The sequence below is a fragment of the Flavobacterium rhamnosi genome, assembly GCF_048286515.1.
Lineage (GTDB): Bacteria > Bacteroidota > Bacteroidia > Flavobacteriales > Flavobacteriaceae > Flavobacterium.
In genome coordinates this window covers 1-57671 of sequence record NZ_JBLVPS010000017.1, presented here as the reverse complement: position 1 = coordinate 57671, position 57671 = coordinate 1, and the positions used below count along the sequence as shown (strand labels likewise).

The 57671-nt window shown below is 35.5% G+C and carries 58 protein-coding genes and 3 tRNA genes (1 of these 61 running past the window's edge); 36 read left to right on the top strand and 25 right to left on the bottom strand.

Features of this window, described 5'->3' with window-relative positions:
- From ACNQGN_RS13595 to ACNQGN_RS13560, 8 genes are all read left to right on the top strand, one after another.
- Nucleotides 1-614 carry the end of an MFS transporter gene (locus ACNQGN_RS13595; protein WP_417988369.1) on the top strand. The gene continues 748 nt to the left of window position 1, outside the view, so only the last 614 of its 1362 coding nucleotides appear in the window; the start codon falls outside the window, past its left edge; it ends in the stop codon at nucleotides 612-614.
- A gap of 6 nt (nucleotides 615-620) precedes the next feature.
- On the top strand, nucleotides 621-1277 hold the full coding sequence (gene pgmB, locus ACNQGN_RS13590) for a beta-phosphoglucomutase (protein WP_417988368.1): 657 nt from the start codon (nucleotides 621-623) through the stop codon (nucleotides 1275-1277).
- Between the two features lie 97 nt (nucleotides 1278-1374).
- Nucleotides 1375-3678, top strand: a complete 2304-nt coding sequence (locus ACNQGN_RS13585) for a glycoside hydrolase family 65 protein (protein ID WP_417988367.1) — start codon at nucleotides 1375-1377, stop codon at nucleotides 3676-3678.
- Between the two features lie 293 nt (nucleotides 3679-3971).
- Nucleotides 3972-5777, top strand: a complete 1806-nt coding sequence (locus ACNQGN_RS13580) for a glycoside hydrolase family 13 protein (RefSeq protein WP_417988366.1) — start codon at nucleotides 3972-3974, stop codon at nucleotides 5775-5777.
- Between the two features lie 117 nt (nucleotides 5778-5894).
- On the top strand, nucleotides 5895-7565 hold the full coding sequence (locus ACNQGN_RS13575) for an alpha-amylase family glycosyl hydrolase (RefSeq protein WP_417988365.1): 1671 nt from the start codon (nucleotides 5895-5897) through the stop codon (nucleotides 7563-7565).
- A 77-nt stretch (nucleotides 7566-7642) separates the two neighbouring features.
- Nucleotides 7643-8347 (top strand): glycerophosphodiester phosphodiesterase, encoded by a 705-nt coding sequence (locus ACNQGN_RS13570; RefSeq protein WP_417988364.1) that lies wholly within the window; start codon nucleotides 7643-7645, stop codon nucleotides 8345-8347.
- The gene (locus tag ACNQGN_RS13565) at nucleotides 8344-9552 is read left to right on the top strand and encodes a BaiN/RdsA family NAD(P)/FAD-dependent oxidoreductase (RefSeq protein WP_417988363.1); all 1209 of its coding nucleotides are present in this window, start codon (nucleotides 8344-8346) and stop codon (nucleotides 9550-9552) included. The genes ACNQGN_RS13570 and ACNQGN_RS13565 overlap by 4 nt, the downstream gene beginning before the upstream one ends.
- Before the next feature lie 98 nt (nucleotides 9553-9650).
- Nucleotides 9651-10385 (top strand): peptidase associated/transthyretin-like domain-containing protein, encoded by a 735-nt coding sequence (locus ACNQGN_RS13560; RefSeq protein ID WP_417988362.1) that lies wholly within the window; start codon nucleotides 9651-9653, stop codon nucleotides 10383-10385.
- Nucleotides 10386-10393: 8 nt separating this feature from the next.
- Here the strand turns inward: ACNQGN_RS13560 and ACNQGN_RS13555 are convergent, their stop codons facing one another.
- On the bottom strand, nucleotides 10394-10870 hold the full coding sequence (locus ACNQGN_RS13555; protein ID WP_417988361.1) for a TspO/MBR family protein: 477 nt from the start codon (nucleotides 10868-10870) through the stop codon (nucleotides 10394-10396).
- Between the two features lie 111 nt (nucleotides 10871-10981).
- On the opposite strand from ACNQGN_RS13555, the gene ACNQGN_RS13550 reads away from it, so the two are divergent.
- The 6 genes from ACNQGN_RS13550 (at nucleotide 10982) to ACNQGN_RS13525 (ending at nucleotide 15925) form a co-directional block, all read left to right on the top strand.
- Entirely contained in the window at nucleotides 10982-12064 is a 1083-nt protein-coding gene (locus ACNQGN_RS13550; protein WP_417988360.1) for a diphosphomevalonate decarboxylase, read from the top strand.
- Between the two features lie 41 nt (nucleotides 12065-12105).
- Nucleotides 12106-12300 (top strand): hypothetical protein, encoded by a 195-nt coding sequence (locus ACNQGN_RS13545; RefSeq protein WP_416854301.1) that lies wholly within the window; start codon nucleotides 12106-12108, stop codon nucleotides 12298-12300.
- A gap of 59 nt (nucleotides 12301-12359) precedes the next feature.
- Nucleotides 12360-13298: a mevalonate kinase family protein gene (locus ACNQGN_RS13540; protein ID WP_417988359.1), complete on the top strand. Its 939-nt coding sequence runs from the start codon at nucleotides 12360-12362 to the stop codon at nucleotides 13296-13298.
- Between the two features lie 39 nt (nucleotides 13299-13337).
- Nucleotides 13338-14294: a geranylgeranylglycerol-phosphate geranylgeranyltransferase gene (locus ACNQGN_RS13535; protein ID WP_417988358.1), complete on the top strand. Its 957-nt coding sequence runs from the start codon at nucleotides 13338-13340 to the stop codon at nucleotides 14292-14294.
- A 273-nt stretch (nucleotides 14295-14567) separates the two neighbouring features.
- On the top strand, nucleotides 14568-15476 hold the full coding sequence (locus ACNQGN_RS13530; protein WP_417988357.1) for a pseudouridine synthase: 909 nt from the start codon (nucleotides 14568-14570) through the stop codon (nucleotides 15474-15476).
- A gap of 86 nt (nucleotides 15477-15562) precedes the next feature.
- Nucleotides 15563-15925: a nuclear transport factor 2 family protein gene (locus ACNQGN_RS13525; protein WP_417988356.1), complete on the top strand. Its 363-nt coding sequence runs from the start codon at nucleotides 15563-15565 to the stop codon at nucleotides 15923-15925.
- Nucleotides 15926-16027: 102 nt separating this feature from the next.
- Here the strand turns inward: ACNQGN_RS13525 and ACNQGN_RS13520 are convergent.
- Nucleotides 16028-16112, bottom strand: a tRNA-Leu gene (locus ACNQGN_RS13520).
- A 106-nt stretch (nucleotides 16113-16218) separates the two neighbouring features.
- On the opposite strand from ACNQGN_RS13520, the gene ACNQGN_RS13515 reads away from it, so the two are divergent.
- From ACNQGN_RS13515 to ACNQGN_RS13500, 4 genes are all read left to right on the top strand, one after another.
- Nucleotides 16219-17607 (top strand): dipeptidase, encoded by a 1389-nt coding sequence (locus tag ACNQGN_RS13515; protein WP_417988355.1) that lies wholly within the window; start codon nucleotides 16219-16221, stop codon nucleotides 17605-17607.
- Between the two features lie 378 nt (nucleotides 17608-17985).
- Nucleotides 17986-18336 carry a hypothetical protein gene (locus ACNQGN_RS13510; RefSeq protein ID WP_417988354.1) on the top strand — a complete coding sequence of 117 codons (351 nt, stop codon included), beginning with the start codon at nucleotides 17986-17988 and terminating at the stop codon, nucleotides 18334-18336.
- An 8-nt stretch (nucleotides 18337-18344) separates the two neighbouring features.
- Nucleotides 18345-18716: a BlaI/MecI/CopY family transcriptional regulator gene (locus ACNQGN_RS13505; protein ID WP_417988353.1), complete on the top strand. Its 372-nt coding sequence runs from the start codon at nucleotides 18345-18347 to the stop codon at nucleotides 18714-18716.
- Complete coding sequence (locus ACNQGN_RS13500; protein ID WP_417988352.1) at nucleotides 18713-19921, top strand: M56 family metallopeptidase; 1209 nt, start codon at nucleotides 18713-18715, stop codon at nucleotides 19919-19921. The genes ACNQGN_RS13505 and ACNQGN_RS13500 overlap by 4 nt, the downstream gene beginning before the upstream one ends.
- 74 nt (nucleotides 19922-19995) lie before the next feature.
- Here the strand turns inward: ACNQGN_RS13500 and ACNQGN_RS13495 are convergent, their stop codons facing one another.
- Nucleotides 19996-21366, bottom strand: coding sequence for a saccharopine dehydrogenase family protein (locus ACNQGN_RS13495; RefSeq protein WP_417988351.1), 1371 nt, complete (start codon nucleotides 21364-21366; stop codon nucleotides 19996-19998).
- A gap of 207 nt (nucleotides 21367-21573) precedes the next feature.
- On the opposite strand from ACNQGN_RS13495, the gene ACNQGN_RS13490 reads away from it, so the two are divergent.
- The 3 genes from ACNQGN_RS13490 to ACNQGN_RS13480 all read left to right on the top strand — a co-directional run bounded on the left by ACNQGN_RS13490 (nucleotide 21574) and on the right by ACNQGN_RS13480 (nucleotide 25078).
- Entirely contained in the window at nucleotides 21574-21960 is a 387-nt protein-coding gene (locus ACNQGN_RS13490) for a DUF423 domain-containing protein (RefSeq protein ID WP_417988350.1), read from the top strand.
- Between the two features lie 80 nt (nucleotides 21961-22040).
- Nucleotides 22041-23642: a phosphoenolpyruvate carboxykinase (ATP) gene (pckA, locus tag ACNQGN_RS13485; RefSeq protein WP_417988349.1), complete on the top strand. Its 1602-nt coding sequence runs from the start codon at nucleotides 22041-22043 to the stop codon at nucleotides 23640-23642.
- 335 nt (nucleotides 23643-23977) lie between these two features.
- Nucleotides 23978-25078 (top strand): DUF4407 domain-containing protein, encoded by a 1101-nt coding sequence (locus ACNQGN_RS13480; protein ID WP_417988348.1) that lies wholly within the window; start codon nucleotides 23978-23980, stop codon nucleotides 25076-25078.
- Nucleotides 25079-25155: 77 nt separating this feature from the next.
- Here the strand turns inward: ACNQGN_RS13480 and ACNQGN_RS13475 are convergent, their stop codons facing one another.
- The 7 genes from ACNQGN_RS13475 to ruvC form a co-directional block, all read right to left on the bottom strand.
- Nucleotides 25156-25866: a PH domain-containing protein gene (locus ACNQGN_RS13475; protein WP_417988347.1), complete on the bottom strand. Its 711-nt coding sequence runs from the start codon at nucleotides 25864-25866 to the stop codon at nucleotides 25156-25158.
- A 65-nt stretch (nucleotides 25867-25931) separates the two neighbouring features.
- The gene (locus ACNQGN_RS13470) at nucleotides 25932-26303 is read right to left on the bottom strand and encodes an MmcQ/YjbR family DNA-binding protein (RefSeq protein ID WP_417988346.1); all 372 of its coding nucleotides are present in this window, start codon (nucleotides 26301-26303) and stop codon (nucleotides 25932-25934) included.
- Nucleotides 26300-26662 carry a DUF4260 domain-containing protein gene (locus tag ACNQGN_RS13465; protein ID WP_417988345.1) on the bottom strand — a complete coding sequence of 121 codons (363 nt, stop codon included), beginning with the start codon at nucleotides 26660-26662 and terminating at the stop codon, nucleotides 26300-26302. Before ACNQGN_RS13465 ends, ACNQGN_RS13470 begins: the two co-directional genes overlap by 4 nt.
- Nucleotides 26662-27060, bottom strand: coding sequence for a GNAT family N-acetyltransferase (locus tag ACNQGN_RS13460; protein ID WP_417988344.1), 399 nt, complete (start codon nucleotides 27058-27060; stop codon nucleotides 26662-26664). The genes ACNQGN_RS13465 and ACNQGN_RS13460 overlap by 1 nt, the downstream gene beginning before the upstream one ends.
- Nucleotides 27057-27836 carry a cyclase family protein gene (locus tag ACNQGN_RS13455; RefSeq protein ID WP_417988343.1) on the bottom strand — a complete coding sequence of 260 codons (780 nt, stop codon included), beginning with the start codon at nucleotides 27834-27836 and terminating at the stop codon, nucleotides 27057-27059. Before ACNQGN_RS13455 ends, ACNQGN_RS13460 begins: the two co-directional genes overlap by 4 nt.
- Nucleotides 27837-27929: 93 nt before the next feature.
- Nucleotides 27930-29063 carry a radical SAM family heme chaperone HemW gene (gene hemW, locus ACNQGN_RS13450; protein WP_417988342.1) on the bottom strand — a complete coding sequence of 378 codons (1134 nt, stop codon included), beginning with the start codon at nucleotides 29061-29063 and terminating at the stop codon, nucleotides 27930-27932.
- A 63-nt stretch (nucleotides 29064-29126) separates the two neighbouring features.
- Nucleotides 29127-29681 (bottom strand): crossover junction endodeoxyribonuclease RuvC, encoded by a 555-nt coding sequence (ruvC, locus tag ACNQGN_RS13445; protein ID WP_417988341.1) that lies wholly within the window; start codon nucleotides 29679-29681, stop codon nucleotides 29127-29129.
- Between the two features lie 23 nt (nucleotides 29682-29704).
- Between ruvC and ACNQGN_RS13440 the strand changes: the two genes are divergently transcribed.
- Together ACNQGN_RS13440 and ACNQGN_RS13435 are read left to right on the top strand one after the other, a co-directional pair.
- Nucleotides 29705-30649, top strand: coding sequence for a hypothetical protein (locus ACNQGN_RS13440; RefSeq protein ID WP_417988340.1), 945 nt, complete (start codon nucleotides 29705-29707; stop codon nucleotides 30647-30649).
- On the top strand, nucleotides 30646-31743 hold the full coding sequence (locus ACNQGN_RS13435) for a glycosyltransferase family 2 protein (protein ID WP_417988339.1): 1098 nt from the start codon (nucleotides 30646-30648) through the stop codon (nucleotides 31741-31743). The genes ACNQGN_RS13440 and ACNQGN_RS13435 overlap by 4 nt, the downstream gene beginning before the upstream one ends.
- A 73-nt stretch (nucleotides 31744-31816) precedes the next feature.
- Here ACNQGN_RS13435 and ACNQGN_RS13430 read toward each other — a convergent pair whose 3' ends face one another.
- Entirely contained in the window at nucleotides 31817-32293 is a 477-nt protein-coding gene (locus tag ACNQGN_RS13430) for a hypothetical protein (RefSeq protein ID WP_417988400.1), read from the bottom strand.
- Between the two features lie 42 nt (nucleotides 32294-32335).
- Nucleotides 32336-32719 (bottom strand): hypothetical protein, encoded by a 384-nt coding sequence (locus ACNQGN_RS13425; protein WP_417988338.1) that lies wholly within the window; start codon nucleotides 32717-32719, stop codon nucleotides 32336-32338.
- Between the two features lie 55 nt (nucleotides 32720-32774).
- On the opposite strand from ACNQGN_RS13425, the gene ACNQGN_RS13420 reads away from it, so the two are divergent.
- The gene (locus tag ACNQGN_RS13420; protein WP_417988337.1) at nucleotides 32775-33275 is read left to right on the top strand and encodes a DUF456 domain-containing protein; all 501 of its coding nucleotides are present in this window, start codon (nucleotides 32775-32777) and stop codon (nucleotides 33273-33275) included.
- Between the two features lie 60 nt (nucleotides 33276-33335).
- On the opposite strand, the gene ACNQGN_RS13415 is transcribed toward ACNQGN_RS13420, so the two are convergent.
- The 5 genes from ACNQGN_RS13415 to dnaE all read right to left on the bottom strand — a co-directional run bounded on the left by ACNQGN_RS13415 (nucleotide 33336) and on the right by dnaE (nucleotide 39932).
- A tRNA-Asp gene (locus ACNQGN_RS13415) sits at nucleotides 33336-33409 on the bottom strand.
- A 169-nt stretch (nucleotides 33410-33578) separates the two neighbouring features.
- Nucleotides 33579-33652: transfer RNA gene (locus ACNQGN_RS13410), tRNA-Asp, on the bottom strand.
- 87 nt (nucleotides 33653-33739) lie between these two features.
- Nucleotides 33740-34678 (bottom strand): DUF58 domain-containing protein, encoded by a 939-nt coding sequence (locus tag ACNQGN_RS13405; protein WP_417988336.1) that lies wholly within the window; start codon nucleotides 34676-34678, stop codon nucleotides 33740-33742.
- Nucleotides 34679-34901: 223 nt separating this feature from the next.
- Nucleotides 34902-35219: a thioredoxin gene (gene trxA / locus ACNQGN_RS13400; protein ID WP_035668578.1), complete on the bottom strand. Its 318-nt coding sequence runs from the start codon at nucleotides 35217-35219 to the stop codon at nucleotides 34902-34904.
- Nucleotides 35220-35396: 177 nt separating this feature from the next.
- Entirely contained in the window at nucleotides 35397-39932 is a 4536-nt protein-coding gene (dnaE, locus tag ACNQGN_RS13395) for a DNA polymerase III subunit alpha (protein ID WP_417988335.1), read from the bottom strand.
- 665 nt (nucleotides 39933-40597) lie between these two features.
- Between dnaE and leuC the strand changes: the two genes are divergently transcribed.
- From leuC to leuB, 4 genes are all read left to right on the top strand, one after another.
- Nucleotides 40598-41992 carry a 3-isopropylmalate dehydratase large subunit gene (leuC, locus tag ACNQGN_RS13390; protein WP_417988334.1) on the top strand — a complete coding sequence of 465 codons (1395 nt, stop codon included), beginning with the start codon at nucleotides 40598-40600 and terminating at the stop codon, nucleotides 41990-41992.
- 80 nt (nucleotides 41993-42072) lie between these two features.
- On the top strand, nucleotides 42073-42669 hold the full coding sequence (gene leuD, locus ACNQGN_RS13385) for a 3-isopropylmalate dehydratase small subunit (RefSeq protein ID WP_417988333.1): 597 nt from the start codon (nucleotides 42073-42075) through the stop codon (nucleotides 42667-42669).
- A gap of 138 nt (nucleotides 42670-42807) precedes the next feature.
- The gene (locus ACNQGN_RS13380) at nucleotides 42808-44343 is read left to right on the top strand and encodes an alpha-isopropylmalate synthase regulatory domain-containing protein (RefSeq protein WP_417988332.1); all 1536 of its coding nucleotides are present in this window, start codon (nucleotides 42808-42810) and stop codon (nucleotides 44341-44343) included.
- Between the two features lie 28 nt (nucleotides 44344-44371).
- Entirely contained in the window at nucleotides 44372-45433 is a 1062-nt protein-coding gene (gene leuB / locus ACNQGN_RS13375) for a 3-isopropylmalate dehydrogenase (RefSeq protein ID WP_417988331.1), read from the top strand.
- 109 nt (nucleotides 45434-45542) lie between these two features.
- On the opposite strand, the gene ACNQGN_RS13370 is transcribed toward leuB, so the two are convergent.
- Both ACNQGN_RS13370 and ACNQGN_RS13365 read right to left on the bottom strand, forming a co-directional pair.
- Nucleotides 45543-45905: an RNA recognition motif domain-containing protein gene (locus ACNQGN_RS13370; RefSeq protein ID WP_099713722.1), complete on the bottom strand. Its 363-nt coding sequence runs from the start codon at nucleotides 45903-45905 to the stop codon at nucleotides 45543-45545.
- A gap of 166 nt (nucleotides 45906-46071) precedes the next feature.
- On the bottom strand, nucleotides 46072-46542 hold the full coding sequence (locus ACNQGN_RS13365; RefSeq protein WP_417988330.1) for a DUF6252 domain-containing protein: 471 nt from the start codon (nucleotides 46540-46542) through the stop codon (nucleotides 46072-46074).
- A 197-nt stretch (nucleotides 46543-46739) separates the two neighbouring features.
- Here ACNQGN_RS13365 and ACNQGN_RS13360 point away from each other — a divergent pair, with 197 nt between their 5' ends.
- The 7 genes from ACNQGN_RS13360 (at nucleotide 46740) to ACNQGN_RS13330 (ending at nucleotide 52794) form a co-directional block, all read left to right on the top strand.
- Nucleotides 46740-47300, top strand: a complete 561-nt coding sequence (locus tag ACNQGN_RS13360; RefSeq protein WP_416853174.1) for a 30S ribosomal protein S16 — start codon at nucleotides 46740-46742, stop codon at nucleotides 47298-47300.
- Between the two features lie 15 nt (nucleotides 47301-47315).
- Complete coding sequence (rimM, locus tag ACNQGN_RS13355; protein WP_417988329.1) at nucleotides 47316-47840, top strand: ribosome maturation factor RimM; 525 nt, start codon at nucleotides 47316-47318, stop codon at nucleotides 47838-47840.
- 138 nt (nucleotides 47841-47978) lie between these two features.
- A complete protein-coding gene (locus ACNQGN_RS13350) occupies nucleotides 47979-48686 on the top strand; it encodes a tRNA1(Val) (adenine(37)-N6)-methyltransferase (protein WP_417988328.1) in 708 nt (235 codons plus the stop codon).
- Nucleotides 48687-48921: 235 nt separating this feature from the next.
- Nucleotides 48922-50100: an acyl-CoA dehydrogenase family protein gene (locus tag ACNQGN_RS13345; protein ID WP_417988327.1), complete on the top strand. Its 1179-nt coding sequence runs from the start codon at nucleotides 48922-48924 to the stop codon at nucleotides 50098-50100.
- 92 nt (nucleotides 50101-50192) lie between these two features.
- Nucleotides 50193-50975, top strand: a complete 783-nt coding sequence (locus ACNQGN_RS13340) for a DUF3050 domain-containing protein (protein WP_417988326.1) — start codon at nucleotides 50193-50195, stop codon at nucleotides 50973-50975.
- A 69-nt stretch (nucleotides 50976-51044) separates the two neighbouring features.
- Nucleotides 51045-51815, top strand: a complete 771-nt coding sequence (locus ACNQGN_RS13335) for an SGNH/GDSL hydrolase family protein (protein ID WP_417988325.1) — start codon at nucleotides 51045-51047, stop codon at nucleotides 51813-51815.
- Between the two features lie 82 nt (nucleotides 51816-51897).
- Entirely contained in the window at nucleotides 51898-52794 is an 897-nt protein-coding gene (locus tag ACNQGN_RS13330) for a serine/threonine protein phosphatase (RefSeq protein ID WP_417988324.1), read from the top strand.
- 37 nt (nucleotides 52795-52831) lie between these two features.
- Here the strand turns inward: ACNQGN_RS13330 and ACNQGN_RS13325 are convergent, their stop codons facing one another.
- The 3 genes from ACNQGN_RS13325 to ACNQGN_RS13315 form a co-directional block, all read right to left on the bottom strand.
- Nucleotides 52832-53149, bottom strand: coding sequence for a 2Fe-2S iron-sulfur cluster-binding family protein (locus ACNQGN_RS13325; RefSeq protein ID WP_417988323.1), 318 nt, complete (start codon nucleotides 53147-53149; stop codon nucleotides 52832-52834).
- 183 nt (nucleotides 53150-53332) lie between these two features.
- On the bottom strand, nucleotides 53333-53572 hold the full coding sequence (locus ACNQGN_RS13320) for a NifU family protein (RefSeq protein WP_103998375.1): 240 nt from the start codon (nucleotides 53570-53572) through the stop codon (nucleotides 53333-53335).
- Nucleotides 53573-53635: 63 nt separating this feature from the next.
- Nucleotides 53636-54763: an Mrp/NBP35 family ATP-binding protein gene (locus tag ACNQGN_RS13315; RefSeq protein ID WP_417988322.1), complete on the bottom strand. Its 1128-nt coding sequence runs from the start codon at nucleotides 54761-54763 to the stop codon at nucleotides 53636-53638.
- Between the two features lie 282 nt (nucleotides 54764-55045).
- Between ACNQGN_RS13315 and ACNQGN_RS13310 the strand changes: the two genes are divergently transcribed.
- Entirely contained in the window at nucleotides 55046-55636 is a 591-nt protein-coding gene (locus ACNQGN_RS13310) for a hypothetical protein (protein WP_417988321.1), read from the top strand.
- 43 nt (nucleotides 55637-55679) lie between these two features.
- On the opposite strand, the gene ACNQGN_RS13305 is transcribed toward ACNQGN_RS13310, so the two are convergent.
- The 3 genes from ACNQGN_RS13305 to trmB are packed head-to-tail and all read right to left on the bottom strand — an operon-like array spanning nucleotide 55680 to nucleotide 57421.
- Nucleotides 55680-56009: an MGMT family protein gene (locus ACNQGN_RS13305; protein ID WP_417988320.1), complete on the bottom strand. Its 330-nt coding sequence runs from the start codon at nucleotides 56007-56009 to the stop codon at nucleotides 55680-55682.
- Between the two features lie 46 nt (nucleotides 56010-56055).
- Nucleotides 56056-56691 carry a LysE family transporter gene (locus tag ACNQGN_RS13300; RefSeq protein WP_417988319.1) on the bottom strand — a complete coding sequence of 212 codons (636 nt, stop codon included), beginning with the start codon at nucleotides 56689-56691 and terminating at the stop codon, nucleotides 56056-56058.
- Between the two features lie 52 nt (nucleotides 56692-56743).
- Complete coding sequence (gene trmB, locus ACNQGN_RS13295) at nucleotides 56744-57421, bottom strand: tRNA (guanosine(46)-N7)-methyltransferase TrmB (RefSeq protein ID WP_417988399.1); 678 nt, start codon at nucleotides 57419-57421, stop codon at nucleotides 56744-56746.
- Between the last annotated feature and the right edge of the window lie 250 nt (nucleotides 57422-57671).

The following is a 57671-nucleotide window of genomic DNA, read 5'->3' as shown; positions in this document are numbered from 1 at the left end:
AAATGCCTACGACAATGAGACAATTGAGTTGGGTACAATTTTTCTCTTGGTTTGGTCTTTTTGGAATGTGGGTTTTTACCACTCCTGCAATCGCCCATCACATTTATGGCTTACCAATTAACGACAGCAAAAGTGAAGCGTACCAAACCGCAGGAGACTGGGTTGGCGTACTATTTGGTATTTACAATTTGGTTTCCGCTTTTTATGCTTTTGCCTTACCTTATATCGCAAAAAAATTCGGACGAAAACTTACGCATTCTATCTCACTGATTGTCGGTGGTATTGGATTGATTTCTATCTATTTCGTACCCAACGAAAACTGGCTGATCTTGTCCATGATAGGTGTTGGCATTGCCTGGGCAAGTATTTTATCTATGCCGTATGCCATATTAGCCGGATCAATATCTCCAATGAAAATGGGAGTGTATATGGGTATTTTTAACTTCTTTGTCGTTATCCCTCAAATTATCAACGCCTTGATTGGCGGACCGTTAGTTAAATATTTATACAATGACAATGCCATATTCGCATTAGTCACGAGTGGAATCAGCTTCTTGATTGCTGCTGTCTTAGTAGCTAAAGTACAAGATGTTGATGACGTAATAAAACAATAATAATCGATGAATAAAAAAGCATTTATATTCGACCTGGACGGAGTGATTGTTGACACAGCAAAATACCATTATTTAGCTTGGCAGAAAATCGCAAATGAACTAAATATTGAATTTACACATAAACATAATGAATTATTAAAAGGAGTTAGCCGCGTGCGTTCTTTAGATATTATATTAGAATTAGGAAAAGTAGAAGCTTCGCAAGAAGATAAAGACAAGTGGCTAATTCAAAAAAATGAAGATTATCTATCCTATTTGGTTGACATGGACGAAAGTGAAATCCTTCCCGGTGTTTTTCCAATTTTGAAATTCCTTAAAGACAACAATCAACCAATAGCATTGGGTTCTGCCAGCAAAAACGCCAGACCTATATTAGAAAAAACAGGATTGTTACCTTATTTTGATGCTGTTGTGGATGGCAATGATGTTACAAACGCAAAACCTGATCCGGAAGTTTTCCTGATTGCAGCTAAATTATTAAACATAAATCCAGAAGACGCTATTGTTTTCGAAGATTCAGTTGCAGGTGTTCAGGCAGCTAACATTGGAAAGATGATAAGTATAGGAATCGGTGAAGCAACCGTATTGCATGAAGCAAAGTACATCTTCAAAGATTTTACAGCTATCGGTACCAATTTCATAGAAGATCTAATTAAAAAATAAAAGAGATAGAATAAAAAGAAAGCAGCGTTAAATTGTGGTAAAATTCCAACTATTAACTTCTTACCCTGCACTTTTTAAACTTTAAACAAAAGAAAAAATGAACCAAGATTATATAAAACCCGACAATTGGTCTGTCATAGAAGAAGGATTTGATGCAGAGCGTATAAAATCATCTGAAAGTCTTTTCAGTATTGGTAACGGAGCGATGGGACAACGTGCTAATTTTGAAGAAAGCTACACTGGAGAAACGTTCCAGGGAAGTTATATTGCAGGAATATATTATCCAGACAAAACCAAAGTGGGCTGGTGGAAAAACGGTTATCCGGAATATTTTGCCAAAGTTTTAAATGCACCAAACTGGATTGGAATTGAAATCGAAATCAACGGAGAAAAACTGAATTTGAATACCTGTTCAGAAGTCAAAAACTTCCGTCGTGAATTAAACATGAAAGAAGGTTGGTACAATCGTTCTTTTGAGGCAACTTTGAAAAACGGAACTGAAATTTCAGTGAACATCCGTCGCTTTCTATCTATTGTGCAGGATGAAGTTGGTCTTATTAATTATGAAATCACACCACTAAACAAAGACTCAAAAGTAATTTACAAACCGTATATCGATGCTGGTGTAACCAACGAAGATGCAAACTGGGAGGAAAAATTCTGGGAACCACTTGACGTGAAAAAATCAGGAAACGAAGCTTTTGTAACTGCCCAAACGTTCAAAACGCATTTCAAAGTAACCACTTTCATGCATAATACCATTTTGGCCAATGGTGAAAAAACAGCTATTTCTCCGGCAAATATTGATGGGACTTCAGATAGAATTCAATTTAGTTATGATGTTATAGTAGCTAAAGGCCAAAAATCATCTATCCAAAAAATTGGTGGTTATACTGTTTCGCTGAATCATGAAAACACAATAACCGCTGCTGAAAAAGCAATCCATGCTGCACTAGCAATAGGCTACAACCAAATGTTGCAAGACCAAATTGACGCCTGGGCAAAAATCTGGGAAATGTCGGACATTACTATTGACGGCGATATCAAGGCTCAACAAGGAATTCGTTTTAATATTTTTCAATTAAACCAAACGTATTTGGGAAAAGATTCCCGTTTGAATATTGGACCAAAAGGATTTACCGGTGAGAAATACGGCGGATCAACGTATTGGGATACCGAAGCGTATTGTATTCCGTTTTACATGGCGACCAAAGATCAGGAAGTGGCCCGCAATCTATTGACCTACCGCTACAATCAACTGGACAAAGCCATTGAAAATGCAGCCAAACTAGGATTTACAAACGGTGCTGCTTTGTATCCAATGGTAACAATGAACGGAGAAGAATGCCATAATGAATGGGAAATTACCTTTGAAGAAATTCATAGAAACGGCGCCATAGCCTTTGCCATCTATAACTTTTACAGATATACAGGTGACTACAGCTATATTCCCGAAAAAGGATTAGAAGTATTAATAGGTATTGCTCGTTTTTGGCATCAAAGAGCCAATTTTTCAACTAATTTAAACCAGTATGTAATTCTCGGTGTTACTGGTCCAAATGAATATGAAAACAACGTAAACAACAATTTCTACACCAATTATATCGCTAAATGGTGCCTGGAATATACCTACGAGCAAATTCAAAAAGTATCTTTAGAATACCCTTCAGATCACAAAAGAATTAGTGAAAAAGTAAAAATTTCTGATGCAGAATTACAATCCTGGAAAAAAGTTTCGGATAACATGTACTTCCCTTTTTCCGAAGAACACAATGTGTATTTACAACAAGATGGTTTCCTAGACAAGGAATTAGTACGAGTAGCCGACTTAGATAAAAGCCAAAGACCAATTAACCAAAAATGGTCTTGGGACAGAATTTTACGCTCCCCTTATATCAAACAGGCAGATGTGCTGCAATGTTTCTATTTCTTTGAAGATCATTTTTCAAAAGAAGAACTTAAAAACAACTTTGAATTTTACGAATCCTTTACGGTTCACGAAAGCTCACTTTCGCCTTGCGTGCATTCGATTCAAGCTGCTGTACTAGACAAAATCGATATGGCGTATACATTCTATTTGAGAACTTCTCGTTTAGACCTGGATGACTATAATAAAGAAGTTGAAGAAGGTTGTCATATTACTTCGATGGCCGGAACCTGGATGAGTATCGTAGAAGGTTTTGGCGGAATGAGAATTAAAGAAGACAAACTTCATTTTTCTCCAAAAATTCCAAAAGAATGGAACGGCTATTCCTTTAAAATAAATTTTAGAAATCAAATTTTAAAAGTTGCCATTACTCATAACGAAACAACATTCTCAGTAGATGGCAACAAACCATTAGCAATAGTAATGAATGGTAAGGATATAATAGTTCCTGCCGACAACTTAGTTACTGTTTAAAAATTAATTGTTAGAACTTGTAGTTAATTCTATCATTTGATCCTAAGCCTTGCTCGGCTTGCTAACAATCCCAATATTTATTGGGATTGTTTTAATTGACAACAGTTCTTAAACCTAAATTTCCTGTTTTCAAATTAGTAAAATCACCACTTTATTTTAAGCCATATCGCGCTTGCCTTACTGTTCCTGAAAAATTTAATGTTAATAAAATGTATTTCATAATGAATAAAATTATTCCTTTACCGTTCATAAATAAGCGCTTTCTAAAAAAAATAACCTTATTCCTTTTTTTTATGTCTTTAACTTTAAACGCTCAAATTGATCGGATTGAACCCCCTTTTTGGTATGCAGGCATGAAAAATCCCGAATTGCAAATCTTGTTTTACGCAAAAGACATTGCACGGTATCAAGTATCAGTATCAAATGGGATAAAAATCACCAATGTTAAGAGAACAGAAAATCCTAATTACATTTTTGTTACTATTGACACCAAAAAGGTCTTAGCGACTGACCTTGTTTTTACTTTCAAAAACAACAATAAGGAGACGTTCACACAAAACTACAGCCTAAAGAAAAGAAGAGAAAATTCAGCACAACGCAAAAGTTTCGATTCATCAGACATGATGTATTTACTGATGCCGGACCGCTTTGCAAATGGAAACAGGAATAATGACAGCGGTGAAATTACCACAGAAAAATACAATCGTGAATTACCCGGAGGAAGACATGGTGGCGACATTGAAGGAATTATAAAAAACTTGGATTACATTTCCTCACTCGGGGCCACAACCATTTGGAGCACCCCTCTTTGCGAAGATAATGACGCTGCTTATTCCTATCACACCTATGGTCAATCTGATGTCTATAAAATAGATCCGCGTTATGGAACCAATGAAGATTATGTCCGATTGGCTTCAGAAATGCATAAAAGAGACATGAAATTAGTGATGGATTATGTGACCAATCATTGGGGAATCGAACATTGGATGATTAAAGATTTACCGACTCGTGATTGGATAAACCAATTTGAAAGCTATACACAAACCAATCATAAGAGAACCGTTATACATGACACTAACGCCTCTAAAATTGACACTGAAACCTGCCTAAATGGTTGGTTTGTACCGTCAATGCCTGATTTAAACCTAACCAATCCTTTAGCGTTAACCTACCTTGTTCAAAATGCAATTTGGTGGATTGAATACGCTGATTTGGATGGCTTTAGAGTTGACACTTATAATTATTCGGATCCACAAGGAATTGCAAAATGGACTAAATCCGTAACCGACGAATACCCTAATTTTAATATAGTAGGTGAAGTTTGGATGCACAGCCAGGCACAAATGGCATATTGGCAAAAGGACAGTCCAATAGGCAAAATACAAAACTACAACTCCTATTTACCAAGTGTGATGGATTTTACATTACACGAGGCAACCAGCAAAGCTTTTAATGAAGATGAAGCGTCCTGGGACAAAGGAATTATAAAGCTATACGACAATTTTACGAATGACTTTCTCTACCCAAACATCAACAACCTGTTGGTTTTTGTTGAAAATCATGACACCAGTCGTTTTAATGAAATATACCAATATGACATTAGAAAATACAAAATGGCTATGGCTTTAATAGCAACAATTCGTGGAATCCCCCAGTTGTACTATGGCTCTGAAATTGGTATGGCAGGAGATAAAAACAAAGGTGATGCGGATATTCGTCAAGATTTTCCAGGCGGTTGGGAAGGCGATCAAAATAACGCTTTTACCAAAGAAGGAAGAACTCCGGGACAAAATGACTATTTTGATTATACTTCTAAATTATTTAATTGGAGAAAAACAAAATCAGTTATTCATTCGGGGAAGATGACCCATTACATCCCGGAGAAAAATGTATATGTTTATTTCAGATACAATACCGATGAAAGTGTGATGATTCTGATAAACAACAGCAATGAAACCCATGCTATGAACACACACCGTTTTAAAGAAAACATTAAAGATTTCAAAACAGGGAAAGATGTAATTTCAGAATTAACATTTGATATTACAAACGAAATAATAATTGAGCCAAAATCTATTTTGATTTTAGAATTGAAATAATAATTTCATAACGATTCATCAAGAGCTCGAAGTTTTAAAGAACGATACAGATCTTCATGAAGCACTGCGCGTCCTTTTCAAACTCCATGAAATAAAAAAATCATTAATTTTCAAAAAATGACAAAACATTTAATCCCATTTTTACTGCTAAGTATGACTATTATAACGGGTTGCTCCAGTACAAAAACGGTTTCCAAGGGCAACATTAACACAGACAAAACCCCTTTCTTTTGGGAAGCAGCCACTGTGTATTTTCTATTGACTGATCGTTTTAATAATGGCGAAACTTCAAATGACAATACCTTAAACCGAACAAAAACAACGGGAAAACTTCGTGGTTTTGAAGGTGGTGATATCAAAGGAATTTCGAAGAAAATTGACGAAGGCTATTTTACTAAATTGGGAATCAATGCGATTTGGTTTACACCCATAGTGGAGCAAATCAGAGATGGTGTAGACGAAGGAACCGGTTTGAGCTATGGATTTCATGGGTATTGGGCTAGAGACTGGACAAACCTGGATCCTAATTTCGGAACCAAAAAAGATTTAGAGGCACTAGTTCAGAAAGCACATTCGCATGGAATCCGCATCATTCTTGATGGCGTGATCAATCATACCGGACCAGTAACCCCTGAAGATACCGTTTGGCCAAATGAGTGGGTAAGAACAGGTCCAAATTGCGATTATAAATCTTTCGAAAATACAACTGCCTGCACCTTAGTTTCTAATCTTCCCGATGTAAAAACAGAAAGCAATCAAAACGTAACATTACCCCCTTTTTTAATCGAAAAATGGAAAAAAGAAGGACGCTACGAGCAAGAAATCAAAGAATTGGATGCGTTTTTTACCCGTACCGGCTATCCCAGAGCGCCAAAATATTACATAATCAAATGGTTGACAGATTATATCGCTGACTACGGCATTGACGGCTATAGAGGTGATACTGTAAAACATACCGACGAAACCGTTTGGGCTGATTTCAAAACACAATGCAATTATGCTTTTGAAACTTGGAAGAAAAAAAATCCGACAAAAGTTTTAGACAACAATCCTTTTTACACCATTGCCGAAGTATACAATTACGGCATCAGTGGTGGACAAGACTTTGATTTTGGAGACAAGAAAGTAAACTATTTCAAAAATGGATTCGACAACATGATCAATTTTGAATTCAAATGGGATGCTCAAAAAAATTATGAATTTATATTCTCCAAATATTCTACTAAGCTGAATAATGAATTGAAAGGCTATAGTGTCTTGAACTATTTATCTTCACACGATGACGGCGCACCATTTGATGCCAAACGCACTAAAAGTATAGAAAGCGGAACAAAATTATTGTTGAGTCCCGGACTTGCTCAAGTGTATTATGGTGATGAAATCGCACGTTCATTAGTAGTTGAAGGTACTCAAGGGGATGCGACATTGCGCTCAACTATGAATTGGGATGCTATTCATTCAAATCCTGAAACACAAAAAATACTGTTACATTGGCAAAAACTAGGTCAATTTAGAAAAAACCATCCATCTGTTGGAGCAGGAATCCACAAGCAGGTTTCGGCTGAGCCCTATGCCTTTTCCAGAACTTTTTCTAAAGGAATATATTCGGATTCAATAGTCGTTGGATTGGATTTACCGATTGGCAAAAAAGAACTTACAGTAAGTTCCATTTTCGCAAACGGCATACCGTTAAAGGATGCCTATTCCGGAAAAGAAACTATCGTAATCAATGGAAAAGTGACAATCGATTCCGAATTTGACATTGTTTTATTGGAATTAAAAAAATAAATTAAAATAATTTCATCAAAACGCCTTTAGAAATGAAGGCGTTTTTTTTATGTTTACCTTTACCAAAAATAAATAAGATGCTCAAAATTGGACACCGTGGTCTAAAAGGTTATGCACCTGAAAACACCTTAGTGTCTTTCCAAAAGGCATTAGAAATGCAAGTAGACGGTATTGAACTCGATGTGCATTTAAGTGCCGATGGAGAATTAATGGTTATCCATGACGCAACTATTGACAGAACAACCAATGGAACAGGTTTTGTAAATAAACTATCTTTGCGCGAATTGAAGGCTTTTCGAATAAGTGGAGCAACCGATGCGAGGCTTTTAGAGGAGCAGGCGCAGCAAATTCCAACGCTAAGCGAAGTATTTGATTTGGTAAACCAGGACAGTTTTATCAACATTGAGCTCAAAAGCTACGAAACGGCAGAGAAAGTAGTTTCACTCATTGAAAAGTACACAAAAAAAGGATGGAAATACGACCGTTTTTTGATTTCAAGTTTCGACTGGAACGCGCTGCAGCAGGTGGCATTTTTGAATGATAAAATTCCAATTGGCGTTTTAACAGAATCAAATTTAGATTTGGCTTTGGCTTTCGCTAAATTTATCCAGGCAAAATCCATTCATCCGCATTTTCATTTATTAACAAAGGAAAACACGGCACAAATGCAAAAAAAAGGATTGCAGGTTTTTCCCTGGACTATCAATGAATCAGAAGACATTCAAAAAATAAAAGCATTCAACGTAACCGGAATCATTACTGATTTCCCAAATAGAATATGAACCAGAATTTTGACATAATAATAGTAGGCGGAGGCGCAGCAGGTTTTTTTACAGCAATTAATATTGTTGAGAAAAATCCAAACCTAAAAGTAGCCATTCTTGAACGCGGTGCAGAAGTGCTTAATAAAGTTCGCATTTCTGGTGGCGGAAGATGCAATGTGACGCATGCTTGTTTTGAACCGAATGAATTGGTCAAATTCTATCCACGGGGCGAAAAAGAATTACGAGGTCCGTTTCATCAGTTTTGCTCCGGAGACACAATTGAATGGTTTGAGAAACATGGCGTAGCATTAAAAATTGAAGCTGACGGACGTATGTTTCCCGTTTCTAATTCCTCCCAAACAATTATCGATTGTTTTCTCAAAGCCACACAAAAACTGGGAATCGCAGTGCTTACCGGACAAAGTGTACAGTCCATTTTTAAAAAGGATACACTATGGAAAATAGAAACACAAAGTGAAAATTATCTTGCAGAAAAACTAATTCTGGCCACAGGGAGTAATCCTAAAGTATGGGAAATGCTACAGACTTTTGGACATGCAGTTGTTAGTCCTGTTCCTTCCCTATTCACTTTCAACATCAAAGATGCCCGAATAAAGGAATTACCTGGTGTCTCAGCTCAGGCAACTGTAAAAGTAAAAGACACCAAACTTACGGCAACCGGACCTTTGTTAATCACCCACTGGGGAATGAGCGGTCCGGCTATTTTGAAACTCTCCGCTTGGGGAGCCAGAATCTTGCATGACAAAAATTATCAGTTTACAATTTTTGTGAATTGGCTCAATGACGCAGACAAAGAAGATGTAACGAAAAAGCTAAAAGAATTAAAACAAGAACATGCCAAAAAATCAGTTTCTAAAAAATCCCCTTTCGAATTAACCAATAGATTATGGGAAAGTTTAGTACTCGCTTCAGGAATTGAATCAGAAACTAAATGGGCCGATTTGTCTAAAATACAATTGCAAAATTTAGCAAATCAGTTGACGAATGGCACTTTCCAAGTCAACGGGAAAAGCACTTTCAAGGAAGAATTTGTGACTGCGGGTGGAATCGATTTAAAGGAAATTAACTTCAAAACCATGGAAAGTAAGTTACACGAAAGCCTTTATTTTGCTGGAGAAATCGTCAATATTGATGCAATTACAGGTGGATTTAATTTTCAGAATGCATGGACAAGCGGATTTATTCTTGCGAATAATCTATAATTAAATTCTTCCAAAATTTAATTAACAAGACTTTACAGCTTTTCTAAGTTTTCCTTAAGACAAATCTAATAACTTTACTTTTAGCTTATTAGATTTGTATGAAAATAAAATTACTCACCGCTCTACTCCTATTTACTTGCCAAATAGGTTTCTCTCAAGCCGAAAAAACAATAAAAGGAAAAGTCTTATTTGAAAACAGTATCGTTCCTGATGTGGAAGTCACAAATGCAAATTCCAAAACAAAGACAGTTTCAGATGCCAATGGTAATTTTTCTATTGTAGTTAAAGCAAAAGATTTGCTTGTATTTGTTTCTAAAAACTATGAACTAAAAAGAGTTTTATTAGAAAAAGAGACGCTTGACAAAGCTATTTTCACTGTTTCTTTAAGCCTAAAACCAGAACAATTAAAAGAAGTTGTAGTTACAAAAATGCCTTCCATTAAATTAAGCACAGATAAAGCTTATGAACAAGGAAAGCTTGATAAATTAGCTATAAAGAAAGCTGTAAAAACTCTAAAAAACCCTGAAGTTTATCAAGGAACTATTGAAAATGGAATGGATTTTATGCGAATTGGCAAAATGATTTTAGGACTATTTAAAAAAGAAGAAGAAGTCCCAGAAAACAGGCCAGAAATTCAATTTAAAGAATTAGCAAAAAGCACCTGTGATGAAAAATTTTATCTTCAAACTTTAAAATTAAAACCCGACCAAATAGACCTTTTTCTCGAATTTTGTGATGCCGATCCAAAATCAAAAAAAATAGGAGAAAGCGACAACGTATTAAGTGTAATGGATTTTTTGTTCACGAAAAATATTGAATTTAAAAAACTGTAAGCGCAATACTATCTGTTCAACCACCAAATACTTCCATTTAAAACAGCTGCAAAACTTACCCATGCCAAATAAGGGAGAAATAAATAGCCTGCAATTTTATTGATTTTGGCAAACTGAATATACGTTTCAAAAATCATCAGCCATAAAATAATGATTTCTAAACCGGCTAACATTGGGTTGTGCAATCCAAAAAACAAATACGACCACAATGCATTTAACGCCAGTTGTATCGCAAAGAAAAGCAACGCTTTTTTTACAGCTTCTTTTTCTGTATCTATTCGGTCCCAAACCAGTCCTGCCGCAACGCCCATCATTACATACAACATGCTCCATACAGGTGCAAAAATCCAATTGGGTGGATTAAAACTTGGTTTTATCAAAGTGGGATACCAAGTAGTAATTGCGGAACGAGTAACTATTCCAGAAAAATAACCAACAGCAAGACAGGTAACAACAACAGCTAATATTCGGGTAATTTTATTCATCTTATTTTTCTAAATATGGGTCAAATTTAATCAAAAGATTAGTACAATTCTATAAATAAACAAATCACCGTATAAACCAAAAAAAGTATCTTTGCATAAATTTGTAAGTTCATGATTTCAGTAAACGATTTTATTCCATCAAAATATACGCATTGCATTGAAAAAGGAAATTTTCAATGGAGCGCGCCCAGTAATATTGCACTTGTAAAATATTGGGGAAAAAAAGACAATCAGATTCCAGCCAATCCTTCGGTGAGTTTTACGCTGAATAATTGTAAAACGATAACTAAATTGGCCTTCGCCAAAAAACAAAATGACGGCACCTTTTCCTTCGATTTGCTTTTTGAAGGAAAACCAAAAGAAGCTTTCAAACCAAAAATTCAAGAATTCTTGCAGCGGATTGAAGTATACATGCCTTTTTTAAAAGACTACCATTTTACGGTTGACACTGAAAATACGTTTCCACACAGTTCGGGAATTGCTTCATCGGCATCAGGAATGGCAGCTTTAGCGATGAACTTAATGAGTTTAGAAAAAGGATTAAATCCAGAAATGACTGATGAGTATTTCTTTCAAAAAGCTTCTTTTTTAGCACGTTTGGGTTCAGGAAGTGCTTGCAGAAGTGTAAAAGGAAGTGTTGTGGTTTGGGGAAACCATGCAAATATCACAGGTAGTTCTGATTTATTTGGAGTGGAATTTCCAAATGCCATTCACACTAATTTCAAGAATTTTCAAGATACAATTTTATTGGTTGACAAAGGAGAAAAGCAAGTTTCCAGCACTGTTGGACATGATTTAATGCACAACCATCCTTATGCCGAAAGACGATTTGCACAAGCGCATCAAAATTTAGATCAACTGATAACTATTTTTGAAAGTGGGAATTTAGAGGAATTCATCAAAATTGTGGAAAGCGAAGCATTGACTTTACATGCGATGATGATGACCTCAATGCCTTATTTTATATTGATGAAACCGAACACTTTGCAGATCATTAATGCAATTTGGAAATTTAGAAATGAAACTAAAATTCCGATTTGTTTCACGCTGGATGCAGGGGCAAATGTTCACGTTCTATACCCTGAAAATGTAGCAGTTAGCGTTTTACAATTTATTAAGGACGAATTAGTTGGCTATTGTCAAAATGGTCAGTACATTTGTGACGAAATTGGAAATGGAGCTTTGTTGAATTAATTTGTTTTTTCGCTATCTTTATTTTTTAAAGAACTGAAATTATGGACATTCAATCAGAGAAATTAGAATTGATAAAATTATTGTTAGAAACTGACGATACAGCCATAATCGAGGCTATAAAAAACATTTTCAAAGCACAAAAAAAAGATGTCTGGAAAGAATTATCTCCGGAACAACAAGAAGAAATTAATCTTGAAATTCTAGAGGCAAATCGGGGAGACAAAGTTGATTTATAACAAATTCATTTGTTACAATATATAATTACCAACCCCAAATTGTTAATTTACAATCTAATATGAAAGGACCTTTATTTTACTCAAAAATATTACTCTTTGGAGAATACGGAATTATTCGTGACTCAAAAGGGCTATCTATTCCTTACAATTTTTACAATGGTGCACTTAAAAGAGATGAAAATCCATCTGAAGAAGCCATAAAATCAAATGGAAATTTGAGACGTTTTGTTACCTACTTGGAAACCTTACAAAATGAGCAGCCTGATTTAGTTATTTTCGATTTAGCTACGTTGAAAAATGACGTTGAAACCGGAATGTATTTTGATTCCAGTATTCCTCAGGGTTACGGTGTAGGAAGTAGCGGTGCACTTGTAGCGGCTATTTACGATAAATATGCTCAAAATAAAATTACGGTACTGGAGAATTTAACTCGTGAAAAATTATTGCAGTTAAAAAATATATTTTCTCAAATGGAGAGTTTTTTCCACGGAAAAAGTTCTGGTTTAGATCCTTTAAACAGTTATTTGAGCATTCCAATTCTTATCAATTCTAAAGATAACATTGAAGCAACCGGAATACCAACACAAAGTTTCGACGGAAAAGGCGCTGTATTCTTGTTAGATTCAGGCATTGTAGGCGAAACGGCTCCGATGGTGAATATTTTCATGGAAAACCTTAAAGACAAGGGATTCCGTGCCATGTTAAAAAATCAATTTGTAAAACATACTGATGCTTGTGTAGAAAATTTTCTTGGCGGTGACATGAAATCATTGTTCATGAACACCAAGAAATTATCAAAAGTAGTTTTGAACAACTTCAAGCCAATGATTCCAGAACAATTTCACGGAATTTGGCAGCAAGGAATCGACAGTAACGATTATTACTTGAAATTATGTGGTTCTGGCGGCGGTGGCTATATTTTAGGTTTTACCGAAGATTTAGAAAAAGCCAAAGTTTCCTTGAAGGATTATAAACTAGAAGTCGTTTATCAGTTTTAAAAACTTCAAACCCCAAACTTTAAACCTTAAACTCCCATAATGTTAAGCAGGCAGCACAAACTTCTTATAATGAAAATTGCAAGTTTGATCTCTGTAGTTAGAGGGTATAATATTCCCGTCATTATTTTGGCGCAATACCTTTCGGCAATATTCATTCTGGCTCCCGAAAAAAGAGCGCTGGATATTCTACTCGACTTCAACTTATTTATATTGGTTTTCGCATCTTCGCTTACGATTGCTTCAGGATACATCATCAATAGTTTTTATGATAGCCGAAAAGATCTAATCAATCGCCCTAACAAATCGATGCTAGATCGACTAGTGAGTCAAAAAACAAAACTGTCCGTATATTTCTCCCTCAATTTCATTGTCGCTTTAATGGCTATGTTTGTGTCGTGGCGTGTGTTTCTATTCTTTTCAGGGTATATATTTTCTATCTGGTTTTATTCCCATAAAATAAAAAAATATCCAATCATAGGAAACTTGACAGCTGCCTTACTGGCTGTTTTACCTTTCTTTGCGATCTTGTTGTATTTCTATAATCAGATTCCATTTGAAGAACTCGAAAATTACAAAAGACAGCTAGGAGTAATCTTTGCCCACGCATCCTTTTTGTTTTTATTGCTGTTGATTCGGGAAATGATAAAAGATCTAGAAAACCTTAAAGGGGATTTAGTTAATGATTACAAAACAATTCCGATTGTTTATGGCGAAGAAATCTCAAAAAAAACCATCACAGTATTGACTCTTCTAACTGTATTGCCAGTTTATGTTTTAATAGAAATTTACGATGTAGGTTATATGGATATCTACTTTTATTGCTGTCTGATTATCTTGATTTTTTTCTTGGCGTACTTGTGGAAATCAAACACAAAGTCACAATTCCTATTGCTTCATAATGTATTGAAATTCCTTATTGTTTCTGGAGTATTTTGCATTGTACTTATTAATCCCAGCGTTTTATGGCACGGTAAAAGATTGTTGTTGACGATTTAAATTATCACTTCGCTGGAATTATAAAAAAAGGGTAAAAACAATTCCATTGCATCTCTTTAAATTTCTCGATTAGGTTAGTCCCTATAGTAATGAACATCCTATTATTTTTTATAGAAAAAATAAAAGATTCAAAGAACAACAGCAAATACCTCCAAAAAACTAAACTAAAACTTATTAATTGGCTTATTAACTAGATAGTTAGCGTTTTTATAATTGGCTGTTATTGATTGTCAATTATATAAATAGTATCTTTGCACAAATTATTGGAATATTATGAATAACAAGGAAGGCAATAATAAGAAAAGTAGTCCAAGAGCTAATAGCTCTAGACCAAGTTCGAATAAGCCAAAACCTGCAATGCAGAAGCGCGCTCAAGGGCCGAAAAAAGTTAAAGTAAATACTAAAGTTGCCGATATTGCTACTGATAAAGTAGAGAAAAAACCAAATCAAGCACCAAAGAGACCGAAAGTAAAAGACGAGATTCGTTTGAATAAATACATCGCTAATTCTGGTGCGTGCTCGCGTCGTGATGCAGATATTTATATTCAATCCGGAACTGTGAAAGTAAACGGAATTCCGGTTACTGAAATGGGATACATGGTAAAACCTGGGGATGTAGTAAATTTTGACGGTTCAACTTTGACACCGGAGAAAAAAGTATACATCTTACTAAACAAACCAAAAAACTTCACGACTGCCATGGACGAAGGTCAGGAGTATCGTAACGTATTGGAATTAGTAAAAGGTTCTACAACTGCGAAAATCGGTGCTGTAGGAAGAATGGATAAGAATACAACTGGATTGTTATTGTTCACCAACGATACCGACATGATTCGTAAGTTTACTTTACCAAGTCAAAAATCATCTAAAATATACCAAGTTTCACTTGATAAAAATTTGAAATTTGAAGATTTAGAAAAAATAAACAAAGGTTTGACGCTTGATGGACACCGTGTTTTTGTAGAAGATGTAAGTTACATTGAAGGAGAAGCAAAAAGCGAAATTGGCTTGCAATTAAGATCATCTAACGTAAAGGTCGTTCGTTCTATTTTCGAACACTTCAGCTATGATGTATTGCGTATTGACAGAGTTTCGTTTGCCGGTTTAACCAAAAAGAATTTACCAAGAGGAAACTGGAGATTGCTTACAGAACAAGAAATCATCAATTTGAAGAACGTTTAATATTTCTTTGAAATTATCGAAATAAAATCCCTTTCGCATAAAGTGAAATGGGATTTTTTTAATTAAAAATTCAATCCTAATTCGTTATGACGCCAGAAAAATTACAATCAATTGCTTTTAAATGGTTTGAAACTTTCAATAACAAAGAGTTAGAAAAACTATTGTCTTTGTATGATGAAGATGCAGTACATTTTAGTCCAAAACTAAAAATTTACAAACCTGACACCAATGGTTTTGTTACCGGTAAAGAAGCACTACGAGAATGGTGGCAAGATGCCTTTGAGCGCTTACCAAGTTTAAACTACAAAGTAAAATCGCTTACTGCAAATGGAGATCGCGTTTTTATGGAGTATATTCGAACAGTGAACGGAGAAGAGGACATGCTTATCGCAGAAGTATTGGACATAAAGGAAAATAAGATAATCGCTTCCCGAGTGTATCACGGATAAAAACCGACTTTGAATAAAAAACAAATCCCATTAGCTAATGGGATTTGTTTTTTCTAACAATCTCGTATTTAAATAAAAAAGCTTCTCGATTGAGAAGCTTTTTGGTGCGGATAATAGGACTCGAACCTACACGCCTTGCGGCACCAGATCCTAAGTCTGGCATGTCTACCAATTTCACCATATCCGCTCAATTGTGGGTGCAAAGATAAACATAACTTCCAATTTTCAAAGTAAATTTCACAAAAAATATTCATACTCTTTTTTGTACTTTTGAAATATAAACAAAATCAACAATGGAAAATATAAAATCATACGTTCAACAGCATAAAGATCGTTTCATAAACGAATTAATTGAATTATTAAAAATCCCATCCGTAAGCGCCGACACTGCTTATTCTCAAGATGTTATAGACACTTCCGAAGCAGTAAAAGTAAGCTTAGAAAAAGCAGGTTGTGATTTTGTTGAGATTTGTGATACGCCAGGTTATCCAATTGTTTACGGTGAAAAAATTATTGATAAATCGCTACCAACAGTTTTGGTTTACGGCCATTATGATGTCCAACCACCAGATCCATTGGAATTATGGACCTCACCCCCATTTGAGCCGGTAATCAAAAAAACTGAAATTCATCCTGAAGGAGCTATTTTTGCTCGGGGATCCTGTGACGACAAAGGTCAAATGTACATGCACGTAAAAGCATTGGAATACATGGTCCAGTCGAATACTTTGCCTTGCAACGTAAAATTTATGATTGAAGGCGAGGAAGAAATTGGTTCCAAAAGTTTAAGTTGGTTCGTGGAACGCAATCAGGAAAAACTAAAAAACGATGTTATTTTAATTTCTGACACCGGAATGATTTCTAATCAACAACCTTCCATTACCACTGGATTACGCGGATTAAGCTATGTAGAAGTTGAAGTCACAGGTCCTAATCGTGATTTGCATTCCGGATTGTACGGTGGCGCAGTAGCCAATCCGATCAACGTCTTAGCAAAAATGATTGCTTCCCTTCATGACGACGACAATCATATTACCATTCCAGGCTTTTATGATAAAGTCCAGGAATTATCTCCCGAAGAAAGAGCAGAAATGGCCAAAGCGCCTTTCAACTTAGAAAATTATAAAAAAGCTTTAGATTTAAATGATGTTTATGGCGAAAAAGGCTATGTAACCAACGAAAGAAATTCGATTCGCCCTACATTAGACGTCAATGGAATCTGGGGCGGTTACACTGGAGAAGGTGCAAAAACCGTAATTGCAAGTAAGGCTTTCGCCAAAATCTCCATGCGATTAGTTCCCAACCAAGACTGGGAAGAGATCACCGAACTTTTCACCAAGCACTTCATCAGCATTGCTCCAGCAGGCGTTACGGTAAAAGTAAAGCCGCATCATGGCGGACAAGGCTATGTGACACCAATAGACAGTATCGGATACAAGGCCGCTAATATGGCATATACCGAGACTTTTGGCGTTCCTGCAATTCCTGTGCGTTCGGGAGGAAGTATTCCAATTGTAGCCTTATTTGAGAAAGAACTGAAAAGCAAAACCATCCTTATGGGGTTTGGTCTGGACAGCGATGCCATTCACTCGCCAAATGAACATTTTGGCATATTCAATTATTTAAAAGGAATTGAAACCATTCCATTGTTTTATAAATATTTTGTGGAGTTAAGCAAATAAAAACGTTTTGACAAATCAAGTTCAGCTCAGACTCTTTCTTAAACAAATACAAGCAGTACTCGATTTGAAATCGTACTTCAAACTAGAATCCGTTCAAACATGAGCGGATTTTTTTTTGGTGTTTCCCCCTAAAACAAGAAGGCAATCATTCCAGTTATACTCTTTCTGTTTAAAAAAAACAAAACAAAAGGATTTCCACTTCATCATTAACGCAAGATTACGGCAACCAAAATATTTTGCTTAAAAACTAAAAAGTTTCAAATTATACTCTACATTTGTAGAACACACTCTAACGTTGTAGAATAAAATTACACTATGCGCTATACTATTATTTTAATTGGCACTGTCTTTCTACTTTTTGGTTGCAAAACCAATCAAATGAAAGACAAAAAAAGAGAAGGCCTTTGGATTGAGCTTTATTCACAGGATAGCTCCCACTACAAATCAGTTGGAACTTATCGCAAAGGAAATCCCATAAAAAAATGGAGTTACTACTTGAATAACAAAATTATCAAGAGAGAAAAATACAAACGAAACATTTGTGTGACTACCTTTTACCATGAAAATGGAAAAATACAATCCAAAGGAAAAACAAAAGTAGAGTCAAGTGACCTGAACATACATTGGTATTATTTTGGCGATTGGAATTTCTTTGATGCCGAAGGAAAACTTATAAATATAATAAAATACAATAACGGAGAATCTGTTTCCGAAACAGAAACTAAATAAAACAAAAAATGCAATTATCAAATTCAGAAGAACAATTAATGGAATACCTATGGCAACTTGAAAAGGCCTTTATGAAAGACTTGCTGCAAGCGTATCCAAAACCAAAACCAGCAACCACCACCGTTGCCACTTTATTGAAAAGAATGATTGATAAAAAATTCATCTCCTACAATGAATTTGGAAACTCACGCGAATATTATCCGTTGGTCAAAAAAAATGACTATTTCTCAAAACATGTCAACGGACTGATTAGCAATTTCTTCAATAATTCAGCATCCCAATTTGCTTCTTTCTTCACCACCGAAACTAATCTATCAGCATTAGAACTGCAAGAACTCAAAAAAATAATAGATAGTGAACTTCAAAAAAAGAAAGAATGATACTTTATATTTTAAAATCTGGATTACTATTTTTAATTCTAATAACTGTCTACAAACTTTTTTTAGAAAATGAAAACATGCATCAATTCAAAAGATATTACCTGCTTATTAGTTTAGTTTTTGCGATAATAGTCCCACTCCAACTCTTTTCGATACAAACAGAAATTGTCCAAAATATAAATGTGTTCCAACTTAATGAGGTTTTGACCCAAAGAAATAGAATTGACACAGAAAAAATTGCCAAAAATCAATTCTTCCAATCGATTTTAATCCTCATTTACAGCTTGGGAGTAATTCTCTTAAGCGCTAGATTCACAATCAATCTGATTTCCTTTTTTAAAAAAATAAAAAGAAATCAGATTGAGAATATTGATGGAAATAGTGTTGTTTTGATTAATGAGAGACTACTTCCCCACTCCTTTTTAAATTCAATTTTCATTAATGAAAATGATTTTAAAAAGGACAAAATCAATCCTGAACTACTGGTCCATGAAACTGCTCATATCCAACAAAAACATTCATTAGACATTCTATTTATTGAGATTATACAAATTATATTTTGGTTCAATCCAATAGTCCCGCTTTATAAAAAAGCGATAAAACTGAATCATGAATTTCTGGCCGACCAAGCAGTAAACAACAAATTTAATTCAGTTTACACCTATCAAACTTTATTGCTGAATATAGCGTCTGATAAAAAAAGAGTTGCTCTTGCCAGTCCTATAAACTATCAAATAACAAAAAAACGTTTAATTATGATGACAAAAAATGCGTCTAAAAGTAAAATGATTATAAAAACAATAGCAACAAGTATTCTATTTGTGACTTTGTTGTTTGTTTTTGGTTCAAAAACAGTCGCTCAAGAAGTCAAATCTTCTACCGAAAAAGAAAACATAAATGAATTACCTTCTGAAATAACACAACAACCTAAATTTCCTGGTGGAATGTTAGCATTCTACAAATTTGTAGGCTCAAATTTTATAACTCCAGCAGAACTAAAAGGAAAAGGAAGGCTATATATGACATTTATGATAGAAAAAGACGGCAGTCTTTCCGAATTCGAGATTCTGCGAGACATGGGTTTTGGAACTGGAAAAGAAGCCATTCGAGTTTTAAAATTATGTCCAAAATGGATTCCAGGCAGAGATAACAACCAACCTATCAGAGTAAAATACAACTTACCAATAGCAATCCAATCAAATTAATAGTTTCCCTAAAAAACAAATCCGCTTCAAAAAGAGGCGGATTCATCACACTAAAAAAATCTAAAAAAAAACTACTAACTAAAATCTTTATCAGGGTTATATCCTAAGTAAGGCATTGCTTGCTCTTTAAAAACAACACCGTATTCTTCCAACTCCTTCAGAATAGGTAAATACACTTCTTTACGAATAGGAAGTTGTACTCCCGGAGTAGTAATTTTACCATTAAGTATTAACAGCGTCGCCATTGCAACTGGCAAACCAACGGTTTTTGCCATAGCGGTATACGTTTGATCTTCTCCAATACAAACCATTTTTGAATCTATTTGCTCTTTTTTGCCATTTAAGTAATATCCAAATTTATGATACATTACAATCATATCTTTATCCTGAGGCTGAAGCGTCCAACTATCACTAAGAATTTTCTCCAGGATTTGAGCAGGAGTAGCGTTCTTTAAGCCAACTTTTTTATGGCGATTGAACAAATCCAGTTCTAAGAGCTTATCCCACATAATATCGTCCTGGTCAATCTTAAGAATCAAACGCATCTTACTTTCCACGGAATCCGTTGGATGATACGGCAAAAAAGAATTCACGAATTCTCTGTAATTCATGTTTTCCGAATCTTCCATGGCGTAACTATCATCAGTCATACCCAGCTGCACAAACATGTTCCATGCTTTCGAAAAACCAACACGACGAATCGTTCCTCTATATAAAGTAAGAACATTATCTAAACCGTAAACACTTCTATATTTTAAAGAATCTCTATTAGAATAAGCCTCAAATCTGCCATAGCCTTCTACGTCAAGAAATTCAGTTCTTCGGAATAAATTACAATAAGGGATGTATTTATAAGTTCCTTCCTGAATAAATTTTGCAGCACCTCCCTGACCAGCGACAACAACATTTCGTGGTGCCCATGTAAATTTGTAATTCCAAAGATTTGTGTCCGATTCCGGAGCCACAAGTCCACCACAAAAAGACTCGAACAAAAGCATATCACCTCCCTTTTCTCTAATTTCGTCAATCACTTTCATGGCGCTCATGTGATCTATTCCCGGATCAAGGCCAATTTCATTCATGAAAATTAAATTGTTTTCTTTTGCCAATTCGTCTAATTCCTGCATGGCATCACTCACATAAGAAGCCGTAACCAAGCTCTTTTTATAAACGATACAATCCTTAGCTACTTCTATATGTAAATGCGCCGGCAACATTGAGATAACAATGCTCGCTTTTTTAATTGCTTCTTTTCTTTGACTTTCATCAAAAATATCTAAGGCTATTGGCGTTGCATTCCGGTGATTATTGGTTTTCTTTTCAGCTAAATCCAATGATAAATCACCAATAATCAAATGAAGATTTTCCTTTTCTGATTTATTTAAAAGATATTGTATCAACGACGATGCTGACCTTCCTGCCCCTATGATTAAAATTACCCTCATAATGATATAAATATAACACAAATATATAATATTGTTGTATTTATAACAAGTGCTACCTATTAAAACATAAAAATAATTTCACTGAAGCGCTAAAAAACCATCAAATCATATCCATTTACAAAAAAAATAATTTTAAAAAAGAATCTTGAAAAAATCTTTTACAATACTTAGATAAGAGATACTTTTGTATGGATAATAAATTCAAAAATGGACAAAAAAATAATTTCCACGGGAGCTATACTTGGAATGATAGCGATAATTTTAGGAGCATTTGGAGCACATGCCCTAAAAAAAGTACTATCTCTTGAACAACTTTCTACTTTTGAGACCGGAGTACGTTACCAAATGTACCACGCCCTTTTTTTATTGTTTATCGGACTAAAAACTGACTTACCTCAAAAAGTAAAAAAAGCAATCTACTTTTTGGTTCTTTTTGGTGTTTTTTTATTTTCAGGATCAATTTATTTATTGGCAACAAATGACCTCACCTCTTTTGATTTTAAAGTCATCGGATTTGTAACTCCCATAGGCGGACTCCTATTAATAGTGGCCTGGGGCGTATTATTAACCAACATTATAAATAAAAAATCATAAAATTCAGATAATCAAATCTTATCTGAAATATAATTTCTACTTTTGCAGTCTATAAAAGAAACACACACAACATTAAATTTATGGACAATAACGCCCTTTTCACGCAATCGATTTCGTTAAAAGACTTAGGAATTGAAAATGCAACAATTCATTACCAACTATCCCCTGATGAATTACATGAAATTACCATTAAATCAGGACAGGGAATTGAAGTTTCAACTGGTGCATTAGCAGTTAATACCGGAGAATACACTGGCCGCTCACCACAAGACCGTTTTATAGTAAAAGACAGCATTACTGAAAACCAAGTTTGGTGGGGAAAAGTAAACCTTCCGTTCGATTCTGATGCTTTTGAAGCATTATACAATAAGGTTACAGCCTATTTATCTAACAAAGAAATTTTTGTAAGAGATTCGTATGTATGTTCCGATCCAAATTACAGATTAAATGTTCGCGTAATCACAGAAACAGCTTGGGCAAACTTATTTTCCTACAACATGTTTTTAAGACCAGAAATACAAGAATTAGCAGATTTTTCTGCAGAATGGACGTTATTATGTGTTCCAAGTTTTTTGGCAGATCCTGCAGTTGACGGAACACGTCAAAAGAATTTTGCGATTCTTGATTTTACCAGAAAAGTTGTTTTGATAGGCGGCACAGGATACACAGGCGAAATGAAAAAAGGAATCTTTTCCGCTTTGAATTTTATAATGCCTGTTTTCAAAAATACGCTACCAATGCATTGTAGTGCCAATGTCGGAAAAGATGGCGATACTGCTATTTTCTTTGGATTATCAGGAACTGGCAAAACTACATTGTCAGCCGATCCAAATCGAAAATTAATTGGCGATGATGAACATGGCTGGACCAATGAAAACACTGTTTTTAATTTTGAAGGCGGTTGCTATGCAAAAGTAATAAACCTTTCTGAAGAAAATGAACCAGATATTTTCAGAGCCATTAAAAAAGGCGCAATTTTAGAAAACGTAGGTATTAAAAAAGGTACCAATGAAGTGGCTTTTGAGGATATTTCTATCACTCAAAACACCAGAGTAAGTTACCCTCTTTACCATATTGACAACATCCAACCGGGTTCTATTGGTAAAAATCCGAAAAATATATTTTTCTTAACTGCGGATTCATTTGGTATTATACCTCCAATTTCAAAACTGACACCTGGACAAGCTGCTTACCACTTTATTTCTGGCTATACTGCAAAAGTCGCTGGAACTGAAGAAGGAATTACAGAGCCACAGCCCAATTTTTCTGCTTGTTTTGGCGCGCCTTTTATGCCACTGCACCCAACGAAATACGCTGAAATGTTGAGCAAAAAAATGAAAGATGCCAATGTAAAAGTTTGGTTGATTAATACTGGCTGGACAGGTGGACCTTACGGAATAGGAAGCAGAATGAAACTAAAATACACCAGAGCAATGATTACTGCAGCATTGAACGGAGAATTAGACAACGTAGCGTACGAAAATCATAAAGTATTTGGAATTGCAAAACCGCAATCTTGTCCTAATGTTCCTAGCGAAATATTGAATCCCAGAAATACTTGGGAAGATCCTGAACTATACGATAAAAAAGCGATTGAATTAGCCCAGAAATTCAAAGCTAATTTTGCCAAATTTGAAGAATTTGCTAATGCCGAAATTATGGCAGGAGCACCTCTAGCATAAGTTAATTATAATTCAAAAAAGGAAAAGAGCTGTTCGTCTAGAGCGGCTCTTTTTTGTTTGACAATTTTTGAAGTTCCCTCCAGCCAATCTTCAATATTTTACCCTAGGAAAACAACTTGATCAGGAGAAATTACGTTACGTTGCCCCTATTGTGTTTCGGGCGACTTCAACTGTACTTCTTATAAAATAACTCCAACAACATCTTCCTTCCATTCAACACTGATAGTACTAACCTAAAAAACAAAAACCTTAATCAAATATCTATCAACTATTTATCCCAATATTCATTTTTTGGTGCTAAATTTGCAATCATCAATCAATCAAAAAAATCAATCATGTTAAAACAATTTTTTATCCTATGTTCAGGGGCTGACAAAGATCTTCTTGAAGGTTGCTCCGAAGGGGAACAAACCAAATATGTTGGTATTGGCGCCACCGTTTTCTTTACTGCTGTCATGGCTTTTATTGCCAGCACTTATGCTCTTTTTACCGTATTCGACAATATGTATCCGGCACTACTCTTTGGTTTAGTTTGGGGTTTGCTGATTTTTAATCTTGATCGTTTTATTGTTTCCACTATTCGAAAAAGAGACAAATTTGGAAGTGAATTTCTGCAAGCTACACCCCGAATTATTTTGGCGGTAATTATCGCTATAGTAATTTCAAAACCATTGGAAATCAAAATCTTTGAAAAAGAGATTAATACCGTTTTATTAAAAGAGAAAAACGCCATGGCTTTGAATAACAAAAAGGAATTGGCTACTTACTTCAAATCGGATCTGGATAAAAACAAAGCTGATATAGCAAGTTTAAAATCCGAAATCACCAATAAAGAAAAAGAGGTCAATACGCTTTACGAAACTTACATTACAGAGGCCGAAGGAACTGCTGGCACCAAAAAATTAGGCAAAGGTCCTGTTTTTAAAGAAAAAATAGCCAAACATGATTTGGTTAAGAAAGAACTCGACACCTTACAAAAAACCAACTTAGTCAAAATTGCTGAAATGGAGAACAAGTCCAAAACACTTCAGGCGGACCTGGAAAAAAAAATCACCGCAACCCAACCAATTATTGATAGCTTTGATGGTTTAATGGCGCGAATCAATGCATTGAATAAGTTACCTTGGCTACCTTCTTTTTTTATTATGCTGTTGTTTTTAGCCATTGAAACTTCCCCAATAATTGCAAAACTGTTATCTCCAAAAGGAGAATACGATTTTAAACTGGAAGATTTGGAAACGGCTCTAAAAGCCACTTTGGAACAAGACAAATACCAACGTAATCTGCTTGTAAAAACAAGCGCTTCTATGCACGATAAAGTCTATGAAGACATTGCCCAAGATAAAAATCTATACGATTTACAACGCAAGAAAGCGACTGAATTACTCGAACTACAAGCCCATAATTTTGTAGAGAAACAGAAAAGAACGTTATAATAAAAACAAAACCCGACAGCTCTCAAGTGTCGGGTTTTTCAATTATTTAATGATAATATTCTCAGCGGTATGTATAACTACATATGACTCAAAATTTCTTTCTTGAAAGCATCGTATTCACCTTGCAAAATCAATCCGTTATCGAGTAATTTTTTATAATTCTGCAATTTTTCAAAAAGCTCATCCTGCGATAGATCGCTTAGAGATTTGTCTTTCGAATTTATAGACACCTCTTCGAATTCTTGATTTTCAGCACTGAAATTCGGTTGTGAAAGTGGCATTATTTCAGCAAAACTAATCACTTCTTCAGTTTCCATCTCTTCGATGATTTCCACGTCTTCCAGTGGAGTAGCTGAAACTTCATCAATTATTGTTGCATCTAATGTCGTTCCTGTCTTCAGTATATCCAATTGTTCTTTGGCATAAGTGAAAATCTTTCGAGCTTGGATTTTAGGAATATAATCAATTGAAACCTCCATATTGGTTCTGGTCGTAAATGAAAATTCAGAACCCAGAATGTTTTCTTTCACAAAAGTCCCTTCAATCTCGTCCCAAGTGTAATCAATAAAATTCATGGAAAGTCCCAGATTTTTTGGCTGACAAATGATGATCCTTTTGTTTGTCAGGACAATACTGTCCGGTAAAACGGTAATAGCTGGCTTTTTTTGAACAGCAATATAACCGATTTCTTCATTCTTCATCAGTAGATCACTCAATTTTGAAGCGATTTTTTCGATAGCTTTTGGATCTTGTTCTTCGTTTAAAAACTTCTTAAATTGTTCTTTCATTTTATGCTGAATTTATCCAGTATGTATTAATATTTTTTTTCTGATATTCTTCGCAAAAGTAATGCCTAATTTTCTAATTCCTGAACTTCGCTCCGCATTTTCTTTGTTAAACTTTTGAAAACCAATTCGTAGGAATGATCTATCAACTCTTTGATAAGAACGTCCGGTACGTCTGTATTTACTGCAATCGTATTCCAATGAATTTTACTCATGTGAAATCCTGGTCGAATAGCATCGTATTGCGCCCGCAATTCCTGTGCCCGTTCCGGATCACATTTTAAATTGATTGAAGGACTGCCGTTCTCCCATTGATTTAAAGACGACAAAGCAAACATTTTTCCACCCACTTTAAAAACTAAAGTGTCTTCATCAAAAGGAAAGTGTTCCGTTACTCCTTTTTTTGTCAAGCAATATTCGTAATATGTTTCCAGGTTCATTGTTTTATGTTTTTTCCTATTTGGCCCAAGTGAGTATCTTTAAAACCCGTTTCATATTTCAATCCATAACCAAACATTCGATCCATAGAAGAGTGAGAAAATAAAATCACTGCCGAAAGTTGAATCTCATTCTGATGAAGATATACCCCCGCAAAATACAATGCAATGGCAATCCCTCTATGATGAAACAAATTGTAGCAGGAAGCCCCCGTTTTATCCCCGAAAACATATCCAATCATGGATAGATCCGGTGTCAAAATTAAAACTAAAAACCACCACCAAACATAATCCAACTGATTGAAAAAATAAACTCCAAGCACAAATAAACCTAATTCTTCGAGTTTGATAATTGTTTTCATCATACTTTTTTTTCCATCATTTTCTCTGGATTTGCTAATGCTGTAAATCCAAATTTCTCATATAAAAAATGTGCATCTGAAGTAGCTAATCTCCAAATTTTAACCTCTTTTAGCTTTGGTTCTGTCATCATACTGTTTATTAGAATAGAGGCATATCCTTTTCCTCTATGCTCTTTAGTAATAAAAACATCCATTAAATAAGCAAAAACTACATAATCAGTAATAACGCGAGCAAAACCAATTTGCTTTTCATTTAAATAAATCCCAAAACAAAACGAATTATCAATTGTAATTTGAACTTCTGCTAGTGTTCGGCCTGCAGCCCAATAAATATCCTTCAGAAAATTCTGAAGAAAAGGCACGTCTAATTTGCCTTTATCAGTTGAAACGGTTATCATATTTCATAAAGTATCGGTTTACTCGGACTCGCGTCATTCTCAAAAGAAGCAATTTGCAAATTCAGTAAATAAGTTCCGTCTTGTACATTATTTGGAACAAAAATCATCTCCGTAATCGTACAATCCAATCGTGCGTCTGCATTCAAATTAGCAACATCGGTTACATTCCAAAATGCTTTATGAGCTAAAAGCTCCCCCTCATCATGTTCTTTATCCACACTTGGCAAATCAATTAGCAAATGTTGAATCCCGCTCTCGCAAATGAAACGCGCAGCATCTTTATCCAGATAAGGCGGATTTGTATTTGAATATTTTAAATGCTTTTTTGTTTCTAAATTAGGAATTGTTCTAATGATAATAGCTTCTCTAGGAACACCTAACTTCAATGTAACATCAAGCGCATTCAAGATGCTGTCCAAAGTAATCACCATATCTTCTCCTTGTATTTCCGGCCGAACCGAAACCAATTCCGCCATAAAGAAAAACTGTTTCAACGATTGGTTAATACTGTAAAACTCCCTTGTAATATGCCCTAGGCATTCGGTATGAGTTCCATGTCCATGTGGATTAAAGAAAATATTATTGAAATTCGTAGATGACTTCCCTTCCGAAACTTTCCCAATCCAATCCCCAAAAACAACAGGTTCAATAACCGGTTTCTCGATATACCAAGCAATCGGGTTTTCATCGGTATTCGTTATCGCAATAGAAATATCAATGGGTTTTGATAAATCAACTTCAAATGTTTCGTTCTTATATTGGATTGTTGCTAACACAAATTATCATTTTATGCCGCGAAGATATTAAGGCGCAAGTCTCGTGTCGAACTCTGTTTTTCCTTGTTCCTTTGTGTCTTGGGCGAATTTTAACTATTCCAAATTTAAGTAAAATAAATCCGATGCAATTCCATCCGTCAAAAACTTTCCTTTTTTGGTTGGTTTTAAAATCTTATTTTCGATAGAAAGCAAATCATCATTCAAAAATTTTTGAGCTTGCGTATTGAGATAATCCAGATAATCAACTCCGAATTCAGTTTCTATTCTATCCAAAGAAACACCCCAAATCGTTCGTAAACCTGTCATGATATATTCGTTGTAACGGTCTGCTGTGGAAAGGACTTCTATTTCATTGGGCTGTTTATTTTCTTGAATGGACTTTAAATAAACAGAATTATTCGAAACATTCCAACTTCGGTAAACACCATTATAACTGTGTGCCGAAGGACCAATCCCTATGTATTTTTTCCCTAACCAATATGCCGAATTATTTTTAGAAAAGTAATTCTCTTTTCCAAAATTTGATAATTCGTAATGAATAAAATCGCTGGCTTCGAGCGTTTCCACCAAAATAGCAAAATGTTCGTGGGCGACCTCGTCTTTAGGAGCTGCAATTTTTCCTGTTTGAATTAGTTTGTTCAAAGCCGTTTTGGGTTCAACTGTCAATGCATAACTGGAAATATGAGAGATTCCAAAACTCAAAGCCGTTTCGATATTTTGCCTCCATCTTTCGTTGCTCATTCCTGGAATTCCATAAATCAAATCGAGAGAAATATTCTCGAAATAAGTTGTAGCTTCTTCCAAACATTTTCGGGCTTCCACCGAATTATGAGCACGGTTCATCATCTTCAGATCGTCTTCAAAAAACGACTGAATTCCGATGCTTAATCTATTAATTTTACTTTTGGAAACTTCGATTATTCGCTCAGTAGACAAATCATCAGGATTGGCTTCTAAAGTAATCTCCGGATTCTCTGCAACTGCATAATTTTTATAAACTTCGGCAATCAGGAAATTAATTTCTTCGGAAGTTAAAACACTTGGAGTGCCACCACCAAAATAAATAGTTTCCACTGTTTCGCTTTCAAACTCACTTTTACGCAACTGCAATTCCTTGGCTATAGCCAAAACCATCTCTTCTTTCTTCTTCATTGAAGTCGAAAAATGGAAGTCACAGTAATGACATGCCTGCTTGCAAAAAGGGATATGAATGTAGATTCCTGACATATTTAGCGATCAGTGATCAGTGATTAGTGGTCAGCTCTGAAACTGAATACTGAATCGTGAACACTATTTTTTAACTCGTTCTTCATTTTGTTTTACAAAAGCATCCCAACCGGTATAACTTTTTGTGCCAATCACTTTTCCAGAATTGAAAAAGTGACAAACGGCTGCCGCCAATCCATCAGTACTATCGAGGTTTTTAGGCAATTCTTTCAGACCTAATAATTGTTGAAGCATTTTGGCCACTTGTTCTTTACTGGCATTTCCGTTTCCGGTAATTGCCATTTTTATTTTCTTAGGTTCGTATTCGGTTATAGGAATGTCCCGCGAAAGTCCTGCTGCCATGGCCACCCCTTGTGCTCGCCCTAACTTCAGCATCGATTGTACATTTTTCCCAAAGAAAGGTGCCTCAATCGCAATTTCATCTGGATTATGGGTATCTATTAACTCAATGGTGCGCTCGAAAATAATTTTCAATTTTTGGTAATGGTTGTCGTATTTAGACAATTGCAATTCATTCAATTGCAAAAATTCCATTTTTTTATTGATAATCTTTATCAATCCAAAACCCATAATCGTAGTCCCGGGGTCAATTCCCAATATGATGCGCTCGTTTGCCAATTTTAATTTGTTATTTTGCAGTAATGATTACAATTCCTCACAAAGCTAAGCAATTCCTCGTTCTTATAATCAAAGTTTTGATTGTGGGCGGAGCATTCTATTTTATTTACGATCAATTGGCGCATAACGACAAACTGGATTGGCAAAAATTTCTTGTTTTATTCAAGAAAAATCAGTCGGTTAGTGGCATCGCTTTTATTTTATTTCTAAGTGTTTTGAATCGCTTTTTTGAAATTTTAAAATGGCAGAACTTAGTTCAATTTATCCATAAAATATCTTTAGGTGATGCGACAAAACAAGTTCTTGGCGCTTTAACAGCCGGGCTTTTTACACCAAACGGTGTGGGCGAATATGCCGGAAAAGCATTGTTTTTCGAAAAAAAAGATACCAAAAATGTCATATTTCTAAACTTGATCTGCAACGGAATCCAAATGATTTTGACCGTTGTTTTCGGGATTTTCGGTTTGCTGTATTTTAATGCGCAATACAATGTTATTACCACAAAAACCGTAACAATACTTTTCGGCCTTTTAATGCTCTTGTTTCTAGTTTTTTTTCTCTTGAAAAAATTCACCATTAAAGGCTATTCCATCGAAAGACTAATTCATAAAATTAACGAAATCCCTAAATCCATTCATCAAAAAAATATTTTTTTAGCGATTTGTCGTTTTCTGGTTTTTTCACATCAATATTATTTTTTATTTCTGGCTTTTGATGTTGACCTCCCTTATCTAATAGTAATTGCTACAATTATCAGTGTTTATTTTCTAGCTTCCTCCTTGCCTACTTTCCAGTTTTTAGACTTTGCCGTGAAAGGAAGTGTAGCGGTATATTTCTTTGGGATTCTTGGTGTTAACGAATGGATCGTGATTTTTGTGACCACACTCATGTGGTTTCTGAATGTGGTTTTGCCAGTAGTGATTGGCAGTTACTATGTGTTGAATTTTAAAACTAAAAATCCAGTATGATTTTTGTTTTGTACTTCGTTATAATCCTCTATTGCCTTGCGATTTGTTTTCTGATTTATGGTTTCACCAAAATAAATACTATTGATTACATTGGTTTAAAACCACAAACAAAATTCTCAATTATTGTTCCTTTTCGGAATGAAGCCGAAAATCTACCTATTTTATTAGACAGTTTATCCCAGTTGAATTATCCGACTGAATTGTTTGAAGTGATTTTGGTGGATGATGAATCCGAGAAAAGATTTCAAATTTCAGATTATAAATTTCAAATTTCGATTATAAAGAACTGCCGGGTTTCGAATTCGCCTAAAAAAGATGCAATTGTGACCGCGATGCAAATCGTAAATACGGATTGGATTATTACCACTGATGCTGATTGCCTAGTCAATGAAAACTGGTTATTAGCATTGGACAATTACATTCAGCTTCATGATGTTTCGATGATTTCCGGTGCGGTAACCTATGTTTGTGATGATTCGTTTTTACATCATTTCCAGCAATTGGATTTAACTAGTTTACAAGGTGCCACGATTGGCAGTTTTGGAATTAAGAAAGGTTTCATGTGCAATGGAGCGAATTTTTCCTATACGAAAACCTTCTTTCTGGAACTGAAAGGTTTTGATGGAAATAGTAGAATTGCAAGTGGTGATGATGTTTTCCTACTGCAAAAAGCAATTGCCCAATTTCCTGAAAAAGTTCACTATTTAAAATCCAAAAACAACATTATCATCACAAAACCATTGGACGATTGGAAATCGCTATTCTATCAAAGAGTACGCTGGGCGTCAAAAACAAATTCCTATCAAAGTCAATTTGGAAAAGGCTTAGGATTATTAGTTTTCGGGGGAAATCTAAGTTTAATTCTAGGTTTTACACTCTGGGTTTTAGGTCTATTTTCATCCTTGAATATCCTTTTATTATTAACATTGAAGTTTGCTGTTGATACCGTTTTGATTTACAAATCCCATTATTTTTTAAGCAAAACCAAAATAAGACATCTTATTCTAACTAGTTTGTTGTATCCTTTTTTTAGTGTAAGTGTTGCTTTGTATTCGTTGTTTGGAAAATATGAGTGGAAAGGAAGGAAATTTTAGACAATAGTTCCCAGGTTGCAGACGGACAGTTTACATATTAGTAAGCCACGACTGTGCTAAGGATACAAATCACCTACTCTACTTTTAGAATTACGGGGAGAATAAATTGTGTTTTTACAGGAATTCCTCTTTTGATGGCTGGATTTACTTTGGGAAAATCAACCAAACGCGCTTTCAGAATGCTGTCAATTTTTATTCTGTCATAAGCCACGGAATCTTTTGGAAATTGCGGTTCGAATTGCATCGTCGCATTAGGAAAAATAGTGACTTTTACTTCAATCGTGTCCAGTTGCGGATAGAGTACCGAAAGCGTATCAACACTCAATTTTTCCTGAATCAACTGCGTTAAAACTTCAAAAAAACATTGCTGTCTTTGCGTTTTATTCTCGATTTTTTCACAGTCTACCACAGATGGAAATTCATCGACTTCCTTCCAATTGATGGATTTCAGTTCCTTTTGCAACAATTCCTTTTCCGAAGGCACTTGCTTTTCGAAATATTGGCAGGAATTAAAAAGTATAATTACTAAAAAAAGGTAATAGTGCTTCAAGGTTTTGTTTTTCAATTGAACTAATATTTTATAAAAATACAATTATTTTTTTTGAGTAGCTTTAGAAACTAAATAATCTTCGTAGGTTTCAGCAAACCATTTCTTTTTGCTTTCGGCGGCAATTTCTTTTTGGTCTGGATATAACGCAGCCAATCGATCTGAAAAAATAGCAATCTGAATTGTATATTTATAGAATTCTTCCTTTGTCAATACTAAATTAGGACTGGCTTTTTTATCGAAATATTCAAAAAAAAGTGCGTCAAACTGTTTCAAAGAAAAATTTAATACTTTTACTTTATTAGCATTGTATAAAGCTTCTTTCAAAAGGGCATCACTATTGTTCAACGCTTTATCTTGAGCTTTCAATGACTCCGGAAAAACCGTTAAAAATAGCGCAATGGAAAATACTAAAATTATTTTTCTCATATTCGTTTAAAATAGACGTTGCTTCTTTGATATTCAAAATTACTAAAATAATTCTATGGATCTATTACTTTTAATTCTCGGTTTTTTGTGCGTCTTTACAGGAATTTTTGGAAGCTTCTTGCCAGTTTTACCTGGGCCAAGTATCAGTTGGATTGGTTTACTGTTACTTTATTTCACAAGTGCTGTCCCTGCTAATTATTGGATTCTTGGAATCGCTTTAATAATTACTATCGTTATTTCTATTTTGGATTATGTGATTCCTTCCAGAGGAACCAAAAAATTTGGAGGTAGTTCTTATGGTATTTGGGGAACGAATATTGGCTTGATTCTTGGAATTCTTACCCCTGTCCCTTTGGGCTTTCTAATAGGTCCTTTTGTCGGTGCTTTAATTGGAGAACTCGTTTTCGATTTTAAAGATCATAAACGGGCTTTGAAAGCAGCCACCGGGTCATTTATTGGCTTACTGGCCTCCAGCTTTATGAAATTTGTGGTTTGCGTGATGTATTTAGGATTGTTTCTTACGATTGTCTGGCAGTATAAATCGGAGTTATTTTAATTTTCAAACTTCCTGAAATCAAAAAAACCTTTCAGTTACGAAAGGCTTTCTTAAATCTAGCGGTCTGGACGGGACTCGAACCCGCGACCCCATGCGTGACAGGCATGTATTCTAACCAACTGAACTACCAAACCTGCTTTATTTTAATCAAAAAAGCTATCCACAAAAGTGGAAAGCTTTTCATTGGTCTAACTACTAAACCCGCTACGAGTTACAAATTCGTAGCAAACAACACAACTAGCTTTAGATACCTTATTGGGGCAAAAAAGCCTTTCAGTTACGAAAGGCTTCTCCCAATATTAGCGGTCTGGACGGGACTCGAACCCGCGACCCCATGCGTGACAGGCATGTATTCTAACCAACTGAACTACCAAACCTGCTGCTTTATTGCGGTGGCAAAGATACAATAGATTTCCGTTTACGCAAGCGTTTTTTGAAAAAATATTTGATAAAAATTCGCTGTATTACCCAAAGTTTTGTTTTTCAACTAAGTATGTCATTAAAATTTTTTCAAAACTTTCATGTACACTTACCGGAATGTACTTTATTCTGTTTTGAGCGCAGGTTAACGCCAGCTTCTTGAAGTAACTTTCCACCTGTTTTTCGTACTCTTGCTTCACATTATCTGCAAAAACTGCCACTTCTTCACCCGATTCCACATCAACAAACTTCCTCGGCGCATTGTCAAAGTCAAAGTTCAACTCCGTTTTGGTATCGACAACATGAAATAATACCACTTTATGCTTATTGTGTTTCAAATGCTGTAAAGCATTAAAAAGCGCCTCATCTCCCGATGGTCCAGATCCCGACTGAAACATATCCGTAAATAGAATAATCATGGAGCGACGGTGGATTTTCTCTGCTATTTGATGCAAAAAGGTTACTGTATCAGTACTTTTTTTGACTGCAGGTTTTTCCAACAGTCCTTCAAGTGTATTTAAAATCATTCTATGATGGCGATCACTGCCTTTTTCAGGCGCGTAGTACTCATATCTATCCGAAAACACGCTAAGACCTATAGCATCGCGTTGTTTCTTTAAAAGATTCATTAAAACCGCCGAAGCCAAAACCGAAAAACCTATTTTATTTTCATAGAATTGTTGACCGTCTTTTAATTTAGGATAATGCATCGAAGAAGAATTATCGATAATGATGTGGCATCGTAAATTTGTTTCTTCCTCAAATCGCTTTGTATACAAACGATCCGTTCTGGCAAATAATTTCCAATCGATATGTTTGGTGCTTTCACCAACATTATAGACCTTATGTTCTGCAAATTCAGCTGAAAATCCGTGAAATGGACTTTTATGCATTCCAGAAATAAAACCTTCCACAACCTGATTGGCCAGCAATTCAAGATGCTGAAAACTGGAAATTTTCTCTATTTGCGATTCAATCTTCATATCTCAAAGATAATTTAAAATTGGAAATTTAACTGATTTGAAAATACAATTTTAACAAATCGAGACAGGTAGTCCGCCTGCCCTCATTTGAATGCTCTTCTGATGTTAGTCATCTTGCACTCTATTAGAAAAGATGCCAGACATACCAAAAAAAAAGGCTTGACTTTCGCCAAACCTTTTATCTGAACCTATTACAGATTCTATGTAAATCATAATCTACCGATTACAACAAAGCGTCTAAACTATCTGCATACGTTTGTTTTGGGGCAACACCTACTTGTTTCCCTACTACTTCTCCGTTATGAAAAACCAACACTGTTGGAATATTTCTAACTCCGTATTTTGCTGCAAATTCTTGGTTTGCGTCAACATCAACCTTTCCAACGACTACTTTTCCAGCGTATTCTTCGCTGATTTCGTCAATTATTGGTCCAACCATTCTACAAGGCCCACACCATGCTGCCCAAAAATCCACCATTACCGGTTTATCTGATTTCAAAACTACTTCATCAAAAGTAGCGTCTGTTATTGCTAATGCCATATTTTTTTATTTAAATGTTTAAGGTTTCAAACCTGAGTACAAATTTAGAAATTAAAAACCAATCAAACGCCATTCATAAATTAGTTTTGATTATAAGTGTATTGTAAATTGCTATTTGACTTCACAATGTTGATTTTCAAGAGAAAATATTCAGCCATCAGGACTAGGAGTTGCATCCTAATTCAGCTTAAAGTTAATCTGCATTTTCTCCAGCTCTATCAGCAATTCATTCGAAATTTTTATTTTCAATTTTCTGCTCGGCATAGTTAACTTGGTCACAACCTTAATTTCTTCTACTTCTGTGGCCGTATTTATTTCCGGAGCTACTATTTCTAAAGCGTCAGCATCATCATTTTCTTCCACAAAAACCTCCTCTTCACTCTCCACAACAACAGGCACCTCCTCTACTAATCGTTTGGTTTTTTCCAATTCCATGATTTCAAAAGACACGGTATTATCCCCTTTATTATCTTGAAAAAGATGACTCAATCGATGAATAAAATCAGCTTCCAAATCCGCAATATTCAGAAGTAAAACTAATTTTCTAGCGAAGGTTTCTAACACATCCTGCAATTGTTTCACCTCCACAAATTGCAATCTTGGCTCACCCTTCTTTCCTGTATCGCGGTCTGTCCAGCCCTCTTTCACCAACACCTTCATGAATGTAAAATTATTTTGAATAAAGAAATGACGGAATCTCAAATACTCCTCCCCAAAGATTCTGAACTCATAACTCTCGTCGTACCCTTCTAATGTAAACATACCCCAACCTTTTCCATTTTTGGCCACTCGATGTTGAACATTGTTGATAATCCCCCCAAAAGCTAGATTTTTACTCACATGAAGCTCCATGTTTTTCAACGCTTCCAACTTAGCGTTACAAAAATATTTCATTTCAAATTTATAATCATCCAGCGGATGTCCCGAGATATAAATCCCGACAACCTCTTTCTCTTTTGCCAGCTTTTCCATTGTACTCCAGTCCTCGCAAGGTGGTACAACAGGCTCGGCAATTTGGACTTCGCTGGTATCTCCAAACAAACTCACTTGAGATGAATTTTCATTTTCCTGAAACTTCGAACCATACCGAATCGCTTTTTCATAAAAGGTAATTCCATCGCCATCATCATGAAAATATTGCGCTCTCGTTGTTCCTAAAAACGAATCAAATCCACCAGCCAAAGCTAGATTCTCTAATGCCTTTTTATTCGCTGCACGCAAATCAATACGCTTAGTCAAATCGAAAATCGATTTATACCTTCCATCTTTTCTTTTCTCTACAATCGTCGCCACGGCACCAGAACCAACTCCCTTTATCGCTCCCATTCCAAAACGCACCGCATAATTATCATTTACGGTAAATTTATAAAACGACTCATTTACATCAGGTCCCAAAACTTGTAGCCCCATGCGCTTACATTCCTCCATAAAGAACGAAACCTGCTTGATATCACTCATATTATTAGACAAAACCGCAGCCATGTATTCGGCAGGGTAATTGGCTTTCAAAAATGCCGTTTGGTACGCGATCCAAGCATAACATGTAGAGTGTGATTTATTAAATGCATATTCCGCAAAGGCTTCCCAGTCTTTCCAAATTTTCTCCAGCTTATCTTCGGCATGACCTTTTGCAGCAGCCTGACTAATAAATTTAGGTTTCATTTTATCCAAGACATCCTTTTGCTTTTTTCCCATCGCTTTACGCAAAACGTCGGCATCACCTTTGGAGAAATCCGCAAGTTTTTGGGACAAAAGCATTACTTGTTCTTGGTAAACGGTAATTCCGTATGTATCTTTTAGTAATTCCTCGCAAGCATCAAGGTCGTAAATAATTTCCTCTTCACCATTTTTTCGCTTGACGAAACTCGGAATATAAGCAATCGGACCCGGACGATACAATGCATTCATCGCAATCAGATCGGGAAATACTGTCGGTTTTAATTCCTTCATGTATTTCTGCATTCCCGGACTCTCATATTGAAAAATTCCTACCGTTTCACCACGCTGAAAAAGCTCATATGTCTTCAAATCATCAATTGGGAATTCATCAGGATTCAACTCAATTCCAGTCCTGTACTTTACTAGTTTAACGGTATCTTTTATCAAGGTTAGGGTTTTCAAACCCAAGAAGTCCATCTTCAACAAACCGGCACTTTCCACCACCGAGTTGTCAAATTGGGTTACATACAAATCCGAATCTTTGGCCGTAGCCACAGGAACAAAATTGGTAATATCACTTGGTGTGATAATTACTCCACAAGCGTGAATCCCAGTATTTCTTAAATTCCCTTCTAAAACTTTGGCTTGCTGAATAGTTTCCCCACCCAAATCACTTTCATTAGCAAGACCTATTAATTCCTTTATTTTATCGTATTCTTCGGGACGAACCGCTTTCTTAATTACATCTTCTTTTTCATTCAAAAAACGCGCTAAATTCCACTTCGACGGCATCATACCAGGAATCAATTTCGCGATTTTATCTGCTTCAAATAAAGGCAAATCCAACACACGTGCCGTATCTCTAATGGCTGATTTCGTAGCCATTTTTCCATACGTGATAATTTGAGCCACCTGTTTCGAGCCGTATTTTCGGATCACATAATCCATTACACTGCTTCGTCCTTCATCATCAAAATCGATATCAATATCGGGTAGTGACACACGATCCGGATTCAAAAAACGCTCAAAAAGCAGATTGTACATCAATGGATCTATATTGGTAATTTTCAAACAATAGGCCACCACTGATCCTGCCGCAGAACCCCTGCCAGGACCCACAGAAACACCCATGCTTCTTGCCTCGGCAATTAAATCCTGTACAATTAGGAAATATCCCGGATAACCGGAATTCGATATGGTCAATAGTTCAAAATCCAATCGTTCCTGAATTTCTTCTGTAATTTCGGGATACCGTCTTCGAGCTCCTTCAAAAGTCAAATGCCTTAAATAAGCATTTTCACCTCTTACCCCACCGTCTTTTTCATCCTCAGGATTATTAAATTCAATCGGGATTTCAAATTTTGGCAATAAAACTTCCCGTGCTAAATCGAAAATTTCAATTTTATCAACAATCTCTGAAATATTCGAAATTGCTTCCGGTAAATTATTGAAAAGCTGTTTCATTTCGTCTCCCGACTTGAAATAATATTCCTGATTCGGCAATCCGTAACGATACCCCCGACCCCGACCTATAGGCGTAGTTTGCTTTTCGCCATCACGCACACAAAGTAAAATATCATGTGCATTCGAATTTTCTTTGTTTATATAAAAGGTATTGTTAGTGGCTATAATTTTGACATCATGCTTTCTTGCCAATGAAATCAAAGATGTATTCACCCGATTCTCATCTTCCTGATTGTGGCGCATCACCTCAATGTAGAAATCTTCCCTGAATTCATTTTTCCACCAAAGCAGTGCTTCTTCGGCTTGGTTTTCCCCAATATTTAAAATCTTATTTGGGATTTCACCATAAAGATTTCCAGACAAAACAATAATATCTTCTTTAAACTCCTGAATAACTTTCCTATCGATCCTTGGAACGTAATAGAAGCCTTCAGTATAAGCGATTGAGGACATTTTAGCCAGATTATGATAGCCTTTTTTGGTCTTCGCTAAAAGTACTATTTGGTATCCATTGTCTTTTACCGACTTGTTTTTATGGTCTTCACAAACAAAAAATTCACAACCCACAATTGGCTTCATTGGAACTTCAGTAGGTTCTTCACCATTGGCTACAGCTGCTTTGTTCTTTGCTTCAACAGCTTTATTATGGTATAAAATATCACGAACAAAATGAAAAGCGCCCATCAAATTGGCATGATCCGTCATAGCAACCGCGGGCATTTTTTCTTGTGCTGCCGCTTTTACTAATGCTGCAATACTTATAGTAGATTGCAACACCGAAAATTGCGTATGATTGTGCAAATGCACAAAAGGCGTATCAATAAGCACCTTTTTATTCTCAGAAAGCTCTTCTCTCGAAACTGCCGGCGCCTGTTTCTCTCCAAACTGTTGTCGAATTTTTTCAGATGCCGCCTTGAGATTAATATGTTTCAATCCTATAAGCTGAATCTCATTTGGATTCTTATTTTGAAAATCTCTTAAATAACCAATTTCTACGTCGAGCTCTTCTTTAGTAAAAACATCGCGACGGATTAATTCCAAGAAACAACGCGTAGTTGCCTCCACATCGGCCGTGGCATTGTGCGCTTCACCGAAAGGTTTATTAAAAAGATAACTATGTAATTCCGTAAGCGTTGGTAATTTAAATTTACCGCCACGTCCTCCTGGTAATTTTAATAAGGAAGCAGTAACTTCAGTACAGGTATCCAAAATAGGCATAGAACTCATTTGGCTTTCAACACCCATTCTATAAAATTCGCAACCCATAATATTGATGTCAAAACCTAAATTCTGACCTACAATAAATTTGGCTTTACTTAAAGCTATATTGAATTTCTCTAAAACTTCTGCCAAAGAAATCCCATCGACTTCAGCCAATTCCGTAGAAATACCGTGAATTCGTTCCGCATCATACGGAATATTAAAACCTTCGGGCTTGACCAAATAATCCTGATGCTCGATGAGTTTTCCCATATCATCATGCAACTGCCAGGCAATCTGAATACAACGCGGCCAGTTATCCGTATCTGAAATGGGAGCGCCCCAACGCTTTGGTAATCCTGTAGTTTCGGTATCGAATATTAAGTACATATCTGGAATTGAAGTGTTTGTAATTCTTTAAAATCACAAAAAATGAATTTCAAATTTAGGATTTTTTAGGTAGAATAACCCTAAAATACAAACAAAAAAATGCAAAATAATCTCTAGGAATCGCCCTACGATTTATTCCCTCTTTTAGTCTAAAATCATTTCTTAATGAACTTGCAAAAAGAGAAATAAACATGCCGTGTCTTTTTTTGGATGTCGTAGTATTTTATCAAAACAAATAGAAGTAAAATCACTAAAAAAATACTGCTTTAGTTATGAAAAAGATCAAAATAACTTATGCCGTCGAAAATAAAACACCTTGTTATTTTTGTTAATTATTACGTTTTTTAATCGTTTTGTTATATTTTTTAAATCAAAAAACCCTCATTTACACCAAAATAGCTATAATTTTGCAAATTATCAAATTGGACTTATTTAAAATACAAATAGCTTTAAAAAGAAATTTAATATCAAAAAAAAAAGAAGGCACTGCAACTACAAACCTATAACAGAAGAGGTAAGGTGTTATAAAAACAGTTTGGGTATCGTATATAATGAAATATTAAAATTGACAGCCTTTTTTATTTTTTTAAATTTGTTCCAATTGTTACAACTTTATGTAAATAATTTGGTTGTAAAAGAAGAAATACACTTAAAAAATATTTAAAATGAGTACTACATTATTTGACAAAGTATGGGATTCGCATGTTGTGCGTAAAATTGAAGATGGACCAGATGTGTTTTTTATTGACCGTCATTTCATCCATGAAGTTACTAGTCCTGTAGCTTTTTTAGGTTTAAAAGAAAGAGGTATCACGGTTTTATACCCAGAACGCACTTTTGCAACTGCCGACCATAATACACCAACAATAAATCAACATTTGCCTGTTGCTGACGCTTTATCTGCCAATCAGCTAAAAGCATTGGAAGATAACGCAGCAGAATATGGCATATCTCACTGGGGATTAGGTCATCAAAAAAATGGAATTGTACACGTAGTCGGTCCTGAAAACGGAATTACTTTGCCTGGTGCAACTATTGTTTGTGGAGATTCACATACATCTACTCACGGTGCATTTGGCGCTATTGCATTTGGTATTGGGACTTCCGAGGTTGAAATGGTAATGGCAACACAATGTATCATGCAACCGAAACCAAAGAAAATGCGTATCAACGTAAATGGTGAATTAAGTAAAGGTGTGGGTCCAAAAGACGTCGCACTTTATATTATTTCTAAATTAACTACTTCTGGAGGTACAGGATATTTTGCAGAATATGCCGGAGATGTTTTTGAAAACATGTCTATGGAAGGCCGTATGACCGTTTGTAACTTGAGTATTGAAATGGGTGCTCGTGGCGGTATGATCGCTCCTGACCAAAAAACATTCGATTTCTTAGAAGGAAGATTATATGCTCCAAAAGGCGAAGCTTGGGATAAAGCGGTTGCGTATTGGAAAACGTTAAAAACGGATGCAGATGCTATTTTTGACGCAGAATTAAACATCAATGCTTCGGATATCGAACCAATGATTACTTATGGTACAAATCCTGGAATGGGAATTGGTATCTCTAAAAATATTCCAAATGCTAACCAAGTTGAAGGTGGCGAGGAAACATACAAAAAATCTTTAGCCTACATGGGCTTTGAAGAAAACGACGTAATGATTGGCAAACCAATTGATTTTGTTTTCTTAGGAAGTTGTACTAATGGTAGAATTGAAGACTTCAGAGCTTTTACAGCAATTGTAAAAGGAAGAAAAAAAGCAGACAATGTTACGGCTTGGTTAGTTCCAGGTTCTCACGTAGTAGAAGCTCAGATCAAAGAAGAAGGTCTTTTGGATATTCTTACGGAAGCTGGTTTCGTATTGCGTCAGCCAGGTTGTTCCGCTTGTTTAGCAATGAATGATGATAAAGTACCTGCAGGAAAATATGCAGTAAGTACTTCAAACAGAAACTTTGAAGGTCGTCAAGGTCCAGGTTCAAGAACATTATTGGCAAGTCCAATTATGGCCGCTGCTGCTGCGGTTACCGGAAAACTTACAGACCCTAGGGATTTATTCTAGAATTCTGACTTCAAAAAAACAATATAAAACTACTGTAAACAAGGTAGATACCTAATGACACAGTATCAAATAAAATAAAAATGGCATACGATAAATTTAACATCCTTACCAGTAGTGCAGTGCCACTACCAATAGAAAACGTTGATACCGATCAAATTATCCCAGCGCGTTTCTTGAAAGCTACAAAACGTGAAGCTTTTGGAGACAATCTTTTCAGAGATTGGAGATACAACGGAGATGATACTCCAAAAGCTGATTTTGTATTGAATGACGCAACTTACAGTGGAAAAATATTAGTAGGCGGAAAAAACTTTGGTTCAGGTTCTTCAAGAGAGCATGCAGCTTGGGCAGTTTATGATTATGGATTCCGTGCGGTTGTTTCAAGTTTCTTTGCAGACATCTTCAAAGGAAACTGCTTAAACATTGGTGTTTTACCAGTTCAAGTTAGCCCAGAATTTGCTGAAACTATCTTCAATGCTATTGAAGCTGATCCAAAGACAGAATTAGAAATAAATCTTCCTGAACAAACCATTACACTAAAAACAACTGGTCAAAAAGAATCTTTTGATATCTCCGGATACAAAAAAGACAATATGATCAATGGCTTTGATGATATTGATTACCTACAAAACATCAAAGAAGAAATTGTTGGGTTTGCCAATAAGCTTCCTTACTAGAAACAAACAATAAAAATGCAGTTATCTTATGCTCAACATTATTGTTAAGCCAGATAACTGCTTTTACCATTTTATAAAATACAACAACAAGACTTCAAAATTACTGAAGTCGAAACCACTTTTAGCATCAGATTTATAATGGAAAAAAGAAAAATTGAAATAATGGATACGACACTCCGAGACGGTGAACAAACATCGGGAGTATCATTTTCTGCTGCAGAAAAACTAACCATTGCACAATTATTGCTGGAAGAATTAAATATTGACAGAATCGAAATTGCGTCGGCACGCGTAAGTGAAGGCGAATTTCAAGGCGTAAAAGGTATAATGACCTGGGCTGATGAGAAAAAATATTCTAACCGAATAGAAGTTTTAACATTTGTTGATGGTGGACTTTCAATAGATTGGATGAAAAAAACTGGAGCAAAAGTTCAGAATTTATTAACCAAAGGCTCTCTCAACCATTTAACACATCAACTAAAGAAAACGCCTGAACAACACTTTACTGAAATTGCTCAAGCTATTGCTTTGGCTCAAGAAAACAACATTGAGACCAATGTGTATTTAGAAGACTGGAGTAACGGAATGCGCAACTCACCAGAATATGTGTTTCAGTATTTAGATTTTTTGACAAAACAACCTATAAAAAGAGTCTTGTTACCTGACACTTTAGGAGTTTTGATACCTTCTGAAACTTTTGATTTTATTTCAAAAATTATTGCGAGATACCCAAATACTCATTTTGATTTTCACGCCCATAACGACTACGATTTAAGTATCGCCAATGTAATGGAAGCAGTGAAAGCTGGTATTCAAGGACTTCACGTAACGGTAAACGGAATGGGAGAACGTGCTGGAAATGCACCGCTTGAAAGCACCGTTGCCGTAATTAATGACTTTTTGCCAGAAATAAAAATTGGGGTAAAAGAATCTTCACTGTACTCTGTGAGTAAATTGGTAGAAACTTTCACCGGCTATAGAATTCCTGCAAACAAACCTATCGTTGGAGACAATGTATTTACCCAAACAGCAGGTATCCATGCTGATGGAGACAACAAAAATAATTTATATTTTAATGATTTACTGCCGGAACGTTTTGGACGAAAACGAAAGTACGCATTAGGAAAAACATCTGGCAAAGCTAATATCGAAAAAAATCTTCAGGAATTAGGTTTAAAATTGAACCCTGAGGATCTAAAATTAGTCACTCAACGCATCATTGAATTGGGCGATAAAAAAGAAACCGTTACCAAAGAAGACTTACCTTATATTATTTCTGATGTTTTAGACAGTCAGACTTATGAAGAGCGAATTGCGGTGGAATCTTATGTATTGGTACATGCCAAAGGAATGCGCCCTTCCACTACGCTCTGTTTAAAAATAGACGGTGAAATCATAGAAGAAAATGCGCAAGGTGATGGACAATTTGATGCTTTTATGAATGCACTGGCAAAAATATACAAAAGCAAAAAAATGGAATTGCCAAAATTGACCGACTATGCAGTGCGAATTCCGCCCGGAAGTAGTTCTGATGCATTGTGCGAAACCATAATTACATGGACTAATAATGGGAAAGAATTTAAAACAAGGGGACTAGATTCAGACCAAACAGTTGCTGCAATCATCGCTACCCAGAAGATGTTGAATGTGGTTACAGCCCCCAACAATAAATAAAAAACTATACTAATATAAAACATACCTAATGAAATTTAACATAGCCCTTTTAGCCGGAGACGGAATTGGACCAGAAGTAATCAATGAAGCTGTAAAAGTTTCTAATGCTATTGCAAAAAAATTTAACCATGAAATCACTTGGACTCCAGCTCTGACAGGAGCTTGTGCTATTGATGCAGTAGGAGTTCCTTATCCTGATGAAACGCATGAAATTTGCATGAAAGCGGATGCAGTTTTGTTTGGGGCTATTGGACACCCAAAATACGATAATGATCCAAAAGCAACCGTGAGACCGGAACAAGGTTTATTATTAATGCGCAAAAAGTTAGGTTTGTTTGCCAATGTACGCCCTACATTTACATTCCCATCTTTGATTGATAACTCTCCTTTGAAAAGAGAACGTATCGAAGGAACCGACTTGATCTTTTTAAGAGAACTTACCGGAGGAATTTATTTTGGCGAAAAAGGAAGAAAAGACGATGGCGAAACCGCTTTTGACACTTGCACTTACACAAGAACAGAAGTAAAACGTTTAGCTAAAAAAGGATTTGAACTAGCTATGACACGTTCAAAGAAATTGTGCTGCGTTGATAAAGCAAATGTAATGGAGACTTCTCGTTTATGGAGAGAAACAGTACAAGCGATGGAAAAAGAGTATCCTGAAGTAACTGTAAGTTATGAATTTGTGGATGCAGTAGCTATGCGTTTAGTGCAATGGCCAAACTCTTATGACGTTTTGATTACAGAAAACTTATTTGGAGATATACTAACCGATGAAGCTTCTGTAATCTCAGGTTCTATGGGATTAATGCCATCTGCATCAGTTGGAGAACACACTTCACTATATGAACCTATTCATGGTTCTTACCCACAAGCGACAGGATTGAACATCGCTAATCCATTAGCGACAGTACTATCTGCTGCAATGATGTTTGAAGACGCTTTTGGATTAAAAGAAGAAGCAGAAGCAATTAGAGCTGTAGTTAATAAATCATTGGAACAAGGAATTGTAACAGAGGATTTAGCTGGAAAAGATGCAAAAACGTACAAAACTAGCGAAGTTGGAGACTGGTTAGTTGCAAATTTGTAAAATAATTATTCCTTTAAAGATGCATTACATTGCATCTTTAAAGGAATATATACCAACCAAAAAAGGTGTCAATAAATTGACACCTTTTTTTATATTGTAGAAAAAAATATTAATATCCTCCTCTGTTTCCACCACCACGGTTATCTCCACCACGGCTGTTTCCACCACCATAACCACCGCGTGAATCTCCACCACGACTGTTATTGTTAAAACTTCTTCTTTCCCCTTCTGGTTTTGGTTCAGATTTGTTTACTACAATCGCACGTCCTTGAACAGTTGCACCGTTCAATTCATCAATTGCTTTTTGAGCTTCGTCATCATTTGGCATCTCAACAAAACCAAATCCTTTACTTCTTCCAGTAAATTTATCAGTAATAATTTTAACTGAATCAACTGCTCCGTAAGCCTCGAAAGACTCTCTTAAATCTGCTTCCTCAATACTGAATGGAAGACTTCCAACAAAAATATTCATATGTACTTATTTAAATAATAAAACAAATGTACTCTTATTTTTTTCTAATCTACTATAGATTAGCTTATTTCTGTTTTTTATTTTAAATCTTAAAAGAAAAAGAATATTCTAAAGCACTTAATTTAAGCATTTTTAGAACACAACCAGTGCTATTTTATTGAATAAGCTATTGAACTGGCACTTTATAAAAAACACCTTGCTGAAAATTCACAAGAAGACTAACTAACTCGTTATTGTCAGTATTTTCTGCATTAAATTTAAATGTACCGCTAACCGTTTTGTTCACTTCATCATAATCCGTGATCACAATCTGACCATCTCCAATACCAAAACCTGTAGAATAAGTACTTACAACACCTGTTGCATCTGTAACAACGTAAGTCACTTTTTTAGACTCGCTAGTTCCTAAAAAATAGCTTTGAGCCTGAGTAGAAGTTATCTTTATAGATAATGTTTCATTTCGGGTATAAGCTTCAATAAGCAAAGATCCATCAGGAGCCAATGTTGCTTTTGATTCTACCGCCCTCCAAAACACATTATCTTTCAAACCTTGCAAGGAAGGGCTATTAAATCTAATATCTTCCTCACAAGAAACTAAGGAAAAAATCACGACAATTAAAAGAAAATATTTTTTCATATCAATGCATCTTTTAAACAAAAGTATGATATTCTACCTAAAAAATATAAAATAGAAGTAAAAATTACACGCCTAATAAAACCTAACACATTACCAATCATTAAAATACTGTTCCCGTTAGCATTTATCAATAAAAAATGTATCTTTGCACCCTTAATTAATCGAGGTCGAGTACCTCAAAATTTAATCACAAGATTATGTCAGTAAAAATTAGATTACAAAGACACGGTAAAAAAGGAAAACCTTTTTACTGGGTTGTAGCAGCAGATGCTCGCTCAAAAAGAGATGGTAAATACTTAGAAAAAATCGGTACTTACAATCCAAACACAAACCCAGCAACTATCGACTTGAACCTTGATAGTGCAGTAAAATGGTTGCACAATGGTGCACAACCAACTGATACTGCAAAAGCAATTCTTTCTTACAAAGGAGCTTTATTGAAACATCACCTTGACGGTGGTATCCGTAAAGGTGCCTTAACTCAAGAACAAGCTGATGCAAAATTAGCTACTTGGTTAGAAGCAAAATCTGGAAAAGTTGATGCTAAAAAAGAAGGTTTAACAAAAGCGCAAGCTGATGCTAAAGCTAAAGCTTTTAAAGCGGAACAAGATGTTAATGCTAAACGTTTAGCTGCAGCTGCTCAAGCAGAAGCTGACGCTATCGCTGCTGCAACTCCGGCTGTTGAAGAAGAAGTTGCTGAAGTTGAAGCTGAAGAAGCTCCTGCTGCAGAAGAAAATAACGAAACAACTGAAGCATAATTTTAGAAGGCGAACATGCGTAAAGAAGATTGTTTCTATTTAGGTAAAATCGCTAAAAAATTTAGTTTCAAAGGGGAAGTTCTTGCCTATTTAGATACGGACGAACCTGAGTTATACGAAAACTTGGAATCAGTGTTTGTTGAATGCAACAAGCACTTGGTTCCTTTTTTTATTGAAAGTAGCTCACTCCACAAAAATGATTTTCTTAGAATTCGTTTTGAAGACATGAATACCGAAGAAGATGCCGATGCCATTATAGGCAACGCAATTTATCTTCCCTTAAATATGTTGCCAAAACTTACCGGCAATAAATTTTACTTCCATGAAGTAATTGGTTTTGAAGTTGAAGACAAACGCCTTGGTGTTGTTGGAAAAATTCAATCCATAAATGACTCTACTGCCCAGCCTCTTTTTGAAGTTTTAAATGGCGATGTAGAAATCCTTATCCCTATGATTGATCATTTCCTTGTTAAAATTGACAGAGAAAACAAAAAAGTCATCATGGATTTACCAGAAGGATTGATTGAAATGTATCTTTAAAAGAAATTAAATTCGGTTATATTTTTATTCAGTTAATCACTGAAATCAAAGACTTCATTAGATGATCTTTTTATTGAAGTCCAATACATTATCTTTTACAAAAATCTGAACTCAAAAAATCGTTAATCTACAATCTCAATGTTTACTTTCAAAAAATTCTCCATCCAACAAGATCGTTGTGCCATGAAAATTGGGACTGACGGCGTTTTACTTGGCGCTTGGACACCTATTGAAAATAACCCATTTAGTATTTTAGATATTGGAGCCGGAACAGGAGTAATCGCTTTAATGCTTGCACAAAGAAGCAATGCTGAACAAATTGATGCCTTAGAAATCGACGAAGAAGCGTACGAACAATCCGTAGATAATTTTGAAAACTCCCCTTGGAGTGATCGTTTATTCTGTTTTCATGCTGGTTTGGATGAATTTGTAGAAGAACCAGAAGACGAATACGATTTAATAGTTTCCAACCCCCCATTTTACACTGAAGATTACAAATCCGAAAACGAACAGCGCGATTTAGCCCGTTTTACTGATGCAATGCCATTTGAAGATTTGATCGAAGCTGCCGCTTTACTCCTCTCTGAAAACGGCATACTCTCTGTCATAATTCCTTTTAAAGAAGAAGAACATTTCTTGGCTCTTGCCAAAGAATATGAATTACATCCTTTAAAAATTACTCGGGTAAAAGGAACTCCAACTACTGAGATCAAGCGTAGTTTACTGGCTTTTAGCCGAAATGAAAAGACTGATTTCTTGATAGACGAATTGACCATTGAAACTGCCAGGCATATTTATACTCCCGAATACATTTCATTGACTAATGCGTTTTATTTGAAAATGTAATTCGGAACTTTATCTCTATACATCAACTTCTCTATTTAAATAAATTTCAGATCTCAATTAGCTATTTTATTGTAAATTAGTAGTCAATGACTTTTTTCATTCAAACTACACATTAAAAACACCCTATTTGATTGCAAAATTTGCCATTTTCAATTAAAATGGTAAAAATATAACATTTGTTAATGCTTTTGTTATATTTCTTTATGTAAATTTGCCCTATAAAAATTACCGAACCATGAAACCAGACTTATTTCAAGCTCCCGATTATTACAACCTTGACGACTTACTAACAGAAGAACATAAATTAGTACGTGATTCTGCTCGTGCATGGGTAAAACGTGAAGTCTCTCCTATCATAGAAGAATATGCTCAAAAAGCTGAATTCCCAAAACAAATCATAAAAGGTTTGGGTGAAATTGGTGGTTTTGGCCCCTATATTCCAGAAGAATATGGTGGTGCAGGTCTAGACCAGATTTCATATGGTTTAATTATGCAGGAAATAGAGCGCGGTGATTCTGGCGTACGTTCTACCTCATCCGTGCAATCTTCTTTGGTGATGTATCCAATTTGGAAATACGGAAACGAAGAACAACGTATGAAATACTTACCAAAACTGGCTACAGGAGAATTCATGGGCTGCTTTGGATTAACTGAACCTAATTACGGTTCTGATCCCGGAAGCATGATTACGAACTTTAAAGACATGGGTGATCACTACTTGTTGAATGGTGCCAAAATGTGGATTTCGAACGCACCATTTGCTGACATCGCAATTGTTTGGGCAAAAAATGAAGAAGGAAGAATTCACGGTTTAATTGTTGAACGAGGAATGGAAGGTTTTACCACACCCGAAACACACAACAAATGGTCACTTCGCGCATCTTCTACAGGAGAGTTGATTTTTGACAATGTAAAAGTACCTAAAGAAAATTTGTTGCCAAATAAATCTGGATTAGGAGCGCCACTAGGCTGCCTCGATTCAGCTCGTTACGGAATTGCCTGGGGCGCTATTGGCGCGGCAATGGATTGTTATGATACGGCTTTGCGCTATGCTAAAGAAAGAATCCAATTCGACAAACCTATTGCAGGAACACAACTACAACAAAAGAAATTAGCTGAAATGATCACTGAAATCACAAAAGCACAACTATTGACCTGGAGATTAGGAGTTTTAAGAAATGAAGGTAAAGCAACAACAGCTCAAATCTCAATGGCAAAAAGAAACAATGTAGACATGGCGATTACTATTGCTCGCGAAGCCCGACAGATATTAGGTGGAATGGGAATTACCGGAGAATATTCTATTATGCGCCACATGATGAACCTGGAATCCGTAATTACATACGAAGGAACACATGACATTCACTTATTAATCACAGGAATGGACATAACCGGAATTGCAGCTTTTAAATAGACATAAACGACTATTAAAGTATTTATAAAATTGATAGTAAAAGCTTCTTGGAAACAAGAAGCTTTTTTATATTTACATAAAAATACCACAAAATGAACATAGCGACAATCAACAATAGGATTCAGCCCCAGAAAGAACTATTGTTACAGCATTCTTTATACAAAAAAGTAAAAACCATTGAGGACTTACAATGCTTCCTCAAGAGCCACGTCTATGCGGTTTGGGATTTTATGTCACTATTAAAAGCATTACAATCCAAGTTAACCTGTACAACAACTCCTTGGTTCGCCACAGAAAATCCAGAAACCAGATATTTAATAAACGAAATAGTCCTTGCTGAAGAATCAGATTTAACTATTGACGGCCGTCGCCAAAGTCATTATGAAATGTACATTGAAGCAATGACAGCGTGTGGCGCCGACACTGCAGGAATTGAACAATTTCTATTAGAAGTAAATTCACTTAAAAATATATTTGTAGCTATTAAAAAAAGCAACTTACACCCTAATATAAAAGCATTTTTAGATTTCACTTTCAGAGTGATTGAAGAAGGAAAATCACATGAAATCGCCGCAGCTTTTACGTTTGGAAGAGAAGATCTGATTCCGAGTATGTTCACTGAAATTTTAAAAAACTTTCAAGCTAATTTTCCTAAAAAAGATTTGAGCAAGCTAATTTATTATTTCGAAAGACATATCGAATTAGACGCTGATGATCATGGGCCCATGGCTATGAAAATGATAACCGAACTTTGCGGAACTGACACACAAAAATGGCTAGATGTCGAAGAAATTTCTATTTTAGCTTTAGAAAAACGTATCGGACTTTGGGATGCGATCGAAGAAACCATTACGATGAATTTGGAATTAGCGTAAAAGTAAAACCAATACCTTCAAATAAACGTAACTATTATTTAGAAATGACACATCACTAATTTCAAAATAATGAAAAACAAATACCAGATAATAGTTGCGTTCTTTTTATTCCTTTTTGTTACAGGTTGCAGCAGTGAAAATCCGATTGCTATAACAAACACCTCACCAGTAACAGCCCCTACCATTGTTCCAACTCCAATACCCATTACTGTTCCGCAAACACAAAATCAAACCTTTCGTTATTTAGGGCTTGGAGACAGTTACACTATTGGACAGAGTGTCTGTGAAATTTGCCGATTTCCCGAACAATTACTAAAAAGGTTAAGCAATTTAAATCCAAACAATACCTTTTCTTTAAAGCTTATTGCACAAACAGGCTGGACCACCACCAACTTAATTTCGGCAATTGATTTACAACAGCCTGCGCCAAACTATGATCTGGTCACTTTATTAATTGGAGTAAATAATCAATATCAAAACAGACTTTTTTCGGTATATGAGAAGGAATTTCCAGAATTAATAAATAAGGCTATAGCGTTGGCAAAAGGGGATAAAACCAATGTCATTGTTCTTTCTATACCAGACTATGCCTATACCCCTTATGGTCAAGGATCAGGGATTCAATCGAAGATTTCCATAGAAATAGAAACATATAATGCGTTCGCAAAGAAATATTGTACAGATAATGGTATCGAGTTTATAAATATTACGGATATCACCAGACAGGGTTTGGTGAATACCAATCTTGTTGCCCAAGATGGATTACACCCTTCGCAATTAGCGTATTCTCTATTTGTAGATCGAATTTTGTCAAAAGCAGCTACAGCAATTCAAAACTAAAAAACCCAATTGTAAAGAAGTGTTTGCATAAAACAGCTTTAACAACTGTTTTTATATATCTTTATTTTTTTAAAATAAATAAATGTCTTCCCAAGAACGATTAACAAGAGCCTACAAAGAAGCCAAAAGAATTTCTTTTGATGACCAATCAAAATTCATTCTTTTCAGTGACTGCCACAGAAGCGACAACAGCTTTGCTGACGATTTTGCAAACAATAGAAACGTCTATTTTCATGCTATGAACCATTATTATAACGATAATTTTTCTTATTGTGAGTTGGGTGATGGTGATGAATTATGGGAAAACATTTTTTTTAAAACCATTTTCGAAGCACATAAAAACGTATATCTCTTACTGAAGAAATTTCACGATTCCAATCGATATTATAAAATTTGGGGAAACCACGAAATGACTTTTCGAGATAAAGATCATGTAGAAAAAACGCTAACGACTTATACAAACACCCAAAACGACAGACTTGAGCCTTTATTTACCGGTATAAAATGCCATGAAGCCATAGTATTAGTTCATCAGCAAACCAAGCAGGAACTGTTTTTAACTCATGGTCACCAAGCCGATTTTATGAATTATATTGGCTGGAAAATCAATAGGTTAATGGTACGTATACTGTGGAAACCGTTACAGATTTGGGGAATATCTGACCCAACAAGCCCAGCCAAGAATTATATAGAACGGATAAAAGTCGAACTGCGTATAAAAAAATGGATCGAGACTAACAATAGAATAATTACAATTGTAGGGCATACACACCGTCCCAGTTTTTCTTATCCAAATGAAAACTCAACGCCTTATTTTAATGATGGAAGCTGCGTACATCCCAGAAGCATAACCGGAATTGAAATTGCAGATGGAACCATCACGTTGATAAAATGGTTTATTGACACTAAAGAGAATGGTATTTTACAAATTGTGAGAGAAGTGCTCGAAGGTCCAACCAATCTAAAAGATTATAAGTAAAAAAAAAGCGTCTACCAAGGTAAACACTTTTTTCATTTTAATTTTCCGGAGCCAACTCTAATTCTAACCCTTCGAGGCTTTCAGTGATTGGAATTTGACAACCCAAACGACTGTTGGTTTTTACATAGAAAGCTTCTGACAGCATAGCTTCTTCATCATCGCCCATTTCAGGTAGTGCAACGTCATTAAGGACATAACACTGACAAGACGCACACATGGCCATCCCGCCACAGGTTCCTTCAACAGGAAGCTCGTACGCTTTACATAATTCCATGATGTTCATGGCCATATCTGTAGGAGCCTGCAATTCATGTACTACTCCTTCTCTATCTTTAATTTTTATTAATACATCCATTTTTTACTATTTGGAATTGGTTGATTTATCAATTGTATTTTCGAATATCTTAAACGGTATTCCGATTGCTTTGCCTGAAGCCAAAGCCTTCTACCGAAGTAGCGCAGATATCCCGACCATTTTAAAAAAACCCACTACCCGTTCTGAGCAGCTTTTTTCTTAAAAGGGACATGCACTATTCATTTATAAGATATTTACAACAGTTTCTATTTGTGGAGCAAATTTTTTAATAGTGGTTTCAACGCCGGCTCGCAGTGTCATTTGGTTTACGCTGCAACTGGTACATGCTCCTTCGAGACGCACTTTTACATGCTTTCCGTCCTCGATGGAAATCAATGTGATGTCACCGCCGTCAGAATTCAAAAAAGGTCTGATTTCTTCGAGTGCTTTTTGAACTTCTAATGTTAATTCTTCTGTTGTCATAATTATTTTATTGGATTTTTAGACTGCTGGATTTTTAAATCTTCCAAACAACTAAATTTCAATTTATTTTTTTACTGCTGAACAACCTGCCATCGTTGTAATTTTAACAGCTTCAGTAGCGGGCAGACTTTCATTTCTGCTTACCACTTCTCGTACCACATTTCTCGTGATTTCCTCAAAAACAGTTTCAATAATTGAACCTGTTTGCATAGCTGCAGGACGACCGTAATCCCCCGCTTCACGGATTGACTGTACAATTGGCACTTCTCCAAGGAATGGAACATCTAAATCTTCTGCAAGATTTCTGGCTCCTTCTTTTCCAAAGATATAATATTTATTTCCAGGCAATTCTTCAGGCGTAAAGTACGCCATGTTTTCAATAATCCCCAATACCGGGACATTTATAGCATCTGACATAAACATTGACACTCCTTTTTTAGCATCAGCCAAAGCTACTGCTTGCGGAGTACTTACAATGACAACACCCGTAATTGGTAACGATTGTACAATTGAAAGATGAATATCCCCTGTTCCTGGTGGCAAATCGATTAACATAAAATCTAATTCTCCCCAGTCCGCATCAAAAATCATTTGATTCAATGCTTTAGAAGCCATTGGCCCTCTCCAGATTACCGCTTGACTCGGTGCTGTAAAAAAACCTATAGAAAGAATTTTTACTTCATAACTTTCTACGGGTTTCATTTTTGATTTCCCATCGACCATTACAGAGATCGGTTTTTCACTTTCTACGTCAAACATAATCGGCATAGATGGTCCGTAAATATCTGCGTCAAGGATTCCAACTGAAAAACCCATTTTCGCTAATGATACAGCCAAATTTGCAGTAACAGTAGATTTTCCCACACCCCCTTTACCGGAGGCAACTCCTATGATATTCTTTATTCCTGGTATTGATTTTCCCTTAACTTCTGGTTTATCCGGAACCTCAACTTTACTATTGATTTTAATTTTAGCATCTGGAGATACTAATTCAAGAATTGTCTTTTTGATATCATCTTCAGCACGCTTCTTAATGTGCATTGCCGGGGTGTGTAAAACTAAATCTACTACAACCTCATCACCAAAAGTAATAACATTAGCAATTGCACCACTTTCAACCATGTTTTTTCCTTCTCCTGCTATAGTAATCGTTTCTAAAGCTTTAAGAATATCTTTCCTATCTAATTTCATTTTTAGTTTATTGTTTTCTATTAGCATTTTACCGCCAGAATATTATCTTTATTTAAACTGATTTCAGATTGCAAAGATACTATGAAAAGTTCTTATTATAAAGGTTTTGCATTGCATTTATTGATATTGGAATTGGCGACGATTATTTGAGAATTTTGGCGTTATAATTTCTCAATAGCAACCCACGGAGAAGGTGTAAAAACTTTTTTTAATTCAATCGGAAAAACAACATTATAACCCCGATAAAACAAAATATATATTTTAAATTTATAAGAAAAAATCATGGGATTAAGTTTTCATTATAAGGGAGCTCTTAAAAACCCTCTACTTTTAAAAAATATGATTGAAGAGGTGGCTGATATTTCGCAGACCAACCAATGGAAATTTTATGTTTTTGAAGAAGTGTTTCCAAATCAAGCATTTAGCGTTGATTCCTATACTGATTCCATTTATGGCATTTGTTTTAGTCCACCCAACTGTGAAGCTGTTTGCTTTACTTTTTTATCCAATGGAAAAATGTGTGCTTTTTATAATTTCGAGTCTTCGAAGGTTTCCATAAATGATTTAGACGATAATTATATATCGGTAAAAACACAATTTGCAGGCCCTGAAATTCACAAACAACTGATCCATATTTTTGATCATATCAACAAAAAATATTTTGAAAATTTTGATCTTACTGACGAGGGGAATTATTGGGAAACAAAAAACGAACAATTACTCAAAGATACATTTGAGAAACACACCAATCTAATTGATGGATTTGATAGTTTATTGGAGAATATTCCAATTGGAGACAGCGAAACTATCGAAGAGTATTTGATCCGAATAGCTGAAATGACTACTAAAAGGAACAATAAAAACAAAGATTAAAACGCTTCCAAAATTGTAAAAACTAGTACAAAACGCGAGTAAATCATTGCTCCCTAACCTTTGGTTCCCAAAAATGTTTATCAAAATCTACAATTTGGTTATCAACGACTTCCACCCCCTCATTTTCCAACAACTGCTGCATGAGATTGGTTCCGTCGAAATGAAGTTTCCCCGTCAGCAACCCTTTTCTATTGACCACTCGATGTGCAGGCACATCCTCCAGATTATGAGAAGCATTCATTGCCCAACCTACCATTCGGGCAGAGCGAGCTGTCCCCAAAGCCTTTGCAATAGCACCATAAGAAGTAACTCTTCCATAGGGAATTTGTCGTGCAATCGCATATACTCGTTCGAAAAAATTCTCGTCTGACATAGTTTTACATCTGATAAAATGACATTTCTATTTTAGCTTATAAAAACTACCTCAAATAATACCTAATGATATTGATCAGAGTGATTAAAGATATCAATCCGGTAATACTTCCTATTATAGTATTCATATTGCGCATAATGTAATCCGTTTTGTCCTGTATTTTTTGGAAGAAAGTGATATAGCAATAAAAAACTAAAGAAGATCCCAGTACCACACCGATCACAAAGATAAAAACAGAAGTCATCTCGAAAAAAAATAGATTGTAGGATGCTAAAGTTACACTTACAAAAACATAATAAGGGATAGGAAAAAAATTAAGCGCCGAAAGCAGCATTCCAAGAAAAAATCGTTTTGTACTGCTGTACTTTTTCATTTTCCCTTTTCTAATCTTTGGCTTTTTGGCGATCCAAAGAAAATAAATAGTTAAAGTAACAAAAATGCCAAATCCTGCTTCACGCATCAATATCAAAACATCAGGGCGTTTATCAATAAAGCGAGCAAACAATATAGCAAGATACGCTTGGAAAAATATAATAATAACCGCCCCTAAAACAAACCACAAAGCACTTCTTTTTCCTTCTTTTAGATTCACTTTTGCTGCTGTCATATTAATTAAGCCTGGCGGCGTAATCCCAATAAAAGCGGTAACGAAACCCAAAAGCAAAGATGTGATTAAATTCATACGCAAGGTTTTTGCATTTAAAACGATAAACTATTCGAGTTTAAATATAATGCTATTCTTTAATTTTGAATCTAATATACGTAATTGCTTTATTAATTTCCAAATATTGTTTTTCGTAAAAAGTTTGAAAAGCGGTCACTTCTTCCGGACTTCCTTCATTTACATAAACGTTATGGTTTGCATACAAAACCTCATGCCCCTCACCATGCAATAATCCTAAGGTATAACCATGCATGAATTCGCTGTCGGTTTTTAAGTTTACAACACCGTCTTTTTTGAGGATTTTTTTATACAGCTGCAAAAACTCCGAATTGGTCATTCTGTGTTTGGTGCGTTTGTATTTGATTTGTGGATCTGGAAAAGTAATCCAAATTTCATCAACTTCATTTTCGGCAAAAATATGATTGATTAATTCGATCTGGGTTCTGATAAAAGCGACATTATACAATCCGGTTTCAACCGCAGTTTTGGCACCACGCCAGAAACGGGCTCCTTTGATGTCGATTCCAATAAAATTCTTATTCGGATACCTTTCAGCTAAACCTACCGAATATTCCCCTTTTCCACAGCCCAATTCCACAACCAATGGGTTGTCATTTTTGAAGAATTCAGAGTTCCACTTTCCTTTAAGCGGAAACAGATCACCTACTACTTCCTCCCTTGTTGGTTGAAAAACATTGTTGAATGTTTCGTTTTCCTTGAACCTTTTTAATTTATTTTTACTTCCCACTTTTTCAGAATATTTCGGCAAAATTAAGGAAATATATAAGACTGAAAGGTCTAGTAGCGAAAAAATGAAAGAAATCGTTTTGAGAATCGTTACAGCGTAAGATTATTTTCGGTTTTGAGTGAAACAAAACCTATTGACAACTCCTCCAGCTTAAGCGTTGAGGATTCTTGGAAAAAGCTTGCCTCAACAGGCTACTTTAGCTTCCATGAGAAATTGCCCTTTCTCCAAAATATTATTTGCGGCGTTTAGA

Bases quoted from the DNA above. Each gene is read 5' to 3' on its own strand.
- pgmB (WP_417988368.1), top strand. From the start codon at position 621: ATGAATAAAAAAGCATTTATATTCGACCTGGACGGAGTGATTGTTGAC.
- ACNQGN_RS13585 (WP_417988367.1), top strand. From the start codon at position 1,375: ATGAACCAAGATTATATAAAACCCGACAATTGGTCTGTCATAGAAGAA.
- ACNQGN_RS13580 (WP_417988366.1), top strand. From the start codon at position 3,972: ATGTCTTTAACTTTAAACGCTCAAATTGATCGGATTGAACCCCCTTTT.
- ACNQGN_RS13575 (WP_417988365.1), top strand. From the start codon at position 5,895: ATGACAAAACATTTAATCCCATTTTTACTGCTAAGTATGACTATTATA.
- ACNQGN_RS13570 (WP_417988364.1), top strand. From the start codon at position 7,643: ATGCTCAAAATTGGACACCGTGGTCTAAAAGGTTATGCACCTGAAAAC.
- ACNQGN_RS13565 (WP_417988363.1), top strand. From the start codon at position 8,344: ATGAACCAGAATTTTGACATAATAATAGTAGGCGGAGGCGCAGCAGGT.
- ACNQGN_RS13560 (WP_417988362.1), top strand. From the start codon at position 9,651: ATGAAAATAAAATTACTCACCGCTCTACTCCTATTTACTTGCCAAATA.
- ACNQGN_RS13555 (WP_417988361.1), bottom strand. From the start codon at position 10,870: ATGAATAAAATTACCCGAATATTAGCTGTTGTTGTTACCTGTCTTGCT.
- ACNQGN_RS13550 (WP_417988360.1), top strand. From the start codon at position 10,982: ATGATTTCAGTAAACGATTTTATTCCATCAAAATATACGCATTGCATT.
- ACNQGN_RS13545 (WP_416854301.1), top strand. From the start codon at position 12,106: ATGGACATTCAATCAGAGAAATTAGAATTGATAAAATTATTGTTAGAA.
- ACNQGN_RS13540 (WP_417988359.1), top strand. From the start codon at position 12,360: ATGAAAGGACCTTTATTTTACTCAAAAATATTACTCTTTGGAGAATAC.
- ACNQGN_RS13535 (WP_417988358.1), top strand. From the start codon at position 13,338: ATGTTAAGCAGGCAGCACAAACTTCTTATAATGAAAATTGCAAGTTTG.
- ACNQGN_RS13530 (WP_417988357.1), top strand. From the start codon at position 14,568: ATGAATAACAAGGAAGGCAATAATAAGAAAAGTAGTCCAAGAGCTAAT.
- ACNQGN_RS13525 (WP_417988356.1), top strand. From the start codon at position 15,563: ATGACGCCAGAAAAATTACAATCAATTGCTTTTAAATGGTTTGAAACT.
- ACNQGN_RS13515 (WP_417988355.1), top strand. From the start codon at position 16,219: ATGGAAAATATAAAATCATACGTTCAACAGCATAAAGATCGTTTCATA.
- ACNQGN_RS13510 (WP_417988354.1), top strand. From the start codon at position 17,986: ATGAAAGACAAAAAAAGAGAAGGCCTTTGGATTGAGCTTTATTCACAG.
- ACNQGN_RS13505 (WP_417988353.1), top strand. From the start codon at position 18,345: ATGCAATTATCAAATTCAGAAGAACAATTAATGGAATACCTATGGCAA.
- ACNQGN_RS13500 (WP_417988352.1), top strand. From the start codon at position 18,713: ATGATACTTTATATTTTAAAATCTGGATTACTATTTTTAATTCTAATA.
- ACNQGN_RS13495 (WP_417988351.1), bottom strand. From the start codon at position 21,366: ATGAGGGTAATTTTAATCATAGGGGCAGGAAGGTCAGCATCGTCGTTG.
- ACNQGN_RS13490 (WP_417988350.1), top strand. From the start codon at position 21,574: ATGGACAAAAAAATAATTTCCACGGGAGCTATACTTGGAATGATAGCG.
- pckA (WP_417988349.1), top strand. From the start codon at position 22,041: ATGGACAATAACGCCCTTTTCACGCAATCGATTTCGTTAAAAGACTTA.
- ACNQGN_RS13480 (WP_417988348.1), top strand. From the start codon at position 23,978: ATGTTAAAACAATTTTTTATCCTATGTTCAGGGGCTGACAAAGATCTT.
- ACNQGN_RS13475 (WP_417988347.1), bottom strand. From the start codon at position 25,866: ATGAAAGAACAATTTAAGAAGTTTTTAAACGAAGAACAAGATCCAAAA.
- ACNQGN_RS13470 (WP_417988346.1), bottom strand. From the start codon at position 26,303: ATGAACCTGGAAACATATTACGAATATTGCTTGACAAAAAAAGGAGTA.
- ACNQGN_RS13465 (WP_417988345.1), bottom strand. From the start codon at position 26,662: ATGAAAACAATTATCAAACTCGAAGAATTAGGTTTATTTGTGCTTGGA.
- ACNQGN_RS13460 (WP_417988344.1), bottom strand. From the start codon at position 27,060: ATGATAACCGTTTCAACTGATAAAGGCAAATTAGACGTGCCTTTTCTT.
- hemW (WP_417988342.1), bottom strand. From the start codon at position 29,063: ATGTCAGGAATCTACATTCATATCCCTTTTTGCAAGCAGGCATGTCAT.
- ACNQGN_RS13440 (WP_417988340.1), top strand. From the start codon at position 29,705: ATGATTACAATTCCTCACAAAGCTAAGCAATTCCTCGTTCTTATAATC.
- ACNQGN_RS13435 (WP_417988339.1), top strand. From the start codon at position 30,646: ATGATTTTTGTTTTGTACTTCGTTATAATCCTCTATTGCCTTGCGATT.
- ACNQGN_RS13425 (WP_417988338.1), bottom strand. From the start codon at position 32,719: ATGAGAAAAATAATTTTAGTATTTTCCATTGCGCTATTTTTAACGGTT.
- ACNQGN_RS13420 (WP_417988337.1), top strand. From the start codon at position 32,775: ATGGATCTATTACTTTTAATTCTCGGTTTTTTGTGCGTCTTTACAGGA.
- ACNQGN_RS13405 (WP_417988336.1), bottom strand. From the start codon at position 34,678: ATGAAGATTGAATCGCAAATAGAGAAAATTTCCAGTTTTCAGCATCTT.
- trxA (WP_035668578.1), bottom strand. From the start codon at position 35,219: ATGGCATTAGCAATAACAGACGCTACTTTTGATGAAGTAGTTTTGAAA.
- dnaE (WP_417988335.1), bottom strand. From the start codon at position 39,932: ATGTACTTAATATTCGATACCGAAACTACAGGATTACCAAAGCGTTGG.
- leuC (WP_417988334.1), top strand. From the start codon at position 40,598: ATGAGTACTACATTATTTGACAAAGTATGGGATTCGCATGTTGTGCGT.
- leuD (WP_417988333.1), top strand. From the start codon at position 42,073: ATGGCATACGATAAATTTAACATCCTTACCAGTAGTGCAGTGCCACTA.
- ACNQGN_RS13380 (WP_417988332.1), top strand. From the start codon at position 42,808: ATGGAAAAAAGAAAAATTGAAATAATGGATACGACACTCCGAGACGGT.
- leuB (WP_417988331.1), top strand. From the start codon at position 44,372: ATGAAATTTAACATAGCCCTTTTAGCCGGAGACGGAATTGGACCAGAA.
- ACNQGN_RS13370 (WP_099713722.1), bottom strand. From the start codon at position 45,905: ATGAATATTTTTGTTGGAAGTCTTCCATTCAGTATTGAGGAAGCAGAT.
- ACNQGN_RS13365 (WP_417988330.1), bottom strand. From the start codon at position 46,542: ATGAAAAAATATTTTCTTTTAATTGTCGTGATTTTTTCCTTAGTTTCT.
- ACNQGN_RS13360 (WP_416853174.1), top strand. From the start codon at position 46,740: ATGTCAGTAAAAATTAGATTACAAAGACACGGTAAAAAAGGAAAACCT.
- rimM (WP_417988329.1), top strand. From the start codon at position 47,316: ATGCGTAAAGAAGATTGTTTCTATTTAGGTAAAATCGCTAAAAAATTT.
- ACNQGN_RS13350 (WP_417988328.1), top strand. From the start codon at position 47,979: ATGTTTACTTTCAAAAAATTCTCCATCCAACAAGATCGTTGTGCCATG.
- ACNQGN_RS13345 (WP_417988327.1), top strand. From the start codon at position 48,922: ATGAAACCAGACTTATTTCAAGCTCCCGATTATTACAACCTTGACGAC.
- ACNQGN_RS13340 (WP_417988326.1), top strand. From the start codon at position 50,193: ATGAACATAGCGACAATCAACAATAGGATTCAGCCCCAGAAAGAACTA.
- ACNQGN_RS13335 (WP_417988325.1), top strand. From the start codon at position 51,045: ATGAAAAACAAATACCAGATAATAGTTGCGTTCTTTTTATTCCTTTTT.
- ACNQGN_RS13330 (WP_417988324.1), top strand. From the start codon at position 51,898: ATGTCTTCCCAAGAACGATTAACAAGAGCCTACAAAGAAGCCAAAAGA.
- ACNQGN_RS13325 (WP_417988323.1), bottom strand. From the start codon at position 53,149: ATGGATGTATTAATAAAAATTAAAGATAGAGAAGGAGTAGTACATGAA.
- ACNQGN_RS13320 (WP_103998375.1), bottom strand. From the start codon at position 53,572: ATGACAACAGAAGAATTAACATTAGAAGTTCAAAAAGCACTCGAAGAA.
- ACNQGN_RS13315 (WP_417988322.1), bottom strand. From the start codon at position 54,763: ATGAAATTAGATAGGAAAGATATTCTTAAAGCTTTAGAAACGATTACT.
- ACNQGN_RS13310 (WP_417988321.1), top strand. From the start codon at position 55,046: ATGGGATTAAGTTTTCATTATAAGGGAGCTCTTAAAAACCCTCTACTT.
- ACNQGN_RS13305 (WP_417988320.1), bottom strand. From the start codon at position 56,009: ATGTCAGACGAGAATTTTTTCGAACGAGTATATGCGATTGCACGACAA.
- ACNQGN_RS13300 (WP_417988319.1), bottom strand. From the start codon at position 56,691: ATGAATTTAATCACATCTTTGCTTTTGGGTTTCGTTACCGCTTTTATT.